General features: G+C 68.3%; 54 protein-coding genes and 1 tRNA gene (2 of these 55 running past the window's edge). 26 read left to right on the top strand and 29 right to left on the bottom strand.

Annotated elements, in window-relative coordinates; genetic code table 11:
• The 5 genes in view from sufD to ACO1BU_RS01580 are tightly spaced (at most 58 nt apart) and all read left to right on the top strand, a layout consistent with a single transcriptional unit that may run on beyond the window.
• Positions 1–1,074 carry the 3' portion of a Fe-S cluster assembly protein SufD gene (gene sufD, locus ACO1BU_RS01600; RefSeq protein ID WP_424134140.1) on the top strand. It extends 216 nt beyond the left edge of the window, so the window shows 1,074 of its 1,290 coding nt (coding positions 217–1,290); the start codon falls outside the window, past its left edge; the stop codon is at positions 1,072–1,074.
• A complete protein-coding gene (locus ACO1BU_RS01595) occupies positions 1,074–2,315 on the top strand; it encodes an aminotransferase class V-fold PLP-dependent enzyme (protein WP_424134139.1) in 1,242 nt (413 codons plus the stop codon). Before sufD ends, ACO1BU_RS01595 begins: the two co-directional genes overlap by 1 nt.
• A 58-nt stretch (positions 2,316–2,373) precedes the next feature.
• Positions 2,374–2,835 carry a Fe-S cluster assembly sulfur transfer protein SufU gene (sufU, locus tag ACO1BU_RS01590; RefSeq protein ID WP_424134138.1) on the top strand — a complete coding sequence of 154 codons (462 nt, stop codon included), beginning with the start codon at positions 2,374–2,376 and terminating at the stop codon, positions 2,833–2,835.
• Entirely contained in the window at positions 2,807–3,202 is a 396-nt protein-coding gene (locus ACO1BU_RS01585) for an SUF system Fe-S cluster assembly protein (protein ID WP_424134137.1), read from the top strand. Before sufU ends, ACO1BU_RS01585 begins: the two co-directional genes overlap by 29 nt.
• Before the next feature lie 23 nt (positions 3,203–3,225).
• Positions 3,226–3,594 carry a HesB/IscA family protein gene (locus ACO1BU_RS01580; RefSeq protein WP_424134136.1) on the top strand — a complete coding sequence of 123 codons (369 nt, stop codon included), beginning with the start codon at positions 3,226–3,228 and terminating at the stop codon, positions 3,592–3,594.
• 48 nt (positions 3,595–3,642) lie between these two features.
• On the opposite strand, the gene ACO1BU_RS01575 is transcribed toward ACO1BU_RS01580, so the two are convergent.
• The 5 genes from ACO1BU_RS01575 to ACO1BU_RS01555 all read right to left on the bottom strand — a co-directional run bounded on the left by ACO1BU_RS01575 (position 3,643) and on the right by ACO1BU_RS01555 (position 10,107).
• Positions 3,643–4,113 (bottom strand): SH3 domain-containing protein, encoded by a 471-nt coding sequence (locus tag ACO1BU_RS01575; RefSeq protein WP_424134135.1) that lies wholly within the window; start codon positions 4,111–4,113, stop codon positions 3,643–3,645.
• A 150-nt stretch (positions 4,114–4,263) separates the two neighbouring features.
• Positions 4,264–5,250, bottom strand: a complete 987-nt coding sequence (locus tag ACO1BU_RS01570) for an MBL fold metallo-hydrolase (protein WP_424134134.1) — start codon at positions 5,248–5,250, stop codon at positions 4,264–4,266.
• A 53-nt stretch (positions 5,251–5,303) separates the two neighbouring features.
• Entirely contained in the window at positions 5,304–6,581 is a 1,278-nt protein-coding gene (locus ACO1BU_RS01565) for a class I SAM-dependent RNA methyltransferase (RefSeq protein ID WP_424134133.1), read from the bottom strand.
• 88 nt (positions 6,582–6,669) lie between these two features.
• Positions 6,670–7,875 carry an acyl-CoA dehydrogenase gene (locus tag ACO1BU_RS01560; protein WP_481133205.1) on the bottom strand — a complete coding sequence of 402 codons (1,206 nt, stop codon included), beginning with the start codon at positions 7,873–7,875 and terminating at the stop codon, positions 6,670–6,672.
• 153 nt (positions 7,876–8,028) lie between these two features.
• Positions 8,029–10,107, bottom strand: coding sequence for a DEAD/DEAH box helicase (locus tag ACO1BU_RS01555; RefSeq protein WP_424134132.1), 2,079 nt, complete (start codon positions 10,105–10,107; stop codon positions 8,029–8,031).
• Between the two features lie 263 nt (positions 10,108–10,370).
• Here ACO1BU_RS01555 and ACO1BU_RS01550 point away from each other — a divergent pair, with 263 nt between their 5' ends.
• The 4 genes from ACO1BU_RS01550 (at position 10,371) to ACO1BU_RS01535 (ending at position 13,891) form a co-directional block, all read left to right on the top strand.
• Positions 10,371–11,075, top strand: a complete 705-nt coding sequence (locus ACO1BU_RS01550; protein ID WP_424134131.1) for an alpha/beta fold hydrolase — start codon at positions 10,371–10,373, stop codon at positions 11,073–11,075.
• Positions 11,076–11,118: 43 nt separating this feature from the next.
• Positions 11,119–11,547 (top strand): hypothetical protein, encoded by a 429-nt coding sequence (locus ACO1BU_RS01545; protein ID WP_424134130.1) that lies wholly within the window; start codon positions 11,119–11,121, stop codon positions 11,545–11,547.
• Positions 11,548–11,632: 85 nt separating this feature from the next.
• Positions 11,633–12,793 (top strand): DNA topoisomerase IB, encoded by a 1,161-nt coding sequence (locus ACO1BU_RS01540; RefSeq protein ID WP_424134129.1) that lies wholly within the window; start codon positions 11,633–11,635, stop codon positions 12,791–12,793.
• A 129-nt stretch (positions 12,794–12,922) separates the two neighbouring features.
• Positions 12,923–13,891, top strand: a complete 969-nt coding sequence (locus ACO1BU_RS01535; protein WP_424134128.1) for an amidohydrolase family protein — start codon at positions 12,923–12,925, stop codon at positions 13,889–13,891.
• Positions 13,892–13,937: 46 nt separating this feature from the next.
• Here ACO1BU_RS01535 and ACO1BU_RS01530 read toward each other — a convergent pair whose 3' ends face one another.
• Positions 13,938–14,936 (bottom strand): aldo/keto reductase, encoded by a 999-nt coding sequence (locus tag ACO1BU_RS01530; RefSeq protein WP_424134127.1) that lies wholly within the window; start codon positions 14,934–14,936, stop codon positions 13,938–13,940.
• A 140-nt stretch (positions 14,937–15,076) separates the two neighbouring features.
• On the opposite strand from ACO1BU_RS01530, the gene ACO1BU_RS01525 reads away from it, so the two are divergent.
• Positions 15,077–15,967 (top strand): LysR substrate-binding domain-containing protein, encoded by an 891-nt coding sequence (locus ACO1BU_RS01525; protein WP_424134126.1) that lies wholly within the window; start codon positions 15,077–15,079, stop codon positions 15,965–15,967.
• A gap of 108 nt (positions 15,968–16,075) precedes the next feature.
• Here ACO1BU_RS01525 and parE read toward each other — a convergent pair whose 3' ends face one another.
• The 3 genes from parE to ACO1BU_RS01510 all read right to left on the bottom strand — a co-directional run bounded on the left by parE (position 16,076) and on the right by ACO1BU_RS01510 (position 20,520).
• Positions 16,076–18,049, bottom strand: a complete 1,974-nt coding sequence (gene parE, locus ACO1BU_RS01520) for a DNA topoisomerase IV subunit B (RefSeq protein ID WP_424134125.1) — start codon at positions 18,047–18,049, stop codon at positions 16,076–16,078.
• A 123-nt stretch (positions 18,050–18,172) separates the two neighbouring features.
• Positions 18,173–18,676, bottom strand: coding sequence for a DNA starvation/stationary phase protection protein Dps (gene dps, locus ACO1BU_RS01515; protein ID WP_424134124.1), 504 nt, complete (start codon positions 18,674–18,676; stop codon positions 18,173–18,175).
• Between the two features lie 251 nt (positions 18,677–18,927).
• Positions 18,928–20,520 carry an MFS transporter gene (locus ACO1BU_RS01510; protein WP_424134123.1) on the bottom strand — a complete coding sequence of 531 codons (1,593 nt, stop codon included), beginning with the start codon at positions 20,518–20,520 and terminating at the stop codon, positions 18,928–18,930.
• A gap of 200 nt (positions 20,521–20,720) precedes the next feature.
• Between ACO1BU_RS01510 and ACO1BU_RS01505 the strand changes: the two genes are divergently transcribed.
• The gene (locus ACO1BU_RS01505) at positions 20,721–21,050 is read left to right on the top strand and encodes an Mpo1-like protein (RefSeq protein ID WP_424134122.1); all 330 of its coding nucleotides are present in this window, start codon (positions 20,721–20,723) and stop codon (positions 21,048–21,050) included.
• A 6-nt stretch (positions 21,051–21,056) separates the two neighbouring features.
• Here the strand turns inward: ACO1BU_RS01505 and ACO1BU_RS01500 are convergent, their stop codons facing one another.
• The 6 genes from ACO1BU_RS01500 to ACO1BU_RS01475 form a co-directional block, all read right to left on the bottom strand.
• Positions 21,057–21,896 carry a hypothetical protein gene (locus ACO1BU_RS01500; RefSeq protein WP_424134121.1) on the bottom strand — a complete coding sequence of 280 codons (840 nt, stop codon included), beginning with the start codon at positions 21,894–21,896 and terminating at the stop codon, positions 21,057–21,059.
• A gap of 20 nt (positions 21,897–21,916) precedes the next feature.
• Complete coding sequence (rutD, locus tag ACO1BU_RS01495) at positions 21,917–22,693, bottom strand: pyrimidine utilization protein D (RefSeq protein ID WP_424134120.1); 777 nt, start codon at positions 22,691–22,693, stop codon at positions 21,917–21,919.
• Positions 22,690–23,076: a pyrimidine utilization protein C gene (rutC, locus tag ACO1BU_RS01490; protein ID WP_424134119.1), complete on the bottom strand. Its 387-nt coding sequence runs from the start codon at positions 23,074–23,076 to the stop codon at positions 22,690–22,692. Before rutC ends, rutD begins: the two co-directional genes overlap by 4 nt.
• Positions 23,077–23,135: 59 nt before the next feature.
• On the bottom strand, positions 23,136–24,422 hold the full coding sequence (locus ACO1BU_RS01485) for an NCS2 family permease (protein WP_424134118.1): 1,287 nt from the start codon (positions 24,420–24,422) through the stop codon (positions 23,136–23,138).
• 184 nt (positions 24,423–24,606) lie between these two features.
• Positions 24,607–26,154 carry a tripartite tricarboxylate transporter permease gene (locus ACO1BU_RS01480; RefSeq protein WP_424134117.1) on the bottom strand — a complete coding sequence of 516 codons (1,548 nt, stop codon included), beginning with the start codon at positions 26,152–26,154 and terminating at the stop codon, positions 24,607–24,609.
• A gap of 396 nt (positions 26,155–26,550) precedes the next feature.
• Positions 26,551–27,300, bottom strand: coding sequence for a GntR family transcriptional regulator (locus ACO1BU_RS01475; protein WP_424134116.1), 750 nt, complete (start codon positions 27,298–27,300; stop codon positions 26,551–26,553).
• 128 nt (positions 27,301–27,428) lie between these two features.
• On the opposite strand from ACO1BU_RS01475, the gene ACO1BU_RS01470 reads away from it, so the two are divergent.
• The 4 genes from ACO1BU_RS01470 to ACO1BU_RS01455 all read left to right on the top strand — a co-directional run bounded on the left by ACO1BU_RS01470 (position 27,429) and on the right by ACO1BU_RS01455 (position 31,619).
• Positions 27,429–28,403, top strand: a complete 975-nt coding sequence (locus ACO1BU_RS01470) for a Bug family tripartite tricarboxylate transporter substrate binding protein (protein WP_424134115.1) — start codon at positions 27,429–27,431, stop codon at positions 28,401–28,403.
• 84 nt (positions 28,404–28,487) lie between these two features.
• Complete coding sequence (araD, locus tag ACO1BU_RS01465) at positions 28,488–30,287, top strand: L-arabinonate dehydratase (RefSeq protein WP_424134114.1); 1,800 nt, start codon at positions 28,488–28,490, stop codon at positions 30,285–30,287.
• Positions 30,288–30,297: 10 nt separating this feature from the next.
• Positions 30,298–31,014 (top strand): ribonuclease activity regulator RraA, encoded by a 717-nt coding sequence (locus ACO1BU_RS01460; protein ID WP_424134113.1) that lies wholly within the window; start codon positions 30,298–30,300, stop codon positions 31,012–31,014.
• A 161-nt stretch (positions 31,015–31,175) separates the two neighbouring features.
• Positions 31,176–31,619 (top strand): hypothetical protein, encoded by a 444-nt coding sequence (locus tag ACO1BU_RS01455; protein WP_424134112.1) that lies wholly within the window; start codon positions 31,176–31,178, stop codon positions 31,617–31,619.
• A 4-nt stretch (positions 31,620–31,623) separates the two neighbouring features.
• Here the strand turns inward: ACO1BU_RS01455 and truA are convergent, their stop codons facing one another.
• The 3 genes from truA to def are packed head-to-tail and all read right to left on the bottom strand — an operon-like array spanning position 31,624 to position 33,846.
• Entirely contained in the window at positions 31,624–32,385 is a 762-nt protein-coding gene (gene truA, locus ACO1BU_RS01450; RefSeq protein WP_424134111.1) for a tRNA pseudouridine(38-40) synthase TruA, read from the bottom strand.
• A gap of 1 nt (position 32,386) precedes the next feature.
• On the bottom strand, positions 32,387–33,283 hold the full coding sequence (gene fmt, locus ACO1BU_RS01445) for a methionyl-tRNA formyltransferase (protein ID WP_424134190.1): 897 nt from the start codon (positions 33,281–33,283) through the stop codon (positions 32,387–32,389).
• A gap of 23 nt (positions 33,284–33,306) precedes the next feature.
• Complete coding sequence (gene def, locus ACO1BU_RS01440) at positions 33,307–33,846, bottom strand: peptide deformylase (RefSeq protein ID WP_424134110.1); 540 nt, start codon at positions 33,844–33,846, stop codon at positions 33,307–33,309.
• A gap of 219 nt (positions 33,847–34,065) precedes the next feature.
• On the opposite strand from def, the gene ACO1BU_RS01435 reads away from it, so the two are divergent.
• Both ACO1BU_RS01435 and ACO1BU_RS01430 read left to right on the top strand, forming a co-directional pair.
• Positions 34,066–34,503, top strand: a complete 438-nt coding sequence (locus tag ACO1BU_RS01435; protein WP_424134109.1) for an Hsp20 family protein — start codon at positions 34,066–34,068, stop codon at positions 34,501–34,503.
• A 120-nt stretch (positions 34,504–34,623) separates the two neighbouring features.
• Positions 34,624–34,845, top strand: a complete 222-nt coding sequence (locus tag ACO1BU_RS01430; RefSeq protein ID WP_424134108.1) for a DUF1150 family protein — start codon at positions 34,624–34,626, stop codon at positions 34,843–34,845.
• A 50-nt stretch (positions 34,846–34,895) separates the two neighbouring features.
• Here ACO1BU_RS01430 and hpf read toward each other — a convergent pair whose 3' ends face one another.
• The 7 genes from hpf to ACO1BU_RS01395 form a co-directional block, all read right to left on the bottom strand.
• Positions 34,896–35,489: a ribosome hibernation-promoting factor, HPF/YfiA family gene (hpf, locus tag ACO1BU_RS01425; RefSeq protein ID WP_424134107.1), complete on the bottom strand. Its 594-nt coding sequence runs from the start codon at positions 35,487–35,489 to the stop codon at positions 34,896–34,898.
• A 231-nt stretch (positions 35,490–35,720) separates the two neighbouring features.
• Entirely contained in the window at positions 35,721–37,184 is a 1,464-nt protein-coding gene (gene rpoN, locus ACO1BU_RS01420; protein WP_424134106.1) for an RNA polymerase factor sigma-54, read from the bottom strand.
• Between the two features lie 149 nt (positions 37,185–37,333).
• Entirely contained in the window at positions 37,334–38,086 is a 753-nt protein-coding gene (lptB, locus tag ACO1BU_RS01415) for an LPS export ABC transporter ATP-binding protein (RefSeq protein ID WP_424134105.1), read from the bottom strand.
• Positions 38,083–39,099, bottom strand: a complete 1,017-nt coding sequence (locus tag ACO1BU_RS01410; RefSeq protein ID WP_424134104.1) for an LptA/OstA family protein — start codon at positions 39,097–39,099, stop codon at positions 38,083–38,085. Before ACO1BU_RS01410 ends, lptB begins: the two co-directional genes overlap by 4 nt.
• Entirely contained in the window at positions 39,096–39,878 is a 783-nt protein-coding gene (gene lptC / locus ACO1BU_RS01405; protein WP_424134103.1) for an LPS export ABC transporter periplasmic protein LptC, read from the bottom strand. Before lptC ends, ACO1BU_RS01410 begins: the two co-directional genes overlap by 4 nt.
• A 92-nt stretch (positions 39,879–39,970) precedes the next feature.
• Entirely contained in the window at positions 39,971–40,639 is a 669-nt protein-coding gene (locus ACO1BU_RS01400; RefSeq protein WP_424134102.1) for a ribonuclease D, read from the bottom strand.
• Between the two features lie 50 nt (positions 40,640–40,689).
• A tRNA-Leu gene (locus tag ACO1BU_RS01395) sits at positions 40,690–40,776 on the bottom strand.
• A gap of 204 nt (positions 40,777–40,980) precedes the next feature.
• Here ACO1BU_RS01395 and ACO1BU_RS01390 point away from each other — a divergent pair.
• The 5 genes from ACO1BU_RS01390 to fzlA all read left to right on the top strand — a co-directional run bounded on the left by ACO1BU_RS01390 (position 40,981) and on the right by fzlA (position 49,458).
• Positions 40,981–41,928: a complex I NDUFA9 subunit family protein gene (locus ACO1BU_RS01390; RefSeq protein ID WP_424134101.1), complete on the top strand. Its 948-nt coding sequence runs from the start codon at positions 40,981–40,983 to the stop codon at positions 41,926–41,928.
• Between the two features lie 201 nt (positions 41,929–42,129).
• Positions 42,130–43,566 carry an NAD(P)-dependent oxidoreductase gene (locus ACO1BU_RS01385; RefSeq protein ID WP_424134100.1) on the top strand — a complete coding sequence of 479 codons (1,437 nt, stop codon included), beginning with the start codon at positions 42,130–42,132 and terminating at the stop codon, positions 43,564–43,566.
• Positions 43,566–44,090, top strand: a complete 525-nt coding sequence (locus ACO1BU_RS01380) for a DUF2059 domain-containing protein (protein ID WP_424134099.1) — start codon at positions 43,566–43,568, stop codon at positions 44,088–44,090. Before ACO1BU_RS01385 ends, ACO1BU_RS01380 begins: the two co-directional genes overlap by 1 nt.
• 17 nt (positions 44,091–44,107) lie before the next feature.
• On the top strand, positions 44,108–48,625 hold the full coding sequence (gene gltB, locus ACO1BU_RS01375; protein WP_424134098.1) for a glutamate synthase large subunit: 4,518 nt from the start codon (positions 44,108–44,110) through the stop codon (positions 48,623–48,625).
• 164 nt (positions 48,626–48,789) lie between these two features.
• Entirely contained in the window at positions 48,790–49,458 is a 669-nt protein-coding gene (fzlA, locus tag ACO1BU_RS01370; protein ID WP_424134189.1) for an FtsZ-binding protein FzlA, read from the top strand.
• Between the two features lie 55 nt (positions 49,459–49,513).
• Here the strand turns inward: fzlA and ACO1BU_RS01365 are convergent, their stop codons facing one another.
• Positions 49,514–50,362, bottom strand: coding sequence for a tetratricopeptide repeat protein (locus ACO1BU_RS01365; protein WP_424134097.1), 849 nt, complete (start codon positions 50,360–50,362; stop codon positions 49,514–49,516).
• 46 nt (positions 50,363–50,408) lie between these two features.
• On the opposite strand from ACO1BU_RS01365, the gene ACO1BU_RS01360 reads away from it, so the two are divergent.
• Complete coding sequence (locus ACO1BU_RS01360; RefSeq protein WP_424134096.1) at positions 50,409–51,260, top strand: Rossmann-fold NAD(P)-binding domain-containing protein; 852 nt, start codon at positions 50,409–50,411, stop codon at positions 51,258–51,260.
• 8 nt (positions 51,261–51,268) lie between these two features.
• Here ACO1BU_RS01360 and ACO1BU_RS01355 read toward each other — a convergent pair whose 3' ends face one another.
• Positions 51,269–51,712 (bottom strand): MarR family winged helix-turn-helix transcriptional regulator, encoded by a 444-nt coding sequence (locus ACO1BU_RS01355; RefSeq protein ID WP_424134095.1) that lies wholly within the window; start codon positions 51,710–51,712, stop codon positions 51,269–51,271.
• Between the two features lie 167 nt (positions 51,713–51,879).
• Here ACO1BU_RS01355 and ACO1BU_RS01350 point away from each other — a divergent pair, with 167 nt between their 5' ends.
• The gene (locus ACO1BU_RS01350; protein ID WP_424134094.1) at positions 51,880–52,305 is read left to right on the top strand and encodes an organic hydroperoxide resistance protein; all 426 of its coding nucleotides are present in this window, start codon (positions 51,880–51,882) and stop codon (positions 52,303–52,305) included.
• A gap of 78 nt (positions 52,306–52,383) precedes the next feature.
• Positions 52,384–53,277: a KPN_02809 family neutral zinc metallopeptidase gene (gene ypfJ / locus ACO1BU_RS01345; RefSeq protein ID WP_424134093.1), complete on the top strand. Its 894-nt coding sequence runs from the start codon at positions 52,384–52,386 to the stop codon at positions 53,275–53,277.
• 240 nt (positions 53,278–53,517) lie between these two features.
• Here ypfJ and ACO1BU_RS01340 read toward each other — a convergent pair whose 3' ends face one another.
• A complete protein-coding gene (locus tag ACO1BU_RS01340) occupies positions 53,518–53,913 on the bottom strand; it encodes a response regulator (RefSeq protein ID WP_424134092.1) in 396 nt (131 codons plus the stop codon).
• Positions 53,910–55,385 (bottom strand): DUF7125 family protein, encoded by a 1,476-nt coding sequence (locus ACO1BU_RS01335; protein WP_424134091.1) that lies wholly within the window; start codon positions 55,383–55,385, stop codon positions 53,910–53,912. The genes ACO1BU_RS01340 and ACO1BU_RS01335 overlap by 4 nt, the downstream gene beginning before the upstream one ends.
• 187 nt (positions 55,386–55,572) lie before the next feature.
• Here ACO1BU_RS01335 and ACO1BU_RS01330 point away from each other — a divergent pair, with 187 nt between their 5' ends.
• On the top strand, positions 55,573–55,671 hold the start of the coding sequence (locus tag ACO1BU_RS01330) for a M81 family metallopeptidase (RefSeq protein WP_424134090.1). Its footprint extends 1,356 nt past the window's final position; the window shows 99 of its 1,455 coding nt (coding positions 1–99); the start codon lies at positions 55,573–55,575; its stop codon lies beyond the right edge, outside the window.

Genomic DNA, 55,671 nt, shown 5'->3' with positions numbered 1-55,671 from the left:
CTGACGCCTGTGGACGAGGCGGTGGAGCTTCCGCCCGCGCGCGCCGGGCGCCGCGCCGTCTTCGTGGATGGCCGCTTTCGCGCCGACCTGTCCAGCCTGGATGGGCTGGACGCCTCGCCTCTCGCTGAGGTCGTGGGCAGCGTGGCCGACCGCCTGAACACGGTTGCCGCCGCGGCGCAGCCCATGGTGACGCTCAACACCCTCCTCTTCGAGGATGGGCTTGTGCTCGACCTGCCCGCCGGCACCGATGCGGGCCGCCTGGAACTGCTCTCCATCGCCTCCGGCGAGACCGCGAGCACGATCCATCCGCGCCACCTGATCCGCCTCGCCCCCGGCGCGAAGCTGGTCCTGATCGAGACGGCCCTCTCCGCTCCAGGCGCGCGCCACCTCCACAACCCGGTCTTTGAGATCGAGGTCGCCGAGGACGCGAAGCTCACCCATGTCCGCGTGCAGCGGGAGGCTGAGAGCGCCTTCCACCTCGCCCATCTCGGCGTGCGCGTGGCGGAGGGTGGCACCTATGACGGCTTCGTCCTGAACGCCGGCGGCCGCATCAGCCGCAGCGAGACCCATCTCGCCCTGCTCGGCCCGCGCGCCACGGCGCATCTGAACGGCGCCCAGCTCGTGGCGGATGGCCAGCTGGCCGACACCACCACGGCGCTGGACCACTCCGCCCCGAACTGCGCCTCCCGCCAGACCGTGAAGACAGTCCTGACCGGCCGTTCCCGTGGTGTCTTTCAGGGCAAGATCCTGGTCCGGCGCGAGGCGCAGAAGACCGACGGCTACCAGATGAATCAGGCCCTCCTCCTCTCGGAGGAAGCCGAGATCGACAGCAAGCCGCAGCTGGAAATCTACGCCGACGACGTGAAGTGCAGCCACGGCGCCACCGCCGGCGCGCTGGACCCGGACAGCCTCTTCTATCTCCGCGCCCGCGGCATCCCCGCCGATGCGGCCCGCGCCATGCTGGTCCGCGCCTTCCTTCAGGAGGCCGTGGAGATCGTCGAGGACGAGACAGCGCGCGAGGCGCTGGACGAGGCCGTTGCCTCCTGGTGGGACCAGCACGGGGAGGCCGCGTGATGGACGGCACCATGCGCCCGGCTTTCGACGTGCAGCGGATCCGGCAGGATTTCCCGATTCTGTCGAGCAAGGTGCATGGGAAGCCGCTGGTCTTCCTCGATTCCGGCGCTTCGGCCCAGAAGCCGCGCGCGGTGATCGACGCCATGCGGCAAATGTTCGAGACGAGCTATGCCAATGTGCATCGCGGCGCCTACCACCTGAGCGAGACCTCCACCGCCGCCTATGAGGCGGCGCGCGAGGCCGTGGCGCGCTTCCTGAACGCGGGCGATGCGCGGGAGGTGGTGTTCACCACCAACTCCACCGCCGCCATCAACCTCGTGGCCCACTCCTATGGCCGTGGCGTGCTCAAGCCTGGCCAGGCGGTCGTGGTCTCCGAGATGGAGCATCATGCCAATTTCGTGCCCTGGCAGATGCTCGCCCAGGCGCATGGCATCGAGCTGCGCATCACGGATGTCACCGATGCCGGCGAGCTGGACATGGCGGACCTGGAAGCCAAGCTGGCGGACGGGAAGGTCGGGCTGGTGGCCGTCACCCATATGTCCAACGTGCTGGGCACGGTGACACCCGCCGCCCGGATCGCGGCGCTGGCCCATGCCCATGGCGCGAAGGTCCTGTTCGACGGTTCCCAGGCCGCCGTGCACCGCCGTGTGGATGTGCAGGCGCTGGACGCGGATTTCTACGTCTTCACCGGCCACAAGCTCTACGGCCCTACCGGCATCGGCGTGCTCTGGGCACGGCTCGAGCTGCTGGAGGAGATGCCCCCCTTCCTCGGCGGCGGCGACATGATCTCCGAGGTGACGCGCGAGGGCTTCCTGCCCGCGCCGGTGCCCGCGAAGTTCGAGGCCGGCACCCCGCCGATCGTGGAGGCGGTGGGACTGCACGCCGCCATCGACTACGTCACCGTCATTGGCATGGACGCCATCGAGGCGCATGAGCGCTCGCTGGTCGATCACGCCATGACCAAGCTCTCGGCCATTGAGAACCTAACGGTGATCGGGCGGGCCCAGGACCGGGGCGGGGTCTTCTCCTTTGCCCTCGGCAACGCCCATGCCCACGACCTGTCCACCCTGCTGGACCGCGTGGGCATCGCCGTCCGCGCCGGGCGCCATTGCGCGGAGCCGCTGCATGTGCGGATCGGGCATGACAGCACCTGCCGCGCCTCCTTCGGCCTCTACACGACGCATGAAGAGGTCGATTTCCTGGCGGAGGCCCTGACCTCCGCGCGGAGGTTCTTCACATGACGCCCGATCGCTGGAGGCCGAAGGCCGGAAGCGTGAATCCGGCATCCGGAGGCTGCTGATGTTCGACGATCTTAGCGACCTCTATCAGGAGGTCATTCTCGATCATGGTCGGAAGCCCCGGAACTTCCGCCGTCTGGAGACGCCCGATCTCAGCGCGCGCGGCAACAACCCGATGTGCGGCGACCGGATCGAGCTGTTCCTGGACATGGATGGCGACCACATTGCCGATGCCGCCTTCCAGGGTCGCGGCTGCGCCATCTCCACCGCCAGCGCCTCGCTGATGACGGAGACGGTGAAGGGCAAGACGGTAGCGGAAGCGCGGGAACTGGCTGCCCATTTCCGGGAGATGGCCATGACCGGCACCTGCCCGGATTGCGGCGCCACGCTGGAAGAAGAGATGGAGCGTCTCCAGGCCCTTTCCGGCGTGCACGAATTCCCCAGCCGCGTGAAATGCGCGACGCTGGCCTGGCACACCCTCAACACCGCCCTCGATGGCGGGAAGGAGGCTTCGAGTGAGTGAGCCCGCAACTCAGCAGGGCGCGACCCACGAGGCTTGGTCCCCGGACGGCCCGATCGCGCCGACGCGGGTCAGCGAGGTCGCGGTGCTGGACGCGCTGAAGAGCGTCTACGACCCCGAGATCCCCGTCGATATCTACGAGCTCGGCCTGATCTATGCCGTCGAGATCGAGGATGATGGCGCGGTGAGAATCGACATGACGCTGACCGCGCCCTCCTGTCCTTCCGCCCAGGAACTTCCGGTTCAGGCGGAGCAGGCGGTGAAGGCTGTCCCCAACGTCACCTCGGTGAAGGTCGAGGTCGTCTGGGATCCGCCCTGGGATCAGTCCCGGATGAGCGAGGACGCGAAGCTCGCGTTGAACGTGTACTGATGGCACGCCACATGGAGGGCACCATGAGCACGACCACCACTGAAGCCCCGAAGCCACGCCGCGCCCTGCCGCCGCTGATGTCGCTTTCCGACACCGCGGCAGAGCGCCTGCGCGCGCTCTACGCCAAGAGCGAGGGCAAGCTGCTGCGGATCTCCGTTTCGACCAAGGGCTGCTCCGGCATGTCATACCAGATGGACTGGGTGGATGCGGCCGGGCCCACGGACGAGACGATCACCGACAAGGGCCTCACCGTCCTGGTGGATCGCAAGGCCACCCTGTTTCTGATCGGTACGGTGATGGATTACGAGAAGAAGGCCATGTCCGCCGGCTTCACCTTCACCAATCCGAACGAAAAAGGCCGCTGTGGCTGCGGCGAGAGCTTCCACATCTGAACTGCTTCCGGGGGCGCGAGCGGGGCGCCCCCGTCCTTTCCGGGGCCTCTACCGCTTGAGCGCGGACTGGTGAATCCAGCCGAAGGGCTGGTCGTCACCAACATTCATCCACCCCCCCGGCGCTTCCCCGAAGACACGAAGCGTCGTGGATGGCGGCATGGTCCGCGCCACGGGCGCGCGCAGATCTGGTTCCACGCGGACATTCGAACGCCTGGTTGCATTGGTGACCACCATGCGCCCTGCATCGGCGGCTCCGGCCGCCACAGCGTTCCCTGCTTGAGGGAACGCCTCAGCCTGCGGGGCAGGGGCGAGCCGCTGCGCGGCAGTCGCATTGCGTGCCGGCTGGGGCAGGTTGCGCGAACTGGTCCAGGAATGCACATCGGCCCAGATGTCGCCCGGCTCAGGCCGTAACGGAGGAAGATGGCCGGGGTCGCGTCCGGCTGAACCCGATTGGGCATGGCCCTGGGCCGCGATCGCAGTCGCCAGGCAAATGGCGATCAGCCCAACGGTCCCGCGCACCCACATTCCTCCGTCTTTTCCCTGGGCCAAACTACCCCCCATGGACGCTGTGCCTCAACCGAGGCCGCCAACACGCCTGGTGGCGGGTCGGTACCGCTCGCGGCCGAACGCCTCGGGGCTGGGCTCCGCGCATGGCTCTCCGGCGGACAATCAGAGCACGCTAGACCAGTCCGCCGGCGCCAGCCGGTAGCCACTTCCGTCCTTCACCACATAGCCATTGGCCGGGAAGGGCCAGTGATAGCCGACGCAGCGGATCCGGTCGGCTGCCGCCCGGTCGAACACCCGCCGGCGCGTGGCTTCCGCCATCACCGGATCCGTGTCGAAGATCACGTGCCAGCCAGGATTGGTCAGGTTGAACTCCGGGCGGCTGGTCAGGTCTCCGCAGATCATCAACTGCGCGCTGCCGTCCGAGAGATGATAGGAGGTGTGGCCCGGCGTATGGCCCGGCGTATCCATGGCGCGCAGCCCTGGCAGGATCTCCGCCCCGTCCCCGACGCGCTCGATACGGGCCTCATAGGGCGCGAAGCGGCGGCGCACATTGGCAAAGGCCGGGCGCATCGCCTCAGGCGCGCGGCTCGCCTGGCCCTCATCCATCCAGAAGGCCCACTCCTTCTCCGGCACCACGATGCGCGCGCGCGGAAAGGCCGCCCCGCCTGAGCCGTCCAGCAGGCCGCCGATATGATCGCCATGGAAATGGGTGAACACCACGATGTCGACCGAGGCCGGATCGATACCCGCCGCCGCCAAATTCGCGGGCAACTGGCCAATCCGGCTGTCTGCCGCCGTCTGAGGCCCGTTCCCCGTATCGAACATCACCGTGGCTTGCGGCGTGCGCAGGACCGGGATGGTGAAGGGGTTCAGCAAGCGCGACGGGTCCATCCCCTGGGCACGCATGGAACTCGCGATCTGCTCCGGGGTGGCATTGCGGACGAAGCCCTGGGTCGGGTCCGGCCGGATCGCCTGGCCATCATAGACCATGGTCATCAGATGCGGTCCGACCCGGAACCGGTAATAGCCCGGCGCCTGGTTTGCGTCGGGCTGCACGGGGGCAGGGGGCTGGGCAATGGCTTCCCCTGCCACGCCCGATAGCAAGGCCGGGGCAGCGAGCCCCGCCGCCAGAAGCGCGCGCCGTTCCATCGATTCGTCCCCTCTCCGCCAGAACTGAAGAGTTTTTAACTTTTATGGTTTGTTCAAGGGCCCCGGGCGAGAGTCACCACGGCCTCGACCTGAGTCGACCAGAGAAACTGGTCCACCGCCACCGCCTCCTCCACCCGCCAGCCTGGCGCACGGGCGAAGGCGGCCAGATCGCGGGACAGCGCCGCAGGATTGCAGGACACATAGATGACCCGGGGCAGGGTGGACCGGGCGAGAATGGCCACCTGCTCGGCGGCCCCTGCAAAGGGCGGATCAAGCACCAGGGCAGCGGCGCCGTTCAGCTCGGCCGGCAGCAACGGCTGGCGCGCCAGATCGCGCCGTGTCGCCTTCACGCGCGCCCCGGCCCGGCCGGCGCCGGCCTGCAACGCGGCGGCGGCCTCCGGCGCGCCCTCATAAGCTTCCACTCGTCCACGGGCTGAAAGCGGGAAGGAAAGCGTGCCCAGCCCCGCATGCAGCTCGATGATCCGGGGCTTGCCCGGCATGCGCTTCGGCAGCCCTTCCAGCACGGCGGTGATGATGGCTGCCTCGCCATGTGGCGTCGCCTGAAGGAAGGCTCCCGGCGCGGGCGAAACCGTCGCGCCGGACAGGGTCACGAAAACCGATCCGTTCTGGGCAGCGATTTCGGGCGTATCCCGCGTGCCTTCCTTGGACCAGGCGATGCGAGGAATCCCCTGCGCCTCCCCGAAGGTGGCCAGCTTCGCGCGGTCGCTTGGCGTCAGCGGTCCGTCAGTCCGGATCCAGAGATCAGGCCCGGTATCAAGCAGGTTCACCATGGCCGATCCGGCCCGCCGCAGTGCCGCGAGGGAGCCCATCATCCCGCGCAGCGGTTCCACCAGTGCCAGGATGCGTGGATCGACGACAAAGCAAACCGCCATGTCGAAGGGTTCGGCCGAACCGCGCGCGTGAAACCCAATGGTCACACCCTCCTGCCGCCGGCGGACGGCCAGGTCGGCCCGCCGGCGGGTATTGCGCGGGCTGGGCGTGGCAGGGGCGACAGGGATATCCCGGAAACCCGCGCGGGACAGCGCCTCCGTCACGCGCCCCGCCTTCCAGGCTGCCACGGAGTCGTCGGCCCAGTGCTGCACGGCGCAGGCGCCACAGGTGCCGAAATGCGGGCATGGCGGCGGCACGCGGTCGGGGGAGGGGGCTTCGACGGCCACAAGCTCGGCCGCCCGCCCGTCCCCGCGGCCCGGCCCGGCCTCGGCCTCCACCACCTCGCCGGGCAGCGAGAAGGGCACGAAAAGCGGCCGCCCCGCTTCGTCGCGCCCGATCCCGTCCCCGGCGGCGCCCATGGCCTCAATGGTCACACGCATGCAGGCGCCTCCAATCGGGAGCGAACCCGCTCCAACAAGAAAGGGGCGGCCCCGAAGGACCGCCCCTTGTAACGCGACCCCGCGCGGATCAGCCGAAAGCGTTCAGCCCGGTCTGCGCGCGGCCGAGGATGAGGGCATGCACGTCATGCGTGCCCTCATAGGTGTTCACCGTTTCCAGATTCATGAGGTGGCGGATCACGTGATACTCGTCCACGATCCCGTTGCCGCCATGCATGTCACGGGCCATGCGGGCGATGTCGAGCGCCTTGCCGCAGTTGTTCCGCTTCATCATGGAGATCATCTCCGGCGCCGCCTTGTGCTCGTCGAACAGGCGCCCGAGCCGCAGCACGCCCTGCAGGCCGAGGGTGATCTCGGTCTGCATATCCGCCAGCTTCTTCTGGATCAGCTGGGTCTGGGCCAGCGGCTTGCCGAACATCTTCCGGCCCATCGTGTATTCCCGCGCGCGGTGCCAGCAATCCTCGGCGGCACCCAGCGCGCCCCAGGCGATGCCGTAGCGGGCGCGGTTGAGGCAGGAGAAGGGACCGGCCAGCGACTTCACGAGGGGAAGGCGGTTCTCCTCGGGGACGAAAACCTCGTCCATCATGATCATGCCGGTGACGGAGGCGCGGAGCGACAGCTTGCCCTCGATCTTCGGGGCCGTGAGGCCCTTCATCCCCTTCTCCAGGATGAAGCCGCGCAGCACGCCCTCGTCATCCTTCGCCCAGACCACGAAGACATCCGCGATCGGGGAGTTGGAGATCCAGGTCTTCGACCCGGAAACGAGATAGCCGCCATCGACCTTCTTCGCGCGGGTGCGCATGGAATTGGGGTCGGACCCCGCATCCGGCTCGGTCAGGCCGAAGCAGCCGACATACTCGCCGGTCCGCAGCTTCGGCAGGTACTTGTCCTTCTGCTCCTCGGAGCCGAAGGCCCAGATCGGATACATGACCAGGGAGGACTGCACGGAGAAGGCGGAGCGGTAGCCGCTATCCACCCGCTCCACCTCACGGGAAATCAGGCCATAGGAGACATAGCCGACGCCGGCGCAGCCATGGCTGTCCAGGGTCGCGCCCAGGAAGCCCATCTCGCCGAACTCGTTCATGATCTCGCGGTCGAAATACTCGCGGCGGGTCGCCTCGATCACGCGGGGGAGCAACTTGGACTGGCAGAACTCGCGCGCCGCATCGCGGATCATGCGCTCGTCCTCGGTCAGCTGCTCCTCCAGCAGCAGCGGGTCGTCCCACACGAAGGCGCCCATCTTGGCCTTGGAGGCGATCGGGGTAACGACGTTCATTTGCTGCGTTCCTCTCGGTCAGCGGTGCCGGCTATGGGCGGCATACTGCCCCGAACCGGGCGCCAGCGCCACGGCCCGGGGATCAACCCGTCGCGCGGGAAGGGGGCCGCCATGCCCCTCTCTCGGGGAGGGACAGAGCCCCTCCCGACCTTATCAGGCCGCCTCTGCGTCGGTATCCGGCGAGCGCTTCGGGCGCGGCACCGGGATCAGCATGAAGGCAGGTACCGCGTCGCCGAATCCGACCACGGAGGGCCCGAGATCGTCCTGGCGGTAGCGGAAATTCTCCCGGCGGCGTTCGTCCCGGCGGGGCCGATCCTCGCGCCGGTCATCCCGGCTCCACTCGCGCGAGGCATCGCGGTTCACCTCGTCCAGCACGCGGTCACCCGAGCGGGTCTCACGCTCGCCACGGCGCCGGTCGCGGTCCTCCCGCCCGGGCCGCTCATCGCGGACCCCGCGCGTGTCGCGGTCCTCGTGCGGGGCACGCTCTTCGCGCCCGCCACGTGCCTCACGGGGCGGACGAACCTCGCGTTCCTCCCGCGGCGGGCGAGCCTCGCGTTCCTCCCTTGGGGCACGCTCGTCACGACGGCCACGGCCCTCGCGCCGGGCTTCGCCGCCGCGTTCAGGCCGGGCATCGCCCCGGCCGCGCGCGCCGTCACGGCCCCCGCGGGCCTCGCTGCCCCGGCCCCGGCCACGCCCGCGGCCAGTGGCCTTCAGCGCCGCCTGGATCTCCTCGGGATCAACGGGCTCCAGCCCCTCAATCATCATCGGCGGGATGGGGCGGCCCGTCAGGGCCTCCACCGCCGCCACGGCCTTCGCTTCGTCGGCCGTGGCCAGGGTATAGGCATGCCCCTCACGGCCCGCACGGCCCGTGCGGCCGATGCGGTGCACATAGTCCTCGGCATGGAAGGGCACGTCGAAGTTGAAGACGTGAGACAACCCGCCGATGTCGATGCCGCGCGCGGCCACGTCGGAGCAGACGAGCAGTTGCAGCTCGCCCGCCTTGAACTTCTCCAATGTCGCGAAGCGAACGGACTGCGCCAGGTCGCCATGCAGGGCGCCCACGCTGAACCCGTGCTTCTTCAGGCTCTTGTAGAGGATGTCGACATCGACCTTGCGGTTGCAGAAGATCAGCGCATTCTGCACCGACTGGCTCTTGATCAGCCGCCGCAGCGCCTCGCGCTTGTCGCGCTCCTGCACCCAGATCAGGCCGGCGGTGATGGTGGTCGCCACCGAGGCCGGGGCGGAAACCGTGATCTCCCGCGGATTCTGCAGGAAGGCATCAGCCAGGCGCCGGATCTCCGGCGCCATGGTGGCGGAGAAGAACAGGGTCTGCCGCAGCTGCGGCAGCATGGAGACGATGCGCTCGACATCGGGGATGAACCCCATGTCCAGCATCCGGTCCGCCTCGTCGATCACCAGAACCTTGCAGTCCGCCAGCAGGATACGCCCGCGGTCAAACAGGTCCAGAAGACGGCCGGGCGTGGCAATCAGCACGTCCACGCCCTTCTCCAGCACCTGCTTCTGCTCGTCCATGCTCTCGCCGCCGATCAGCAGGGCATGGGTCAGGTTCAGGTACTTGCCATATTTGACGAAGTTCTCGGCCACCTGCAGCGCCAGCTCGCGCGTCGGCTCCAGGATCAGGCTGCGCGGCATGCGCGCCTTGGCGCGCGACCCTGCCAGGATGTCCAGCATCGGCAGGGTGAAGCTGGCCGTCTTGCCCGTGCCGGTCTGGGCACAGCCCAGCACGTCCCGGCCCATCAGCACGACAGGGATCGCCTGCTCCTGGATCGGGGTCGGGTGGACATAGCCGCTTTCGATGACGGCCTTCAGAAGCTCGTCGGACAGGCCGAGATCAGCGAAGGTCGTGCGGGGAGTGGTGTCTTCCTCCCCCTCATCATCCTCCTCGTCGTCCTCATCCTCCTCGTCCGAGCCGGCCGCATTCTCGATATCAGCGCCGGTCTCGCCGACGTCGTCGCCATCGGCGCCCGTCTCGCCGATATCGTCACCGTCCGCGCCTTCCTCGGAGGAGCCGGAGGCCATCGCCTCGACCGGCTCGGCAGCCTCGAAGGCAGCCGGGGTCTCGGCAAAATGGGGCGAGCTGCCCTCGCCCACCGGGTCGCCATCGGCGGCACCGGCTGTCGTGCCGGGCGCGCCCGCCTCGGGCAGGGCCGCGTCGGCCATGCTCTTGGGGGTTTCGTTCTCGGCGGAGGAAGGCTGTTCGTGTTCGGTCAAGCGTGTGTTCCTGTACCGCCACCCATCCGGCTTCAGCGGGAGCGGCGAAAAGTCCGGGCTGCGTCGTTCAAAGAGGTCAGGCGCCGTGCGGCGTACCGGAGGGCGCCCGGCCGATGGTCCGGCGTGGCGCGGCGGGACTCCGGGTCCGGCCACGCGGCACGCAGCCGCTCGCGCGCGATATGCGCTCGCGAAGGCCCGGATGCAAGCAGGACACCGCATTTCCGGTGGTTGCACGGGGCTCGTGGCGTGATTACCACGCCGCCATGCCCACCGCCACCGCCCGGATGCCGCTCCTCCTCCTGCCCGGGCTGCTCTGCGACGCCCGGCTCTGGCGCGACCAGGTGGCGGGGCTGTCCGACCTGGCCGATCCGGTCGTGGCCGATCTGACGCTGGACTCGAGCGTTTCCGCCATGGCGGCGCGCGCCATTGCCAGGCTTGAAGGCCCATTCGCGCTCGCCGGCCTCTCCATGGGCGGCTACGTGGCCTTCGAGGTGATGCGCCAGGCCGGCGCTCGCGTGACGCGGCTGGCCCTGTTCGACACCTCCGCCCGCCCCGACACGCCGGAACAGGCCCGACAGCGCCGTGGCCTGATGTCGCTGACGCGCTCCGGCCAGTTCCGCGGAGTCACGCCGCGTCTGCTTCCGCGCCTGCTGCACCCCGGCCACCAGGCCGGGCCTCTGGCCCAGGAGGTGATGGACATGGCCGAGCGCGTGGGCCGCGACGCCTTCCTCCGCCAGCAGGAAGCCATTCTCGGGCGCCCAGATTCCCGCGGCGACCTGCCGGGCATTGCGGTCCCGACCCTGGTCGCGGTGGGGCAGGCGGATGTGCTGACTCCGCCAGAGCTGGCGCGGGAAATGGCTGCCGGAATTCCGGGTGCGGAGCTGCACGAATTCCCGGGCTGCGCCCATCTTCCGACCATGGAGGCACCCGAGGCGGCCACAGCCGTGATGCGACGCTGGCTGGCCTGAACCGGGCCTTTCCGGCCGCGAGCCTGCTTCCCATATCCGACGCATGATGGACCTCGGGCGCCTCCTCCTGGCGACAGCCCTGGTGGCGTCGCCGCTCCTCATGCAACCCGCCCCGGCTGCGGCGCAGGTGAGCTTCGGCATCGGGATCGGGACCTACCCGGCCTATCCCGTCTATCCGGCCTACCCGTACCCCTATGCCTACTATCCCCCGCCGCCGGTCTATTACGTGCCGCCCTACGCCACCTATGTGCCGCCGCCCCCGGCTTACAGCCCGGCGCCAGGCGCGACCGCGCCTGGGACGATGGCGCCCGGAACCACGGGCCCCATCAGCGCCTCGCCTTACGGGGCCACGGCTCAGCGGGCCTGCTATGCCGGCGCCTATGTCTGCCCGCTGGACCGCAATCTGACTGCGGGCGATGCCTGCGGCTGCCCCACGCCGAGCGGCCAGCGCGCCTGGGGTCGCGTCGGCTAAGGCCGGCGCCGCTCATCCCTGCCGGATCCTTCCTGAAACCGTGACGCGCGGGCGCCGCTTCTCTCGGCAGGAAGGAATGCCGCCCATGACCAGCCCCGACCAGGCCGAGACCATCGTTGAACCCAGGGAAGCCGCCCGGGCCGCCGGGCTGCGCTATGTCAGCGACACACGGCCCGGCATCACCCGCCATCCCAAGGGCGACGGCTTCATCTATCGCGATCCCGATGGCGAGCTGATCAAGGACGAGGCGACGTTGGAGCGCATCCGCTCCCTCGCCATACCGCCCGCCTATACGGATGTCTGGATCTGCCCCTTTCCCAACGGCCATATCCAGGCCACGGGCCGCGACGCGCGCGGCCGCAAGCAGTACCGTTACCACCCGCGCTGGCGGGAGACGCGCGATGCCACGAAATACGAGCACATGGCCGAATTCGCAGAGGTCCTGCCGCTGATCCGCGCCCGCGTCGCCGCCGATCTGCGCCGGAAGGAGCTGACGCGCGAGAAGGTGCTCGCGACCGTCGTCCGCCTGCTGGAGACGACGCTGATCCGCATCGGCAATGACGACTACGCGAAGGAGAACGGCTCCTTCGGCCTGACCACGCTCCGCAACAAGCATGTGCGGGTCGATGGCGGCACCATGCGCTTCGCCTTCAAAGGCAAGAGCGGCAAGACCTGGAAGCTGGGGCTCCAGGACCGGCGCGTGGCCAAGGTCGTGCGCGAATGCCAGGACCTGCCGGGCCAGGAACTCTTCGCCTGGCGGGACGAGGACGGCACGCCACATGATGTGACCTCGGGTGACGTGAATGACTACCTGCGCGAGATCACCGGGCGCGACATCACCGCCAAGGATTTCCGCACCTGGGCCGGCACCGTCATGGCCGCGCTCGCCCTGCGCGAATTCGAGGCCTTCGACACCCAGGCCGCCGCCAAGCGCAACATCCGCGCCGCGATCGAGAAGGTCTCCGCCCGGCTCGGCAACACGCCCACGGTCTGCCGCAAATGCTATGTTCATCCGGACCTGCTGGACGGCTACATGGCGGGCCAGCTCGCGCTGGAGATCGCGGAGCGTGCGGAGCAGGAGCTGAAGGACGAGATGGAGCACCTGAAGCCGGAGGAGGCGGCGGTGCTGGCCCTGCTGGCACGGCTCAGGGCAGGGAAGGCGCCCCCGGCGAAGCCCGCCCGGCGGTCCCGCACCACGGTAAAGACGGTGAACACGACGGCCCGGTCAGCGGCGGCAGCGGCCTGACCCGAGGCGGCGCGACAGCGCCTGCCCCCAGGCGGTGCGCCTCTGCTCCTGCCATATTCATTCGATCCCGGCGGGCATCGTCGTCCATCCTGCGCTGCCGCAAGAAGACGAAGGCGGCAGGAGGAAACGATGAACGGAACCCTGACCCGCCGTGCCGCCTTGGGCGGTGCTGGCGCGCTGGTTGCGGCTGCGGCTTCTGCCCAGCCCATGACGGCCCCGGTGCGCGGCCAGCCCGGCCCGGTGAAATACTCGGCCGGCACCGAGCCGCCCCGCACGCCGGCCCCACCGCTGGCCACGGATTGCCATCATCACGTCTACGACGCGCGCTTTCCCGCCGATCCCCGCACCCAGCTTCGTCCGCCCGATGCCTCGACCGAGGATTACCGCGCCCTGGCCCGCCGCATCGGCACGCAGCGCTCCGTGCTGGTCACCCCATCCACCTACGGCACGGACAACCGGCTGCACCTGCAAGCCATGCAGGAGCTCGGACCGGAACGCACGCGCATGGTGGCCGTGGTGGATACGAGCGTGACCGACGAGGATCTGCGCCGGATGAACGATGCCGGGGTGCGTGGCATCCGCTTCAACCTCGTCCAGGCCGGCGTGACCACACTGGACATGCTGGAACCACTCGCGGCCCGCATCGCGCCCATGGGCTGGCACTGCCAGATCCACATGCTCGGAGACCAGATCGCGCAGAACGAGGCGATCTTCGCACGCCTGCCCACCGCCGTCGTGTTTGACCATTTGGGCCGCGTGCCCATGGACAGAGGTATCGAGCACCCGGGCTATGTCGCCGTCCGGCGGCTGCTCGACCGTGGCAAGGCCTGGGTTAAGCTTTCCGGCGCCTATATGGACACGAAAGTTGGCGCGGCCGGGCGCTATTCCGACACCATCCCGGTCGCCCGCGGCTATGCCACCGCCGCGCCGGAGCGCTGCGTCTGGGCCAGCGACTGGCCGCATGTGACGGAGCCTGCGGAGAAGCCCGACGACGCCGTGCTGTTCGACCTGCTGACGGAATGGGTGCCCAACGAGGCCGCGCGCCGCCGCGTGCTGGTGGACAACCCCGCCGACCTCTACGGCTTCATGCGCGCGTGACGCGGGGATGAGGCCCGTGCCGGCCGGTGCCGGCACGGGCCTCGTCTCAGTGCCGGGCCTCGCTGTCCATATGCGCGAGCTGCGCCTCCGGATACCGCGCCCCGGCCGCCGCGCCGGGCGGGATGGCCGCCTCGATCGCCGCAAGCGCCGCATCGTCCAGCCGCAGATCCATGGCTCCCAGCGCCTCTTCCAGCCGGTCGCGACGGCGCGCGCCGACCAGCGGCACGATATCTGCCCCGCGCGCGGCCACCCAGGCAATGGCGAGCTGCGCGACCTTCACGCCCCGCTCCTCCGCCACCCGTCGCAGGGCCTCGGCCAGGGCCAGGTTCCGGTCCAGATTCTCGCCCTGGAAACGGGGGCTGATGCTCCGGAAATCGCCCGGGCCGCCGCGCTCCTTGCTCCAGTGCCCGCTGATCAGCCCGCGCGACAGCACGCCATAGGCGGTGATGCCGATCCCCAGCTCCCGGCAGGTCGGCAGGATCTCGTCCTCGATCCCGCGCGACAGCAACGAGTATTCGATCTGCAGATCCGCGATCGGGTGCACCGCATGCGCCCGCTGGATCGTCTCGGCGCCCACTTCGGAAAGGCCGATGTGGCGGATGAAGCCCTTCTTCACCAGATCGGCCATCGCGCCCACGGACTCCTCGATCGGCACATTCGGATCGAGGCGGGCAGGGCGATAGATGTCGATGTAATCGGTGCCGAGCCGCGTGAGCGAATAGGCCAGGAAATTGCGAATGGCCGCGGGCCGCGAGTCATACCCGCTCCACTCGTTCTCCGGCCCCCGCAGCGCGCCGAACTTCACGCTGATGGCCAGCTTGTCGCGCGGCAGGGTCCGCAACGCCTCGCCGATCAGCATCTCATTATGGCCCATGCCGTAGAAGTCGCCGGTATCCAGCAGGGTAATGCCGCGCTCCACGGCCATGGCGATGGTCGCCAGGCTCTCCGCGCGCTCCGCCGGGCCGTACATGCCGGACATGCCCATGCATCCCAGCCCAAGGGCCGAAACTTCGGGGCCGGTTCTTCCGAGACGACGCTGTTCCATGAGGACTCTCCATGATCGCGAGGGCGATGGCCCCGGAGAACGGACCGTTCCGATCCGCTTCCGGCCGGCCGGATATGGACCGGGGCGGCAAAAGGCGTAATCACGTATGATCCGCATGGGCTGTTCGGAGCAGGCGAATAATGAGGACGTCACTGGCTGAGCTGGAGCTTCTGGCGGCCGTGGCCCGCCATGGCAGCTTTCGCCGGGCCGCACTGGAAGCCGGCATCTCCGCCTCCAGCGCGACGGAGCGGATTCGCGCCCTTGAGGATCGCATCGGCGCCCGCCTGCTGAACCGCACCACGCGAAGCGTCAGCCCCACCGAGGCCGGCTCCGCCTTGCTCGCCCGCTTGGGCCCAGCTCTGGGTGAGATCGCGTCCGCCCTGGAAGAGGCGGGCAGGGCAGGAGATACAGTCTCGGGCACACTCCGCATCAACGCCCCGCCGCCCGCCTCTCAACTCGTTCTCGCCCCGCTTCTCGCGCCCTTCCTCGCACGCCATCCGCGGGTGGTCGTGGAAGTGACGTCCCAGAGTGGATTCGTGGATATCGTTCGCGCCGGCTACGATGCCGGTGTCCGCTACGGGGAAAGCTTGGCGCAGGACATGATCGCCATCCCCCTCGGCGGTCCCCAGCGCGCGGTCCTCGTCGCCTCCCCCGCGCTGCTGGAGGCCGTCGGCACGCCGCGCGATCCCCAGGCGCTGCTCCGGCTACCTTGTATCCGCACGCGCTTTGACAGCGGAACGATGTTCACCTGGGAATTCGAACGCGATGGCCGCGTGGTCACCATCCGCCCGGAAGGCCCGCTTGTAACCAATGATGCGCAGCTCGCCATTGCGGCCGCGGCCGATGGTGCCGGCTTCTACCTGACCTTCGAGGGCTGGGCGCATGCATCGATCGCCGCCGGGCGCTTGGCGCCCGTGCTGCAGGACTGGCTGCCGGCCTTCGAGGGACCCTTCCTCTACTACCCCTCCCGCCGCCACGTGCCGGCACCGCTGCGAGCCTTCATCGACTTCCTGCGGGAGAGACGCCCGTGAAAAACCTGGCGCTTCGGGCAGGCGATCCCGAATAACTCAGCCGCCCCGGGCGAAACACCTGCCGGAAATAAAAAGGGCCGGAGAGAATTTCTCCCCGGCCCGAATGCCTCACACATCCACCTCGGCGTCATCCAGCTTCGACGCATTCTCCTGGATGAACTTGAAGCGCAGCTCCGGCTTGCGCCCCATCAGCGCCTCGATCAGCTCCGCCGTCTCGGCCCGTGCCTCCGGCGGCAGCACCACCTTCAGCAGGGTGCGCTTCGCCGGGTCCATTGTCGTCTCCTTGAGCGACGCGGGCGGCATTTCGCCCAGGCCCTTGAAGCGGCTGACCTCGACCTTCTGGTTCGCCTTGAACTCGCGCTTCAGCAGGCGCTCCCGGTCCGCATCGTCCCGCGCATAGATCGACTTCGCACCATGCTGCAGGCGATAGAGCGGCGGCTGTGCCAGATAGACGTGCCCATCCCGCACCAGCGCCGGCAGCTCCTTGTAGAAGAAGGTCATCAGCAGCGCCGCGATATGGGCGCCGTCCACATCGGCGTCCGTCATCACGATGATACGGCCATAGCGCAGCTTCGAAATGTCGAAGCGGTCGCCCACGCCGCAGCCCAGCGCCTCCACAAGGTCGCGCAGCTCCTGGTTCGCGCGCAGCTTCTCCGTGCTCGCGGAGGCCACGTTCAGGATCTTGCCCCGCAGCGGCAGCACTGCCTGTGTCACGCGGTCCCGCGCCTGCTTGGCCGATCCGCCCGCGGAGTCACCCTCCACCAGGAACAACTCGGTGCTGGCCGCATTCTCGCTGGAGCAATCGGCCAGCTTGCCTGGCAGCCGCAGCCTGCGCGTGGCCGTCTTGCGCGGCGTGTCCTTCTGCTCGCGCCGCCGGATGCGCTCCTCGGCCCGTTCGATCGCCCAGGCGAGCAGGTTGTCCGCGTTCCGTGTATCGCCCGTCAGCCAGTGATCGAAGTGGTCGCGCAACCCGTTCTCCACGAGCCGCGCCGCGTCGGGGGAGGTGAGCTTGTCCTTGGTCTGCCCCTGGAACTGAGGGTCGCGGACAAAGACGGAGATCATGCCGGCCAGCCCGCCGAACAGATCCTCCGCCGTTACATTGGCCGCGCGCTTCTCCTTTCGCAGCTCGCCATAGGCGCGCAGGCCCTTTACCAGCGCGTTGCGGAACCCCGCCTCATGCGTGCCGCCCTGGGGCGTCGGGATGGTGTTGGCATAGGTGGAGAGGAAGCCCTCGCCCTGCTCCAGCCAGGTGGCCGCCCATTCGGCGCGGCCCGCGCCATTGGGGAAGGTGACCTCGCCCGCCCAGGGGGCGGCGACGACCGTGGGCTTGCCCTCGATGGCGGCGGCGAGGAAGTCGGAAAGCCCGCCCGGGAAATGCAGGGTGGCCTGAGCCGGGGTCTCGTCCTTGATCAGCGCCGGGTCGCAGGACCAGCGGATCTCCACGCCCTTGTAGAGATAGGCCTTCGACCGGCAGAACCGGTACAGCCGTGCCGCCTGGAACTGCAGCTTGCCGAAGATCTCCGGGTCCGGCCGGAAGCGGATCGTGGTGCCGCGCCGGTTATGCACCGGCCCCGCATTCTTCAGCTTTCCCAGGGGCTTGCCGCGCGAATAGGCCTGGGTGAACAGCGTCCGGTCGCGCGCGACCTCCACCTCCATCCGCTCCGCCAGCGCGTTCACGACGGAAGAGCCCACCCCGTGCAAACCGCCCGAGGTGTCATAGGCCTTGCCGCTGAACTTGCCGCCCGAATGCAGGGTGGTGAGGATCACCTCCAGCGCCGAAAGCTTGGGGAACTTCGGATGCGGGTCCACCGGGATGCCGCGGCCATTGTCCCGCACTGTCAGCCAGTTATCCGGCTCCAGTGTCACCTCGATGCGGTCGGCATGGCCTGCCACCGCCTCGTCCATGGCGTTGTCGATAATCTCGGAGGCCAGGTGGTGGAGGGCGTTTTCGTCCGTGCCACCGATATACATGCCGGGCCGGCGCCGGACGGGCTCCAGCCCCTCCAACACCTCGATGTCGGCCGCCGAATAGGATTGCTGGGCCGGACCTTTGGGGGGGCGGCCGCCGAAGAGATCGTTCATGTCTTGTTCTGGGTCCCCGGCCCAAATTAGCCATCCGGAACCCCAGATGCAACCGCCGCCGACACCCAAGGGGGCGCCGGCGGGGCAATCACGCCCGGGCCGTGGCCCGGGCGCGCCAGGGGATCAGTGCTTGCCCTGCAGATGGGCCTCGATCATCCACAGCGCCTTGTCGATCTCGCGGGAGACCTGGGTCAGCAGGTCGGAGGTGTCGGCATCCCCGGCCTCATCGGTCGTGTCGATGCCCTCGCGCAGCGCCTGCGCCATCTGGGCATAGCGGTCTGCCAGCGCCTGGCAGTGATCCATCCCGTCCAGCAGCTTGTTATCATAGGGCTTGATGCGGGTCTGGGCACCGATGGTCTGGGTGGTTCCATCCGGGATGCCGCCCAGCTGCACCGCCCGCTCGGCCAGCTCGTCGCTCTGCTCGTTCAGGATGGTGTAGAATTCCTCGAACATCTTATGCAGGCCATAGAAATGGCTGCCCTTGACGTTCCAATGCGCCTGGCGGGTCGCATTGGTCAGGTCGATGATGTCGGCCAGACAGGCCTGGAGCACGCCGATGCTGACGGCCTTGCCGTTCGTCGGGGTGTCGTTGCGGGTCGGGACCTTGCCGGGTTCGCTCTTGGCCACCTGTGGCTCCTTCATCTCTGAGTCTGTTGGACGGGAGGGATGATGGGGTGGTCCCCGTCCTCGGCAAGCCGAATGCCCGAGGGAAAGGAAGGTTTCCCCCGTCATCCAGCTGTGCGCCGCCCGCATGGGCCAGCCTCTGGAAGATCCGGGGCTGGCGCGTGACAATCGGGCGATTCGGCTCTGGCGTCCATTTTCGGCGCGGAAGGCCGATGCAGCGCTGGCTTCCGGGGCCACCTGCGCCGGGTTTTTCCTCAGACCGGCAGTCGCATGAACCGCTCGGCCTCCGCAGCAGTACCCTCCTGCTGGAAGCCAGCCGCCCTGGCGAGGATGGCGTGGTCCGCCTCGCTCAGCCGTGACTGCTCTCGCAGATGGTCGGTCCAGGACCGGACGGTCCACAGCTCCACATAGCGCTCGGGATGCGCCACATCCTCATAGAGGCGCCACAGCGTGGCGCCTGCCCGCAGCCGCACCCCCCGCACCTCGGCCATGCTCGCCAGAAAAGCTTCCCGCGACGCCGACGGAACCACATAGCGGACCGTCTCCAACAGCCGCGCCTCGTCGGCCTTCAGGGCCAGAAGCAACTCGGGAGCCGGCGCGTCCGGGACCGGCTCCGCCATCGGGGCGCCCCCCGCCACCGCGGGCGTGGTCTCTATCGGAAGGTGACGAACCAACAGGGGCAGCACGACGCTCGCGATTCCGAAGGCAACCAAGGTATGCGGCACCCCGATGAGCGAACCGCCTACGCCGCCCATGGCCGAGCCGAGCGCCATGGCCGCGAAGGTGGCTGACTGGAAGATGCCGAGTGCCCGCGCACGCACCCAGGGCCGCGCCGCCAGCTGCGCCGCCGCGCCCAGGGTGGACGTCATCCCGAGCCAGGAAGCGCCGTAAAGCAGCATCGCGAGCCCCGCCGGCACCCAGTGGCGCGACAGCCCGAGCAGGATCACCGACAGCCCGATGGAACAGCCGCAGGCCAGCACCGTATTCGAGCGGGAAAGAGAATTCCGTAATGCCGGCAGCGCGAAGCTGGCCGCTACCGCGCCGATCCCCATCGCCCCCAGCATCAGTCCGAAGGCCTCCGGCCCCAGCCCGAGCTGGAAGCGCACCAGCAACGGCAGCAAACCCCAGACCGCCGTGCCCGCGAAGAAGGAGAGCACGGCGCGGATGATGATGCCGCGCATGACCGGGCTGGCGAGCACATAGCGCAGCCCGCTGGCCATGGCGTCCTTCAGCCCCTCACGCGGGCTCGTCTCGTCACGGGGCTCGCGTTTCCAGCGGAGCAGCGCCCCAACCAGGACCAGGAAGCAGGCCGCGTTCATCGCGAAGGCCAGCTCCGCCCCCGCCCAGCCCAGGACCACCCCGCCCAGGGCCGGCCCGACGGCGCGCGCCAGGTTGAAGCCCATGTTGTTCAATACGATGGCCTGCACGAGATCCTCGCGCGGCACCAGATCCGGCGTGGTGGCGCCGAAGGCCGGGAAATTCGCGGCCGAACCCATGCCGATGCAGAAGGTCAGCGCCAGCAGGCCCCAGGCCCCCAGCAGCCCCGCAGCCGTCAGCGCGCAGAGCGTCAGGGCTGTGACGATCAGCCAGACCTGCGTCCAGATCAGGAAGCGCCGCCGGTCCATGATATCGGCCAGTGCCCCGGCGGGCAGGGCAAGCAGGAAAACCGGCAGCAACGTCGCCACCTGCACCAGGCTGACCATGACCGGTGAGGGCGAAAGCGAGGTCATCAGCCACCCCGCCCCGGTGCTCTGGATCCACCCGCCGATATTGCTGACGAGAACCGCGATCCAGAGCATCCGGAAGGCAGGGTTCCGGAAGGGGATGAAGGCGGCGGGAGCAGGCATCGGGTGGGGAAGGGACCGGACCGGGCTGGAGGTTTCCGCATGCCGCGATGGAACTGCGGCGTGGTCGGGAAGCAGGGTGCGGGAGGCGCGTGCCGGGCTCAAGCACCCGGCCACCGCTTCGGGCCGATTTCCTCCGGCCGTGTCATCGCGGCAGCCGAAGGCGCTTGATCCGCCATGCCGCGGGTCTGCTAGCTTCCCCCATGTCCCAGCGCATCGCCACCTATGCCGAGTTCTGGCCCCACTACCTCCGGGAACACGCGGACCCGCGGACGCGGCGCGTGCATGTCCTGGGCACGCTGCTGGGCATTGCGCTCTTTCTCGGCGGCCTAGCCACCGGCCGGTGGTGGCTGGTCCTGGCGGGGATTGTCAGCGGCTATCTCTTCGCCTGGGTCAGCCATATGATCATCGAACGCAATCGCCCGGCGACCTTCACCCATCCCCTCTGGTCGCTCGGATCCGACCTCCGCATGGCCTGGCTCTTCCTGACCGGCCGCCTGGAGGAGGAACTGCGGCGCGCCGGGGTGGCATAGCCTGCGCTACTCGCTCAGCGTCCATTGCAGCCCCAGGGCGATCTGGAACCGCGGTGAATCCCGGGTCAGCCCGGCCCCGGCCGCCAATCCGATCACCGCGCGGCCACCGGGAAGGCGATGGCGGAACCCGGCCTGCACCAGGCTGTAGTCGCGATCCCCTCGTTCCTGCTGCGACCGCGCATAGGTCACCACCAGCGCCGTGTCGTTCGACACGGCCTGACCCAGCGAGACATTGAACAGATAGCGGTTGGTCCGCTCCCCCGGCTGCGGATCCAGCCGGGTCGTCCAGCCGAGATTCACATGCGCGCCGAAGGGCAGGGGGCCACGGACGATCGTCTTGCCAATGAGCACCACGCCCTCCGCCTCATAGGCGGTCCGCCCGGGGCCGTAGAGTGTCCGCACGCGCCCGAGCAGCCCCACGGCCGGGGCGGCTCCCCGGCCCTCGGACAACTGGTAGAGAGCCCCGAGCCGCGTCTCGCCGCCCCATCGCGCGCGCTCCGTTTCCGCCGGCCCCTCGGTCAGCTCGGGAATGGTACCCAGCCGCCGGCGTGTCTCCAGATTGCCATAGGCCCCGCTCTGCCCGAGGCGGAGTTCCAGGCGCGGTGCCACGCCGAACTCCATCTCCACATCACCGGCCCCGGTGCCGCGAACCCGTCCGCGCCGTGCCCTCTCGTAAACCCCGGTGAAGCCGATCTCCGCCGAGCCCGGCGCCGCCGCGATCGGATCGGTAATCTCGAAGGGATCATCCGCCAGCTCAATGGGCCCGTCCTGCCCCGCCGCCGGCGAGGTGCCGAGCAGGAGCAAGCCCGACAGCACACCGGCGAGGGCAGGTCCCCGCCGGTGCATCGAAGCCTGCCCCGCCCCGGTCAGGCGCGTTCCCCCAGAAGGAAATCGATCAGCACGGGGTTGAACACCTCCGGCTGCTCCACCGTGAAGGCATGCCCGCCCGTCTCCGTCACCCAGAGCCGCGCGTCCGGAAGTTCCTCCGCCAGTGCCTTTGACGCCGTCCAGGGCACGAGCAGGTCGTCGCGAGACGCCGCGACGAGGGTCGGGGCCGTGATCCCCGCCAGGTCAGTGCGCGCATCGAAGGCCCGTAGCGCCGCGATGCGTCGCAGCAGATTGGCCTCGCCCTGGAAATGGGCGGTGCCATGCGCGATCTCCGCGTCTAGCTTCTCGTAATGCTCGGCCATGTAGGGCGCAGTGTGCAGGAACAGCGGCTGGGCCGCGACATAGGCCGCCGGTCCCTGCGACTTCAAAATTCCGATACGGATGTCAAAGCATCGCTCCGAATGCCGCTCCACCTTCGCCCAGGCATTCACCGGCACGAAGCGCCCCAGGCGCGAGGGATGCCGCCGCGCCAGATCCAGCCCGACCAACCCGCCCAGCGCATGTCCCAGGAAATGCGCCCGTTCAATCCCGGCCGCGTCCAGCACCTGCACGACGTCATCCGCCATATGGCCGATGGTGTAGTCATCCGGCAGCGGCTCCGCATTGCGCCCGGTGCCGCGCTGATCGAAGGCAACGACCCGGAAATGCTCCTCCAGCGCCGCGCGCTGCGGCGCCCAGAACCCGGCCGCACCGCCCAGCCCGGCGGAGAGGACGACCGCCTCCCCGCCCGGCTTTCCCGTGACCTCGAACCTCACTTGCGGAGATGCGCCACGGTCGCGATCTCGACCAGCGCCTCCGGCTTCACCAGCCCGCACTGGATGCAGTAGCGCGCGGGCTTGTCGCCCGGAAAATACTCGGCATAGACGGCGTTGATCGCCGCGTAATTCGCCCAATCCGTCAGGAAGATGTGGTTCATGGTCACATCGGCCATGGTTCCGCCCGCAGCCTCGATCACGCCCTTGACCAGATCCAGCACATGCCGGGCCTGGGCGGCCGCATCGCCGGGATGGACGACATTGTTGTCCTTGTCGAAGGGCAGGGTGCCCGAGATATAGAGCACCCCATCCGCCATCGCCCCTGGCGAGAAGGGTGCGATGGGCTTGCCGGAGCCGGCGGGAATAACGGGAGTCATGGGCATATCGCGGTCCTCCGCTAGGAACGGGCGGCACGCAGCAATGCCCATGCCATCACGTTGGCTCAGCCCAGCGCGAACTTCACCGCCGAGAGCACAGCGATCAGCCACACAGCCCCATGCACCTCACCCGCGCGCCCGGCCACCAGCTTGATCAGCGCATAGGCGATGAAACCCAGCCCGATTCCCGTCGCGATGGAGAAGGTGAAGGGCATCGCCATCGCGCCCAGGATGGCCGGCAGGTATTCCGTCGAATCCTCCCAGGCCAGGTCCTTCAGCGATTGCGCCATCAGGCAGGCCACGAAGACCAGCGCCGGCGCCGTGGCGAAGGCGGGGATCGAGGTGGCAACGGGCGCGAGAAAGAGCGCGAGCAGGAACAGCACGCCCACCGTCAGCGCCGTCAGCCCCGTGCGCCCGCCGGCCTGAATGCCCGCCGCGCTTTCGATATAGCTCACGGTGGTGGAGGTTCCGAGCACCGCGCCGATCATCGCGCCGCCACTGTCAGCCATCAGCGCGCGCCCCAGGCGCGGCACTGAACCATCCGGCCGCATCAGCCCGGCACGATGGGTCGTGGCGATCAGCGTGCCCGCATTGTCCAGCAGGTCCACCATGAAGAAGGTGAAGACCACCGCGAACAGGCCGAGGGAAACCGCACCCGCCAGGTCCATCTGCAGGAAGGTCGGCGCCAGCGAAGGCGGGGCGGAAATCACGCCCTGGAAAGTGGTAAGACCGAAGGGAATGCCCGCCAGGGCGGTCAGCAGGATCCCGATGACGATGGCACCGGGCACCCGCCGCGCCACCAGCCCCGCGATGACCACGAAGCCCGCGGCGCCCAGCAGCACCGGCGCGGAGGCCACCTTGCCCAGCCCGACCAGCGTCGCCGGATGGTCCACCACCAGCCCCAGATTCTTCAGCCCGATCAGCCCGAGAAACAGCCCGATCCCCGCTGCGATACCGAGCTTGAGCGAAAGCGGGATGCCGTTGATCAGCCATTCCCGGAACCCCGCCAGCGAAATCAGGAAGAAGATGATCCCGGACAGGAACACCGCCCCCAGCGCCACCTGCCAGGAGATCCCCATGCCGCCCACCACGGCGAAGGCGAAATAGGCGTTCAGCCCCATCCCCGGCGCCAGGGCGATTGGGTAATTCGCCAGGAAAGCCATCAGTGCGCAGCCGATCGCCGCCGCCAGGCAGGTGGCCACGAAGGCCGCCCCCGCATCGATCCCGGCCGCGGCCATGATCTGCGGGTTGATGACGATGATATAGGCCATGGTCAGGAAGGTGGTCAGGCCTGCCACCATCTCCGTCCGCGGCGTGGTGCCGTTCTCGGCCAGCCTGAAGAGTCGATCCATTCCGCTCGAAGCCCCCTGTGCGAATCCCGTTGGCACAGGGAAACAGGCCAGGTGGGCAGGAGCAACCGCCGGGGCTGCCGCATGAACTGGTCCACCCCATCACCGGGCAGCGCCTGGCCGAATATCCGGCTCGGGTGGTCGATCGGAAGCCACGGCCAGGGGCTTCCTCCCTGGCCGTGCCCGGTCACGCTACCTCTTCGGTCAGCGCCTCGTCCTTCTTCCGCCGGAGCGCGGGCGACATCATCAGCAACAGTGCTACAGCCGCGACCGCCAGCAGGGATGCGCTGATCGGCCGTTCCAGGAAGGTCATCCAGTCCCCGCGCGAAAGCAGCATGGAGCGGCGCAGATGCTCCTCCATCATCGGGCCGAGCACGAAGCCGAGGAGAAGTGGCGCACTGTCCAGTTTCAGCTTTGCCAGAATATAGCCGAGCAGCGAGGCCGCTCCCATCATGTACACGTCGAAAACGCTGTTGTTCAGGCTGTAGGCACCGATGCAGCAGAACACCAGGATGGACGGGTACATGAACTTGTAGGGCACGCGCAGCAACTGAACCCAAAGCCCAACCATTGGCAGGTTGATGATCAGCAGCATGACATTGCCGATCCACATGGAGCAGATCAGCCCCCAGAATAGGCCGGGCTGCGCCTCCATCATGCGCGGGCCCGGCTGGATGCCCTGGATGATCAGCGCGCCGACCATCAGCGCCATCACGGCATTGGACGGGATGCCGAGCGTTAGCAGCGGGATAAAGGAGCTCTGTGCGCCGGCATTGTTGGCGCTCTCCGGCCCGGCCAGCCCCTCGATCGCGCCGTGGCCGAACTTCTCCGGGCGACGCGTGATCTTCCGCTCCAGCATGTAGGAGCCGAAGGAGGAGATCGAGGCGCCACCACCGGGCAGGATGCCCAGCATCGTCCCCAGCACGGTGCCTCGCAGGCTGGCCGGTGCGGCGTAGCGCCACTCCTCCCGCGTCAGCCACAGCTTGCCGCGCTTGGCGACGCTGCCGGCGCGCTTCTCCGGATTGCTCAGGTTGAGGATGATCTCGGAGACGCCGAAAAGGCCCATGGCCAGCACGACGAAATTGATGCCGTCCGACAATTCGGGCACGCCGAAGGTGAAGCGCTGCTGCCCCGTCTGCACATCGGTGCCGATGAAGCCGAGCATGACGCCCAGCATCACCATGGACACTGCCTTGAAGACATTCCCCTGCGACAGCACGCAGGAGACGATGAGGCCGAGCGTCATCAGCGAGAAGTACTCGGGCGGGCCGAAGGAGAGTGCCACCGAGGTCAGGGCCGGTCCCGCCGCCGCCACCACGCCGGTGGCGATGGTGCCGGCAAAGAAGGAGCCGAGGGCGGCGGCAGTCAGGGCGGCGCCCGCGCGGCCCTGGCGCGCCATCTGGTGTCCCTCGATCGCGGTGACCACGCCGGAGATTTCCCCCGGCAGGTTCAGCAGAATCGCAGTGGTGGAGCCGCCATACTGCGCGCCGTAATAGATGCCCGCGAGCATGATGATCGCCGTTGTTGGATCCTGCCCGAAGGTCAGCGGCAGCAACAGGGAGATGGTCGCGGTGGGGCCGAGGCCCGGCAGCACGCCGATGGCAGTGCCGATCAGCGCCCCGAGAAAGGCAAAAAGAAGGTTTTGAAAGCTCAGCGCAATCTCGAAGCCGAAGGCGAGATTCTCCAGCATGGAGCGATGCATTCCGAAGGCCGTGCGCATCCGCCTGCGCGCCATGCATCATGGCGCCGGCGCGGAAGGCGCGGCGGTGGCAGCCTGACAGGGATCAACGCGACCGCGCGTAGAGCGCGTTCAGGTGTGTAGCTGACTTCGGTAGCCGTCTGACGCCCGGGCACTGCCCCGAAGGGTGAAGTGCCCGAAGCCATTGCCGTCCACGCCGCCCGCGGAATGTGGGCAGCTTGCCAGGCGGGATTCCTCCCGAGATGCCATCCCCGGGCGGGTATCATCCCGGCCGGAAAAGGGGGATGGAAGCACGCGCGACGTTTCCTGCCTTTGTTGTGACTGGCAGGAATCATCGCAGAAGGTTTCGGCTAGGTGAACTAGTTTTCATCTAAAGAGCGCGTGAGGGTGGCTGCCGAGACAGCCGGCTTTGACTGCCTTCGAAGCAGCGCCCTAGCTGAAGAAGTCCGGCGAGGCGGCCCGCAGGCGGTCGGCCTCCGCGAAGGTGCCCGCCAGGTGCTGGCGCAGCCTTGCCTCTGCCCGCATCGCATCGCCGGCCAGGATGGCGGCCGCTAGCTCCTCGTGATCACCCAGGATGGCTTCGGCCTTGCCCGGCGCGGGCAGATGCAGCCGTCGCAACCGGTCCAGATGTCCGCTCCGCCCATGCACAAGATCCCGCAGCCCCGGCACACCGGCGGCCACGTAAAGCGCGGCGTGGAACGCCTCATCCGCGCTGGCAAGGCCCGCATGGTCATCCGCCGCCAGCCCGGCCCGCATCCGCGCGATCCCGGCCTGAAGCATGCCCGCCAGGGCAGGGGAGGGCGCCTGCGCCAGCCGCCGCACGATCTCCAGCTCGATGGACAGCCGCAAGAAATGCGCTTCGCGCGCATTGGCCAGATCGATCTTGGAAACGCGGGTGGCCGAATGCGGCACCACCTCCACCAGCCGCTCCTCCTGCAACCGGATCAGCGCCTCACGTACGGGTGTCTGGCTCAGCCCCAGCCGCTGCGCGATCGCCCCGCGCGCCAGCACCGTCCCTGGCGGCAGGGCCAGTGAGATCACCGCGTCTCGCAGCTGCTCATAGGCAAGTTCAGATGCCGATTTCCGCCGGCCGAGCGGCGAAAGTCCGTCCAGCCCGCCCTCCGGCGTGGCGGCAGCGCCCGGCCCCGCATCGGTCCGGTCAGAAGAGCGCAGGAGTGTCATGGCCCATTCCTCCTTAGCAGCCCCACTTCGGCCTTCCAAAGCGCCGCTTGACTCGCCTGCATCTCATATATCAGATGTCGGAAGGGATGAATGACAGCGGCCAAGCCGCGCAGCAAGGGGAACGTTTCATGCGTCTCATCACCCGCCGCATTGCAGCCGCGGCGCTGTTCTCGCTCGCCGCGCTGCCCGCCTCCGCCCAGGCTCCGTCCTGGCCCACCCAGCCGATCCGCCTCATCGTTCCCTTCTCCGCTGGCACCTCTGACACCATCGCGCGCCTGGTCAGCACGGAGATGGGCAAGGCCCTGGGCCAGACCTTCGTGGTGGAAAGCCGCCCCGGCGCCGGCGGGAATATCGGCTCCGAGGCCTGCGCGCGCGCGCCGGCGGATGGCTACACGATCTGCCTGGGCACGATCAGCAGCCATGCGATCAACCCCGCGATCTATCCGCGCATCCCCTATGACAATCTGCGCGACTTCGCCCCGATCACGCAGCTCGCCACCCAGCCGAATGCCCTGGCCGTGACGGCTAACTTCCCCGCCAAGAACGTCGCCGAGCTGATTTCCTTGCTGCGCTCCCGCCCGCCGCGCGACCTCGCCTTCGGCACCTCCGGCGTCGGCACCTCCATCCACCTCGCCGGCGCCCTGTTCGGCCAGCTCACCGGCACGGAGATGGAGCACGTCCCCTATCGCGGCAGCGGCCAGGTCACCACGGCGCTCCTCTCCGGCGAACTGCCGCTCGCCTTTGATAACTTCTCCTCCGTCTGGCCGCTCGCGCGCGAAGGCAAGCTCCGCATCCTCGGCGTCACCTCCCGCGAACGCGCCGAAGCCGCGCCCGATATCCCGGCCGTCGCTGAAACCGTGCCCGGCTTTGAAAGCCTCTCCTGGCACGGCTTCTTCGCACCCGCCCGCACGCCGCCCGCGATCGTGCAGCGCCTGCAACAGGAGGCCGCGGCGGCCCTCGCTACGCCCGTCGTGGCGCAGCGCTTCCGCGAACTGGGCATCACCCCCGTCGGCAGTACGCCCGAGGCCTTCCGCGCCTTTGTCGAGTCTGAAACCAAGCGCTGGGGCGAGGTTGCCAAGCGCGCCAATATCACCATCGATTAGCGTTCCGGCTTATCCTCGCCGATGAGCGGCGCCCGCCTTCGCGGCGCCGCCAAGGGGAAGCGCTGGAAAGGACATGAAGGCAGAATGACCATGGCAAACGACCCGAACCTGCCGCCCGATCCGCTGGAGCCCGGCAGCACGAAGCAAGGCCCGGCCCGCAAGACAGCCGCCGAGCTTCGCTCCGCCCGCTGGTTCGGGCCAGCCGATCTCCGCAGCTTCGGCCACCGCTCCCGCGCCATGCAAATGGGCTACGCGCCGGAGGAATGGACGGGCAAGCCGGTCATCGCCATCGTCAACACCTGGTCCGACCTCAACCCCTGCCACGTGCATTTCAAGCAGCGCGTGGATGACGTGAAGCGCGGCATCCTCATGGCCGGTGGCTTCCCGGTCGAGCTGCCGGCGATCTCCGTCTCGGAGAGCTACGTCAAGCCGACCACCATGATGTACCGCAACTTCCTGGCCATGGAGACAGAGGAGCTTCTGCGCTCCCATCCCGTGGACGGCGCGGTGCTGATGGGCGGCTGCGACAAGACCACGCCCGGCCTGCTGCTGGGTGCCACCAGCATGAACATCCCCTGCATCTTCCTGCCCGCCGGCCCGATGCTGCGCGGCAACTGGCAGGGCAAGGTTCTCGGCTCCGGCTCCGATAGCTGGAAGTACTGGGACGAGCTGCGCGCCGGAAAGATCACCGACCAGGATTGGCTGGGGGTGGAAGGCGGCATTGCCCGCTCCTACGGCACCTGCATGACCATGGGCACAGCCAGCACCATGACCGCCATCGCCGAAGCGGCCGGCATGGTCCTGCCCGGGGGCTCCTCCATCCCCGCCGCCGACTCTGGCCATATCCGCCTGGCCTCCGAAAGCGGCCGCCGCATCGTGGAGATGGTCTGGGAAGACCTGACGCCGCAGAAGATCCAGACCAGGGCAGCCTTCGAAAACGCGATCGCCGTCGCCATGGCGATGGGCTGCTCCACCAACGCCATCATCCATTTGATCGCCATGGCCCGCCGCGCCGGTCAGGATATCGGGCTGGAGGATTTCGAGCGCTATTCGCGCCGCGTGCCGGTGATCGGCAATGTCCGCCCCTCCGGCAACCAGTATCTGATGGAGGACTTCTTCTACGCCGGCGGCATCCGGGCGCTGATGAACAACATCCGCGAGCACCTGGACCTGTCCTGCCTCACCGTGACGGGCAAGACCCTCGGCGAGAACATCGAGGGCGCCCGTGTCTACAACGACGACGTCATCCGCCCCGTCTCGAATCCGATCTACGGGGAGGGCTCGCTGGCGGTGCTGAAGGGCAACCTCGCCCCCGATGGCTGCGTCATCAAGCCTGCCGCCATGGACCAGCGCTTCCTCAAGCATTCCGGCCCGGCCGTGGTCTTCGACGACTATCCCTCCATGAAGAAGGCCGTGGAGGACGAGAACTACCCCTTCACCCCCGACACGGTGATGGTCCTCCGCAATGCCGGCCCGCAAGGCGGCCCCGGCATGCCGGAATGGGGCATGCTCCCCATGCCCAAGAAGCTGCTGAAGATGGGCCTGCGCGACATGATGCGCATGTCCGATGCCCGCATGTCCGGCACCTCCTACGGCGCCTGCGTGCTGCATATCTCTCCCGAATCCTATATCGGCGGCCCGCTCGCCCTGCTCCGCACGGGCGACATCGTCACCGTCGATGTCGATGCGCGCAGCATCAACATGGAGGTCTCCGAGGAAGAGCTGGCCCGCCGCCGCGCCGAGTGGAAGGCACCCGAGCCGCGCTTCGAACGCGGCTATGGCTACATGTTCACCAAGCACATCCAGCAGGCGAACGAAGGTTGCGACTTCGACTTCCTGCGCACCGAATTCGGCGCCCCGGTCCCCGAGCCGGTCATCTACTGAGGAAACCTCCATGCCCCTGTCCGACGCGACGCGCCAGAAGCTGAAGGGCGTCAGCACCGCCACACTGGCAACCGCGCTTTTCAAGCGCGGCTTCCGCCAGCAGTTCATCCAGGATGTGCGGCCGCTTCGCCCGCGCAAGGAGAGTATGGTCGGCGAGGCCTTCACCCTGCGCTACATCCCTGCGCGCGAGGATCTCAACAAGCTTGAGGTCTTCAGGGATCCCGAGCACCCGCAGCGCAAGGGCGTGGAAACCTGCCCGCCCGGCGCCGTGCTGGTGATGGACAGCCGCAAGGATGCCCGCGCCGCCTCCGCCGGCTCGATCCTCGTCACCCGCCTGATGATGCGCGGCGTCGCCGGGGTGGTGACGGATGGCGGCTTCCGCGACGCGCAGGAGATCGCGGAACTCGACATCCCCGCCTATCACAGCCGCCCCTCCGCCCCGACCAACCTCACGCTGAACCACGCGATCGACCTGAACGTTCCCATTGGCTGCGGCGATGCCCCGGTCTTTCCGGGTGACGTGATCGTGGGCGACGGAGACGGCGTCATCGTCATTCCCCAGGAAATCGCCGACGAAGTCGCCGACGAGGCCGTGGAGATGACAGCCTATGAGGACTTCGTGACGGAGCGCGTGCGGGCCGGCCAATCCATCAGGGGCCTTTATCCCGCCACCGATCCGAAGAACCTGGAGCTCTTCGCCGCCTGGCGGAAGGAGAAGGGGCGATAATCCCGCGCCGCCTGCGCCAGATCGCCAGGGCGCTGCCGCTGCTCGCCATCGCGGGCTGCGCGCAGCAACCGGGCGCCGACGCGCTCCGCTCCCTGCGAGCCGAGGCCAACCTCGATGCCCGCGGCCTCGGAAGGGGCCGCGCGGCGGAGCGTCCGGCCACGGTGCAGGCCCAGGAAACCCCCGGCGCCACCCTCTACACCGTCGCGCCGCGCCTCCAATCCGGTTCGCCCGGCAGCCTGCCCATGATCGTCACCGGCTTCGGCGCCGAACGCCCGCGCAACGGCGCTCCGGTGCGCTACCGCGCGTTGGTCAGTGTCAGCAATGCACGCGGCTTCGGCGGCTTTTCCAATGCCGAAAGCCGGCAGGCCCCGGGTATCGAGGTCCAGGTTCTGAACCGGGCCAGCGACTGCCTGGGCACACCCGCCTGCCTCTACACCGAAACCCTGCTTCTCACTTTTCCGCCCGCCGCGCTGCGCCAGGCGGCCGAGGCCGGAACGCCGATCCGGATCCGCCTGAACGGCAACGCCGCCTTCGTCGAGACGGCCATTCCCGCCACCCATCTCCGCGCCCTGGGCGAGGCTCTGCCTTTTCCGACGGGCGGCTGATGCCTCAGCCCCAGTCCAGCGGCGGATCGTAGCGCACGCGCAGGAAGCATAGCCCTTCCGGCGGCGCCGTCTGCCCGGCCTTGCGCCGGTCCCGCCCATCCAGCACCGCGCGCGGCCATTCCACGCCCCGGCGCCCCCAGCCCACCATGGCCAGCGTGCCGACCATGTTCCGGACCTGATGATGCAGGAAGGACCGCGCCTCCACCTGCACGACAATCTCCTCGCCGTGGCGCGACACATCCAGCCGGTCCAGCGTCCGCAGCGCATCCTTCGCCTGGCAGGAAGCCGCGCGATAGGCGGAGAAATCGTGCCGCCCCAGCAGGCGCTGTGCCGCCTCATGCATAGCCGCGGCATCCAGCGGCTGCGTCACATGCCAGACCCGCCCCATCTCCAGCGCGGGCCGCGCCCGCCGGTTCAGGATGCGGTACCGGTAGGCCCGGTGTACTGCCGAGAAGCGCGCATTCCACTCCTCATAGGGCCGCACCACCGCCAGCACGGAAACCGGATGCGGCCGCGTGCGCGTGTTCAGTGCCTCCCGCACCCGCTCTGGCGGCAGGTCGATCGAAAGATCCACCTGCGCGACCTGCCCCTCCGCATGCACCCCGGAATCCGTGCGCCCGGCGGCGCCGATCACCGGCACCACGCCCCCATTCAGCGGCGCGGCGGCTTCCTCCAGCACCTGCTGCACGGAAAGCCCATCGGCCTGCCGCTGCCAGCCCACGAAAGGCGTGCCATCATACTCGATCAGCAGGGCGTAGCGCGGCATGTCAGCCCAGCAGCGTGCCGGCCGGCACCGGCGTGCCGCGCAGGAAAGCCAGCGCGTCCATCGCCGCCCGCCCGGCCTTCTGGACGCGGGTCAGGCGCAGCGCAGTGCCGCCGCCGCAGGCCACCAGCAGCGCATCGTCCAGCACCGTTCCCGGCGCGGCATCCCGCCCCGCCGCCGGTTCCGCCGCGATCACCCGCAGCATCTCGCCACCCAGGCTGGTGAAGGCGCCGGGCCAGGGATTCATCGCGCGCACCCGCCGGTCCAGCGCCTCAGCCGGCTGCGACCAGTCCAGCCGCCCATCCTCCTTGCCGAGCTTGGGCGCATAGCTCGCGCCTTCCTCCGGCTGCGGCACCGCTGGCGGATCCTCCTCCAGCGCACGCAAGATCAGTCGCGCCCCGATCTCGGAGAGCCGGTCATGCACCATGGGCGTCGTATCGCGAGGCCCGATGGGGATAGCCTCGCGCAGCAGCATGGGCCCGGTATCCAGCCCCTCATCCATGCGCATGATAGTGATGCCCGTCTCGGCATCCCCCGCCAGCACCGCCGCATGGATCGGCGCCGCCCCGCGCCAACGCGGCAGCAGGCTGGCATGAATGTTCAGGCAGCCCCGCCGGGGTGCGTCCAGCATCGGCTTCGGCAGGATCAGCCCATAGGCGACCACCACCGCCGCATCGAGGTCCAGCGCCGCGAAGGCCTCATGCTCCGCCACGTCGCGCCGCACCCGCGCAGGCGTCCGCACCGGCAAGCCCAGCTCCAGCGCCGCCTGGTGAACGGGGCAGGGGGTCTCCTTCTGCCCCCGTCCCGCCGGCCGCGGAGGCTGCGCGTAAACGGCCACGATCTCATGCCCCGCCGCATGCAACGCCCGCAGCGCCGGCACGGAAAAGGCCGGGCTGCCCATGAAGGCGAGCCGGAGCTTGCGGCTCACATCGCCTCCCGCGACTTCAGCTTCTGCTCCTTCAGGAACTTCTTCAGCAGCATGTTCCGCTTCAGCGGGCTCAACCGATCCGTGAACATGATGCCGTCCAGATGGTCGATCTCATGCTGCAGGCAGGTGGCCAGAAGATCATCCGCCTCCATCTCCCGCCGCGTTCCGTCCAGCTCCCGCCAGCGCACCTTCACCCGCGCCGGCCGCTCCACATCCGCATATTGCCCGGGGATGGAGAGGCAGCCCTCCTCCCGCACGGCCCGCTCTTCGCTGGCCGCCACGATCTCGGGATTCACCAGCACCATCGGCCCTGGCGCACCGTCCTTCTGGATGTCGATCACCACCAGCCGCAGCCCTTCGCCCACCTGGGGCGCGGCCAGCCCGATGCCTGGCGCCTTGTACATGGTGGCCAGCATGCGCGGCGCGAGTTCGCGCACCTTGTCCGCATCGCCCTCGGCCACGGGCCGTGCCTTGGCGCGCAGGATGGGCGCGGGATGGAGCAGGACGGGAAGGAGGGGGACGTCGGTGTCGGTCATGACTCTGGGCGGTACTCTGGGCGGGCGATCGGAAAGCGTTCGGCGCCGCATGTAGGGCAGATCGCGCCCGGGCGAAATGTTTGATCGGCAAGGAAGCCGAGTGGCCGGAACGCCGCCCCCGATCTTGCAACCGTCTCGCGGATTGCCAATATCGGTGCCGTGGGCCGGTGCCTTGACGGGCCGGTCCCCGTGGCTTCGCTTCCTTGAGGATGCCGCTTCATGTCGCGTTCGCCGGTCTTCGGATCGCCGCTCTTCCTGGGCTTCGACCATCTCGAGCAGATGCTCGATCGCGTCCAGAAAACAGCCGATGGCTATCCACCCTACAATATAGAGCAGATCGCCGCCGACAGGCTGCGAATCACCCTGGCCGTGGCGGGCTTCGCCATGGAGGACCTCCAGATCACGCAGGAGGACAACCAGCTCGTGATCCGCGGCCGCCAGAAGGACGATTCGGAAGGCCGCATCTTCCTGCATCGCGGCATTGCGGCCCGGCAGTTCCAGCGCGCCTTCGTCATCGCCGAAGGCATCGAGATCGAGGGCGCCTGGCTCGATAACGGCCTCCTCCATGTGGAGCTGCGGCGCCCGCAGCCGGAGGTCCGCGTGCGGACCATCCAGATCAATGGCCGCAACCGCCCGCTGGTGGATGGCCAAGCCTGAGTTCCCGGGGCGGCGCCCGCCACCCCGGATTTTCCCCGCCCTGAAGGCCTTGCCGAACCGGGAGGCACAACGGGCGTTACCAGCCTGCAGGCCATTTCGGCTGCGGGCGAGGAGACAAGGATGAACCCGAACCCGACCACCACGCTTCGTAACCTGTCGGCCCTCGACTGGGCCCGCTTCGGCGCGCAGGAAATGGCCTATATCCGCCCGGTGACCGTGAATGGCACCCACGCGGTGGCCATCCACGCCGCGGACGGCACGCCCATCGGTGCGGCCCCGACAGAGGCCCTGGCCATCGCCGCCATCCTCCAGCATGAGATGGCGCCCGTTCTGGTGCACTGACCGCGAGCGGGGAGGCGCGAAGCCTCCCCGTCCGGCATGCGCCAGTTCCGTCAGGCCCGTTGCGGGTCGATCCAGCCGACATGCCCGTCGGCTCGGCGGTAGACCACGTTCAGCACGCCTGTGCCGCCGTTGCGGAACATCAGGACCGGCTCCTGCGAGAGGTCGAGGCGCATCACCGCCTCGGGCAGGGTCAGGCGGCTGATCTCGGTGGGGTTCTCCGTGATCACGGCCCCATCAATATAGCCCTCAGCCGTCACCACCAGCTCATGGTCGGCCTCATCCGACTCCTCGCGCAGCACGACACTGCGAGCGGTCTCGGTGACCGGGTCGCGCTCTTCCGCCAGACTGCGCGCATGTTCGTTCACGCGTCGGCGATAGCGGCGCAGCCGCTTGCCGATATGGGCCGCGGCATCGGCGAAGGCCCGGTGGGCGTCGATGCCCTCTCCCTCGCCCCGCATGCTCAGGCCGCGCCCGGCCCGCAGATTGATGTCGCAGACGAAGAAGGCGCGGTCCCTGCGGAAGGTCACATGCGCATCCAGCGCGTGGTCGAAATACTTCCGGGCGACCGCGCTTAACCCTTCCGTCACATGGGCCTTCAAGACCTCCCCGGTCTCGACACCCTTTCCCGCGACCGTGATGCGCATGGAACGTTCCCCTTTTTCCGTTTTGTAACATCTTTGACCTGTGGCCAGGGCCGGGTCGTTTAAAGGGGACAGAGCGCAGATGGCCCCTGGCGGAATGGCCGAAGGCGAAGTCCCGCTGGGGAGAGGAGGGCAGGGCGTTCGGCACGCATGATGGGCCCGAGGGCTATCGGGAAAGGTACCGCCCTGTCTTGCTGCCGGAAGAGAAGATCCGGGCCTCCGGGCGAATCTGCCCTAAAGAGCGGGAACCGACTTTTCCCGCTTGCGCTGCACCGAAGAGGGAATGCGCAGCGCGTCCCGGTACTTGGCGACCGTGCGGCGGGCAATGTCCACCCCCTCGCCCCGCAGCCGCTCCACAATGGCGTCGTCGGAGAGGATGTCATGTGCCGTCTCCGCATCCACCATGTCGCGGATGCGGTGCCGGATGGCCTCGGCGCTGAAGCTTTCCCCGCCACGGGTGCCGGCAATTGCCGTGGTGAAGAAGTATTTCAGCTCCAGCGTTCCCCGCGGCGTCGCGATGTATTTGTTGGCGGTCACCCGGGACACGGTGCTCTCATGCATCCCCAGCTCATCCGCCACGTCCCGCAGGATCAACGGCCGCAGATGGCCGACGCCGTGGCGGAAGAAGCCTTCCTGCCGCCTGACGATCTCCGTCGACACCCGCAGGATCGTATTGGCCCGCTGCTCCAGGCTCCGCACCAGCCAGTTCGCCGCCTGCAGCTTCTCCGCCAGGAAGGCCTTGTCCTCCTTGGTGCGGGCGCCGGTCTGGGCAGTGGCATGGAAGCCGCGATTCACCAGTACCCGGGGCAGGGTCTCCGGATTCAGCTCCAGAAGCCAGGTTCCGTCGGGCAGCCGCCGCATCAGCACATCCGGCACGACCAGCGGGGCCGGGTCGACATCCACCGAGGCACCCGGCTTCGGGTTCAGGCGCCGGATTTCCGCCACCATCCCCGCCAGATCCTCGGCATCCACGCCGCAGATCCGCAGCAGCCCGGCCGTGTCACGCCGCGCTAGCAGCTCCAGATTGTCCAGCAAGGCCTGCATCGCCGGGTCCAGCCGGTTCAACTCGGCCAGTTGCACAGCCAGGCATTCGCGCAAGTCGGCACAGAACAGCCCGGTCGGCTCGAAGCGCTGCATCCGGGTGCGCACGGCGGCCACGACAGCCTCCTCGCAGCCCAGCGCCTTCGCGATCGCCGCATTCGTCATGGCCAGCCGCCCGGCCGGGTCCAGCGCCGCGATCATCTGCCCCGCGATCAGCCGGTCGCGCGGATCCGCGAAGGCCAGCCGCGCCTGCTCCGCCAGCAGCTCGCGCAGCGATCGCGGCCGCTCCCCCGCGATCTCCTCCAGGCTGCGCCCATCATCGTCCCAGGCATCCGCCCGCGCCCCGCGCGACGCCGGATAGAGCGCATCCCCGCTCTCATAGCCCGCCGACCAGTCCGCCTCGATCGGGCTCGCCGCCTCATCCGGCATGACGGAGGAGGAAGCGGCCTCGAAGCAATCCGGCACCAGCGCCTCCGGTGCAACGGGGGTGCTGCTCTCCTCCCGGTCCAGCATCGGATTCCGCTCCAGCTCCTCCTCGACGAAGGCCGAAACCTCGAGGTTGCTGGACTGCAGCAGCTTGATGGCCTGCCGCAGCTGCGGCGTCATCACCAGCTGCTGCGTCTGCCGGAAATCCAGCCTTGGCGCGAGCGAGACCATCTATCGCGCGGACTCCATCCGCGAGCGCAGGTCATTCAGTTCCGCGGGCCGCTCGGCTCCCTGCTTGCCGGATGCACGAAAAGGAAACGGATCGGCAGCAAACCCGGCAGGGACGGGACCCCACGATCCGGCGAAGGTGCCACGCCGGGTCACAGGCTGAACTTCTCACCCAGATAGACGCGCCGCACGCCCTCATGCGCCACGATTTCCTGCGGGACGCCCTCCATCAGCACCTGCCCATCATGCAGGATGTAAGCCCGATCAATGATCGCCAGCGTCTCCCGGACATTGTGTTCCGTGATCAGCACGCCGATGCCGCGGTTCTTCAGGTGCTTCACCAGGTCGCGGATCTCACCCACCGCGATCGGATCGATGCCGGCCAGCGGCTCGTCCAGCAGGATGTAGGCGGGATGCGTCGCCAGGGCCCGCGCGATCTCGCAGCGCCGCCGCTCTCCGCCCGAAAGGGCCAGCGCCGGCGCCCGGCGCAGATGCGCGATGCCGAATTCCTGTAGCAGCGAGTCCAGCATCTCCTCGCGCCGCTCGCGGCTGGGCTCCACCACCTCCAGCGCGGCGCGGATGTTGTCCTCCACCGACAGCCCCCGAAAGATCGAGGCCTCCTGCGGCAGATAGCCCAGGCCAAGCCGCGCCCGCCGGTACATGGGCAGCATGGTCACGTCGTGGCCGTCCAGGAAGACCTGCCCCTCATCCGGCCGGACCAGCCCGGTCATCATATAGAAGGTAGTGGTCTTGCCGGCGCCGTTGGGCCCGAGCAGCCCCACGGCTTCGCCCCGCCTCAGGCTGAGGGAAACGCCCCGCACCACCGGCCGCTTCTTGTACCGCTTGCCGAGCGACCGGGCGACGAGGCCCGAATCCCCGGGCATGGAACGAAGGGCCGCGCTCATCGCGTGCGCCCCGGGGCGGCGCCTTGCCCGGCGCCTTGCCCCGCCCCCTCCTGTCCGGAGGAAGGCAGCACCAACCCTTGCACGCGCTGGCCAGGGGCGGAGACGAGGCGCGAGACGCCGGTACGCAGATTCACAATAGCTTCCTGACCCTGGAGCTGGTTCGGCCCCCGCGTGATGTGGACATTGCCCAGTACCCGCGCGAGGCCGGTGACCGGGCTGTAGACCCCCCGGTCTCCTCGCACGACCTCGGTTTCCGTGCGGATCTCGACATTGCCGAAGACCTCCACGCGGTCGAGCTTGGAGCCCTCGCCAGGCACCTGCCGCGCTTGGCCCTGTCCCTGGGGGGCGGCACCCGGCGCTGCGGCCGGCGTGCGGATGGCCGGCCCCTGCTGGGGCTGGGCAGGGCTACGCGCCGCGGCCTGCTGCGCCGGCGGCGTCTGTTCCAGGAAATAGCCCACCAGCGTGTCGGCGCTGATCTGCCGGTTATCCGTCGTGTTCACCCGTGCGTCGCCGCGCGCCACGGCCATGCGGCGCTGCGACCAGTATTCCAGGCTGTCCCGCGCGGTGATCGTGTCGGTCGGGGTGGTCAGCTTCAGGTTGCGCCCGGTCAGGACCATCACCGCCTGGTCCATGTCATAGACAGCGCGGTCGCCCTCGGCATGGTCGGTCTGGCTGTTGATCCGGACCGATCCCTCGGCCTCCAGCCGGTAGATCTCGCCGCCGGACATCGGGTTCTCGCCGGCCTGGGCGCCGGAGGGCTGCCCATTGGCCCCGGCCCGGGGCCGATAGCGGGCGATCAGCCGGTCCGCATCCACGATCACTCCATCGCGCACCGCCCGGGCATTGCCGCGCGCGATCACCACCTGCTCGTTCTGCCGCCACTCGATCCCGTCCGTGGAGGTCACCTCCACCGGCCCGCCGCCCGAGAGGTCCAGCGGCTGGGCGATGGCTGGCATGGCCAGCAGCGGCGCGGCCGCAAGCCCCGCGAGCAGCGAAAGGCGCAGCGCCGTCACTTGCCGCCCTCCAGCACCGCGCGCGCATTGCCGGTGAACACCACCACAGCGCCGCGGTCGCGCAGCCGGAAGCCTTCCCCGGCCACCGTCCCGAAACTTCCCTGGGCCGCGACAGGGCGGTCGCCCTCGGCGTTGCCGCCCTTCACATCCACCCGCGCCTCCTGGGTCTCGATCAAGGTTCCGTCATCCTGCCAGACCGTCACATCCGTCCAGAGTTCGAGAATGCCGGCCTCACGGTCGAAGCGCCCATTGCGGCTCTCGACCAAGGCCCAACCGCCATTGGCCTGCGTCATGTCCCCGCGCGGCGTGTCCAGGTCCACGATGTTGGCCTGCCCGGGCTGGGTGGCGAGGAAGGCGGTCACGTTATACGGCCGCCCTTGCTCGTCCACGCCCTGGTAGCGCGGGTCCACCACCCGCACCGCCTCGGGCGTGAGCCGGCTGAGCCGGCGGAAGGAAAGGCGGGCATTCTCGGTGTTCCGGTCAATTTCCGGCCAGAGCACGATAGCCGCGAGCAGGGCCAGCGCGCCGGCAGGCAAAAGGTATTTCAGCAACTGCACCATCACGCGGCGGCGCAGGATCGATCCGTGGCTGTAGTTCCGCCGCGCGCGCGAAGGCACCGGCCGCTCATGCCACTGGTCCACCGCAGCGAGCGGGACAGCCCCCCGAACGGAGGCTCCATCCTCGGGCACGCCATCCGCGCGCGCCTCACCGGCCGCCTCCCGCTCCTGGGGGCCTGCATTCGGCTCGGCATCGGGAGGAAAAGAGGCTCGAACGGTCACCCCCTTTGTATGAGGCCGCCCGGCCATGGGGTCAACGCGGTTGAGCGCTAACGCGTATCAAGAATCGTGCCAGAGCGTGTCCGGCCGCTGCATCAATGCGAGAAGATATCCGGCTCACCATAGCCGAGCAGGTCCAGCGCCCCGCGCGTCGGCAGGAAGCGGAAGCATTCCTCCGCGATCTCCAGCCGGCCCTCGCGCCGCAAGAGGCCTTCCAGCCGGGCCCAGAGAGCATGCAGGTGAAGCACGTCCGAGGCCGCATAAGCCAACTGGTCCGGCGTCAGTTCCGCCGCGCCCCAGTCGCTGCTCTGCTGCTGCTTCGAGATTTCGACGCCCAGCAGTTCCCGGCAGAGATCCTTCAGCCCATGCCGGTCCGTATAGGTCCGCACGAGCTTGGAGGCGATCTTCGTGCAGCGCACCGGCGCCACCGCCACCCCCAGCGCCTGGCGCAGGATGGTCACGTCGAAGCGCGCGAAATGGAACAGCTTCACCGTCGCGGGGTCGGTGAGCATCGCCTTGAGGTTCGGGCAATCCGCATGGCCATCCGCAAGCGCCGGCCCACCGAGCCTGGGTGGCCGGATCTGCACGCAATGCGCCGTGCCATCCCCAGAGGAGAGTTGCACCAGGCAGAGCCGGTCCCGATGCGGGTTCAGCCCCATCGTTTCCGTGTCGATGGCAACCACGGGACCGAGCGTAAGCCCGTCCGGGAGGTCATCCTGATGAAGATGAATGGTGGCGTTGGGCATAAAGAGCGTGCTTCCCATGGCGGGGGCGCTCCACCCGATCGATACGCCTCCGGTCAACTGCCGGAGGATGGTGCCCAGGAAAGGACTCGAACCTTCACAACCTTGCGGTCACAGGTACCTGAAACCTGCGCGTCTACCAATTCCGCCACCTGGGCAAGGGGGCCGGCCGCCTCGCTCATCGCGTCGGCGTGTGCGGGCTTCTATGGGCAGGCGCACGGTCCGTCAAGGCACCCCGCCGATGATTTCGCGGGCGGCCGCACCGTCTTGGCGACGCCCGGGAAGACCCCGGGCGGACCCAATGATTTACACCCCGGGCGCACCTAGATGTTCGGCGCAGTTATGAATCTGGAGGAACGGGAATGGAGCGTCGCATCGCGGTGGTCTTCGGCGGCACCGGGTTCATCGGCCGCTATGTCGTGAAGCGCCTCGCGCATCAGGATTATGTGGTCCGCGTCGTTACCCGCTCGCCGGAGGCAGCGCGTAGCCTGATGACCCAGGGTCAGGTCGGCCAGATTGTCCCCTACGGCGCCCAGTCCCTGAATGACGCCGAACTGGCCCGCGCCGTCTCGGGCGCCGGGATCGTGGTCAACCTCATCGGCATCCTCTCGGAACGCCGCCAGGGCGACTTCACGCGAATTCATGGCGCGCTTCCCGGCCGCATGGCCCGGGCCTGCGCCGGGGCGGGCGTGGCCCATTTCGTCCATATCTCCGCTATTGGCGCAGACCCCGCCTCACCCAGCCTCTACGCCCGCAGCAAGGCGGAAGGGGAGGCGGCGGTGCGCGAGGCCTTTCCGCGGGCCGTGATTCTGCGCCCGTCCATTGTTTTCGGGCAGGAGGATAGCTTCTTCAACCGCTTCGCCGGCATGGCGCGCCTGATGCCCGTCCTGCCCGTGATCGGTGGTAACACCCGCTTCCAGCCCGTCTATGTTGGCGACGTGGCCGATGCCGCGCTGGCCGTGCTGGACCATCCGGAAGCCGCTGGCCGCACCTATGATCTGGCTGGCCCCCGCGCCGCCAGCTTCCGCGCGCTGATGGAGTATATGCTGGAGGTGATCGGCCGCCGCCGCCGGATCGTGGAGGTGCCGGAAGGTATGGCCAATTTCCTGGCCAGCCTGACGGGCTGGATGCCCAGCCCCCCGATTACCCGGGACCAGATCCGCCAGCTGAAAATCGACAACCTTCCTGCCCCAGGCGCGCCCGGCCTTCGGGAACTTGGCGTCGAGCCAACAGCCATGGAGACCATCCTGCCCGGCTATCTGTCCCGCTTTCGCAAAGGGGGAGGGCACCGGGCCACGGTTCCGGCGTGAAAGGACCGAACCGGACGTTTCTTGTGGCGTTGAGAATGGGTCGCAACGGAATGCGGCTGCACTCACGACAAATATAGTCAGCAACCCTGTCATATCGGCATTTTTGAACTCGCGGAACCATTTTCGCTATGCCAAAAGGCGCCGTGTCGCGGGGCTCGTCCCCCGCCCGGCATTGTTCCCGACTAGCAAGGATCGCGCCCTATGGCCGAGCGCATGCTGCAATTCGTCCGCCTTTCTCAGCAGACGCCCGAGAAGCGCCCGGCCACCATCCGACGCGAGGATTTCAACGAAATCTATGACCGGTTCGACCCGGCCCGCGCCTCGGAACAGGCCAGCCGCTGCTCCCAGTGCGGCGTGCCTTTCTGTGCTGTCCACTGCCCGTTGCAGCAGAATATCCCGGACTGGCTGAAGCTCACGGCTGAGGGCCGGCTGGAGGAGGCCTATGAGGTCAACTCCGCCACCAACACCTTCCCGGAGATCTGCGGCCGCGTCTGCCCGCAGGACCGCCTCTGCGAGGGCAACTGCGTTATCGAGAAGGGCTTCAACGCCGTCACGATCGGCGCCGTCGAGCGCTACATCAACGACACCGCCTGGGAGAAGGGCTGGGTCAAGCCGCCGCAGCCCACGCGGGAACTGGACCACTCCGTCGGCATCATCGGCGCCGGCCCGGCCGGCCTCGCCGCCGCCGAGCGCCTGCGCAGCCAGGGCTGGCAGGTCCATGTCTATGACCGCTACGACCGCGCCGGTGGCCTGATGATCTACGGCATCCCCAACTTCAAGTTGGAGAAGGAGGTCATCACCCGCCGCACCGCCCAGTTCGCGGAAGGCGGCATCACCTTCCATATGAATTGCGAGATCGGTCGCGACGTCACCCTGGCCGAGCTGCGCGAGCGTCATGACGCCGTGCTGATCGCCACAGGCGTCTACAAGGCGCGCGACATCCAGGTGCCAGGCTCCCACCTCTCCGGCGTCGTCCCCGCCATGGACTTCCTCACGGCCTCCAACCGCAAGGGCCTGGGCGATGCCGTGCCGGAATTCGACAGCGGGGCACTGAACGCCGAGGGCAAGCGCGTCGTGGTCATCGGCGGCGGCGACACCGCGATGGACTGCCTCCGCACCTCCATTCGCCAGGGCGCGGCCTCCGTCACCTGCCTCTACCGCCGCGACAAGGCCAACATGCCCGGCTCCATGCGGGAGGTGCACAATGCCGAGGAGGAAGGCGTGCGCTTCTCCTGGCTTACCGCACCGGAGGGCTTCGAGGGCGAGGGCAAGGTCACCGGCGTGCGCGTCACCCGCATGCATCTTGGCCTTCCCGACGCCACCGGCCGCCAGCAGGTCGAGCCCATCCCCAACAGCTCCTTCACCGAGCCGGCCGACCTCGTCATCAAGGCCCTGGGCTTCGACCCCGAGGATCTGCCGACCATGTTCGGCGAGCCCGGCCTGAAGGTCTCCCGCTGGGGCACCTTGAGCGTGGACCGCCGCAGCATGATGACCAGCCTGCCCGGTGTCTTTGCGGCCGGCGACATCGTCCGCGGCGCCTCGCTCGTCGTGTGGGGCATCCGTGACGGCCGCGACGTGGCTGATCGCATCGCCGACTATGTGAAGGTGCAGAAGTCTGTTCCCCAGGCGGCCGAGTGATGCGCGCCTCCAGCCTCTGGCTCGTCGCTGCGCTGACGGTAGCAGCGCCCGCCCTCGCGCAGGCACCCGCCACCCCGGCCCCGGCCACCCCGGCCATCACCATCACCGATGAGGGCCGCGCGGCCGCGCGGGACCTGATGCGGGCGAGCGGTGCCGACGCCATGAGCGATCAGATCCTGTCGCAGGTGAATCGGCAACTCGTCGCCGTGCTCGCGCAGGCCAGCAACAAGTCCCCGCAGGAAGTGCTGGCCGTGGTTGACGAGGTGCTGATGCCCGAGTTCCGCCGCCGCCAGCCCGAGATGATCGACAAGATGGCCGAGGCCTGGGCCAGCGCCTTGACGCCAGCCGAGCTGCGTGAGCTGGCGGCCTTCTACGCCTCGCCCATCGGCAAGCGGATGGTCGCCGTGACACCGCAGGTGATGAACCAGCTCATGATACTCGGCATGCACTGGGGCCAGCAGGTGGCGCAGGACGCCATCGCAAAGCACTCCGAGGCGCTGCGCGCCCGCGGATTGAGCCTCTGACGGAGGAGATGGAACAGATGACCGACTACGTTTCCGAACACCTCCGCAACACCGCGCTGCTGCGCGACGCCGGTCAGATCGATCTGACCGAGCACGACGCCTGCGGTGTCGGCCTCGTCGCCGCACTCGACGGCGTCGCCCGCCGCGATGTCGTACAGGCCGGCATCGATGCGCTGAAGGCCGTCTGGCACCGCGGCGCCGTGGATGCCGATGGCAAGACCGGCGACGGTGCCGGCATCCATGTCGAGATTCCCCAGGACTTCTTCGCTGAGGCCGTGGAGCGCGGCGGCGACAGGCTGCGCCCGGGCCGCATCGGCGTCGGCATGGTCTTCATGCCCAAGACCGATCTGGGCGCGCAGGAGCGCTGCCGCTCCATCGTCGAGACCGAGATCCTGAACGCCGGCTACGGCATCTATGGCTGGCGCCAGGTGCCCATCGACGTGTCCTGCATCGGCGAGAAGGCCAATGCCACCCGCCCCGAGATCGAGCAGATCCTGATCTACGATCCGGAACAGCGGGACGAGAACCTGTTCGAGCGCGACCTCTACGTGATCCGCCGCCGGATCGAGAAGCAGGCCATCGCCTCGCAGATCCCCGACCTCTATCTCTGCACGCTGTCCTGCCGCTCGATCATCTACAAGGGCATGTTCCTGGCGGAGAGCCTGTCGGTCTTCTACCCCGACCTGCTGGACCCGCGCTTCGTCAGCCGCTTCGCCATCTATCACCAGCGCTACAGCACCAACACCTTCCCGACCTGGCGTCTGGCCCAGCCCTTCCGGACGCTTGCCCATAACGGCGAGATCAACACCGTCCATGGCAATGTGAACTGGATGAAGAGCCACGAGACCCGGCTCTCCCACGCGCTGCTCGACCCGTATATGGAAGACATCAAGCCGGTCGTGCAGGCCGGCAACTCCGACACGGCCAGCCTCGACAACGTGTTCGAGCTGCTGGTCCGCGCGGGCCGTGACGCGCCCATGGCCAAGGCGATGCTGATCCCCGAGAGCATCGGCAGCAACGCCACCATGCCCAAGGCCCATCAGGAGCTCTTCCTCTACTGCAACGCCGTGATGGAGCCCTGGGACGGCCCCGCCGCCATTGCGGCGACGGACGGCCGCTGGGTCGTGGCCGGCCTGGACCGCAACGGGCTGCGCCCCATGCGCTACACCATCACCGCCGACCGCATGCTGGTGGTGGGCAGCGAAACCGGAATGGTCCGCTTCCCCGAGGATGTGGTGATCGCCCGCGGCCGCCTCGGCCCCGGCCAGTGCATCGGCGTGGACCTGGACGAGGCCCGCTTCTACGACGACGCACAGCTCAAGGACACGCTCGCCGCCCGCAAGCCCTTCGGCCAGTGGACCGAGCGCACCACCCGCATTGATGAGATCGTCAAGGCGGACACGCATGAGCCGGTGGTGCTGGAAGGCGAGGATCTGCGCCGCCGCCAGCTCTCCATGGGCTACACGCTGGAGGAGTTGGAAGCCATCCTGCACCCGATGGTGGAGGAGGGCGCCGAGGCGATCGGCTCCATGGGCGACGACACGCCCATCGCCGTGCTCTCCAACCAGTATCGCGGGTTGCACCACTATTTCCGCCAGACCTTCGCGCAGGTGACCAACCCGCCGATCGACTCGCTGCGCGAGACGCGGGTGATGACGATCAAGACGCGCCTCGGGAATCTCGGGAACATCCTCGATGAGGACCCGACCCAGTGCGACATGCTGATGCTGGACAGCCCGGTGCTGTCCAACGCGCAGTTCGCCGCCATGCGCGCGTATATGGGCGACACGGCCGCCGAGGTGGACTCCACCTTCCCGGTCTCGGAGGGGGAGGCCGGCCTGCGCCGCGCCCTGGAGCGTATCCGGCGCGAATCCGAGGAGGCCGTCCGCTCCGGCTGCGCGCATGTCATCCTGACCGATGAAGGCCAGGGGCCCGATCGCGCCGCCATCCCGATGATCCTGGCGGTCGGTGCGGTCCACACTCACCTCGTCCGCCACTCGCTCCGCACCTTCACCAGCCTCAACATCCGCTCGGCCGAGTGCATGGATGTGCACTACTTCGCCGTGCTGATCGGCGCCGGCGCCACCACGGTGAACGCCTATCTCGCGCAGGAAAGCATCGCGGACCGGCACCGCCGCGGCCTCTTCCCCGGCATGACGCTGGAGGAATGCGTCGCCAAGTACCGCAAGGCGATCGACAAGGGCCTGCTCAAGACGATGTCGAAGATCGGCATCGGCGTGCTCTCCTCCTATCGCGGCGGCATGAACTTCGAGGCGATCGGGCTTTCCCGCGCGCTCGTCGCGGAGTTCTTCCCGGGCACGCAGTCCCGCATCTCCGGCATCGGCCTCTCCGGCATCGCGCGCCGCGTGCTGGCCATGCACAAGGCGGCATGGGAGCCGAGCCGCGTCGCCCTGCCGGTCGGCGGCCTCTACAAGCTGCGCCGCCGTGGCGAGGTCCATGCCTTCGAGGGCAGCCTCATCCACCTCCTCCAGAAGGCGGTGGATACGGACAGCTACGAGACCTTCAAGCGCTACAGCCACACCGTGCGCCAGCAGCCCGCCGTTGCCCTTCGCGACCTGCTGGACTTCCGCGAGGACGCGGCCAAGCCCATCCCGCTGGAGGAGGTCGAGAGCATCACCGAGATCCGCAAGCGCCTGCTGGCGCCCGGCATCTCCCTCGGCGCGCTTTCACCGGAAGCGCATGAGACGCTCTCCATCGCCATGAACCGCATCGGGGCCCGCAGCGACAGCGGCGAGGGCGGCGAGGACCCTGCGCGCGCCAAGCCCCGCGCGAATGGCGACAACGCGAACTCCGCCATCAAGCAGATCGCCTCCGGCCGCTTCGGCGTCACGGCGGAGTATCTGAACAACTGCCGGGAGATCGAGATCAAGGTCGCCCAGGGCGCCAAGCCCGGCGAGGGCGGCCAGCTTCCGGGCTTCAAGGTCACGGGCCTTATCGCGAAGCTCCGCCACTCCACCCCCGGCGTGACGCTGATCTCCCCGCCGCCGCATCACGACATCTACTCGATCGAGGATCTGGCCCAGCTCATCTACGACCTGAAGCAGATCAACCCGGATGCGACGGTCTGCGTGAAGCTGGTGTCCCGCTCGGGCATCGGCACCATCGCGGCTGGCGTGGCCAAGGCGAAGGCGGATGCGATTCTGGTCTCCGGCCATTCCGGCGGCACGGGCGCGTCCCCCGTCACCTCGATCAAGTATGCGGGCCTTCCCTGGGAAATGGGTCTTTCCGAGACTCATCAGGTCCTGCTGCTCAACCGCCTGCGGCATCGCGTGAAGCTGCGGACGGATGGTGGCATCAAGACCGGCCGTGACGTGGTGGTGGCTGCCATGCTCGGCGCCGAGGAATTCGGCATCGGCACGGCATCGCTGGTCGCCATGGGCTGCATCATGGTCCGCCAGTGCCACAGCAACACCTGCCCCGTCGGTGTCTGCACGCAGGATGAAAAGCTGCGCGAGAAGTTCGAGGGCAGCCCGGAGAAGGTGATCTCCCTCTTCTCCTTCGTGGCGGAGGAGGTGCGCGAAATCCTGGCCTCGCTCGGTTTCCGCAAGCTGGAGGAGGTGATCGGCCGCACCGACCTGCTGAAGCAGGTCAGCCGCGGCGCGGAGGACCTGGACGACCTCGACCTGAACCCGCTGCTGGTGCAGGCCGATACAGGCGGCAACCCGCCCTATTGCACGCTGACCGAACGCAACCCTGTGCCGGAAACCCTGGACGCGGACATGATCCGCGATGCCTCGGCCCTCTTCTCGCGCGGCGAGAAGATGCAGCTCCAGTACAATATTCAGAACACGCACCGTGCCATCGGCACCAAGACGAGCAGCATGATCGTGCGGCAGTTCGGCATGTCCGGCCTGCAGCCCGGCCATCTGACCGTCCGCCTCCGCGGCTCCGCGGGCCAGTCCCTCGGCGCCTTCGGCGTGCGCGGCCTGAAGCTGGAAGTGCTGGGCGACGCCAACGACTATGTCGGCAAGGGTCTCTCCGGCGCGACCATCACCGTTCGCCCCGGCCCCAGCGCCAACCTGGTCTGGGAAGAGAACACCATCGTCGGCAACACCGTGCTCTACGGCGCGACGGCAGGCGAGCTCTTCGCGGCGGGGCAGGGGGGCGAGCGCTTCGCCGTCCGCAACTCCGGCGCCACGGCAGTGGTGGAGGGCATCGGTGCCAATGGCTGCGAATACATGACCGGCGGCACGGTCGTGATCCTCGGCGCCGTCGGCGATAATTTCGGCGCCGGCTTCACCGGCGGGCATGCCTTCGTCTGGGATGCGGACGGCACCTTCGAGCGCCGGATCAACCCGGACACCCTGCTCTGGTCCCGCCTGGGCTCGGCGCATTGGGAAGGCGTGTTGCGTGACCTCATTGCCCGCCACGCGCAGGAAACGGGCTCGCGCCTCGCCGCCCGTATCCTGAATGACTGGAATGAGGAGCGGAACGCCTTCTGGCATGTCGTGCCGAAGGACTATGCGAAGCTGCTTCCGCAGCCCATGAACGACCAGCTCATGGCCGCGGAATAGGGAATGGCGCGGGCCGGCGCGAAACCGCCGGCCCTCTTCCCTGGCTGCGTTGTGACGTTCCTGTCACTTCGCTGCTAAAGTCAGGCGCAACAAGGCTTTGTCGTGCATCCTTCGCACGGGCTCTGTCTTGCCTGCCCGGCACTTGGGTGGCAAACACCGGGCCTGTGCGCATCCTCTATCATCTCCCGCTCTCCCCTTTCTGCCGCAAGGTGCGGCTCGCGCTGCATGAGAAGCGCATTCCGTTCGAGCTGCGCGCGGAGCGCATCTGGGACCGGCGCGAGGAATTCCTGGTGATGAACCCCGCCTGCACCGTCCCGGTGCTGGAGGAGGAAAGCGGCCTTGTCGTCGCGGACAGCTACGCGATCTGCGAATATCTCGACGAAGCCTATCCCGACATGCCCCTGCTCGGCCGTACCCATGCCGAGCGGGCCGAGGTGCGCCGCCTCGTGGCCTGGTTCGACGACAAGTTCGAGCGCGAGGTGACGCGCAATCTTTATTACGAGAAGCAGCTTAAGCGCACTCTCGGCCGCGGCAACCCCGATGCGGGCGCGCTGCGCGCGGGCTATGCCAATCTCAAGCCGCATCTCGAATATATCGGCTGGCTCGCCGAGACCCGCGCCTGGCTGGCCGGCAACCAGCTCTCCCTCGCGGACCTTGCCGCCGCCGCCCACCTCTCCTGCCTCGATTATATCGGCGATATCGACTGGTCGCTGAATGACGCGGTGAAGGACTGGTACGCTCGCGTGAAGTCCCGCCCGGCCTTCCGCTCCATCCTTGCCGAGCGGATCAGCGGCCTGATCCCGCCGCAACACTACGCCGACCTGGATTTCTGAGCGCGGGCTGCCTCCGGGCAGCCCATGTGTCACCTGGAGGCTGCCTCGAACAGCGTCAGCGTCGCGCCGGTCCTGCCGCGTTCAGCGCCAGATTCTGCTCCGCAAGATCGGCCGCCGCGCTGTCGGGGCTGTTCGCCACCACGGCTTCCCAATCGGCACGCGCGCCCTCCGCGTCGCCCTGGAGCTGCCGCAGGATTCCGCGTTCTAGCAAGGCTTCCGGGCTGCCGGGCTCGATTTCCAGGGCTCGCTCGATATCGCGCAGCGCTTCCTGCGTCCGGTCCAGCTGCCGCAGCGCGGCGGCGTGATAGACCCAGGCCTCGGCGCGCTGGTCATCCTGTGCCAGGGCCCGTTCCGTATCCGCCAGGGCATCCGCGTAGCGCCCGAGCGTGGCGGCGGCGATAGCCCGGTCCACCAGCAATTCCGGATCGTTCGGCGTCTGCGCCAGGGCCAGGGTGAAGGCCCCCAGGGCCCGTGACGGCTGGCCCGCAACCATCCAGGCCTGCCCGGCCTGCCCATACACCGCCCCCCGCGCCGTGGGCCCGATGCTGGCACGCCCGCCCAGAGCCTCCAGCCGCGTCGCTGCCCGCTCCGCTTCGCCCAGCGCCAGCAGCGCGAGCGCCGAGCAGTGCCGCGCCCCGTCGCTGCCCCCCGCGCCCTCCCAGGCCTCCGCATAGCTCAGTGCACCCTGCGCATCGTCGCGCAACTGTCCTAGGCAGGCCTCGTATTCCGGGCTGTCCGCCACGCGGGGTGGCTCAGGCGGAAGTGGCAGGACCTCTTCCGAGGCCTCGGGCACCGGCACGGGCAGCGGTGGCTCGGGCGTCGTCCACCACCAGGCGCCGCCCAACACCACCGCCAGCACGACCACGGCCGCACCAAGCAGAGTGTTGCGGGGGGTGATTCGCATCACCTGCAATCTAGCGACGGTCGCCGGAACTCGCCATGGAAGGGATATGGACCGCCAACTGCTCGTGATCGGCCTCGGTTTCAGCGGCACCGCCATCGCGCGGGCGGCCGTGAAGGCTGGCTGGCGCGTCACCGCCACTGCCCGCGAGCCAGCCCGCGCGGCTCCGCCGGGGGGCGTCTCCGTCCTGCCCTTCGCTGAAGCCGCCCCGGCACTCCGGGCCGCCACTCACCTGATTGTCACCGCGCCGCCGGGGGAGGACGGCGATCCCGTCCTCGCCGCCCATGCCGGGGTCCTGCGTGCCGCCCCGCTCCGCTGGATCGGGTATCTCTCCACCACCGGTGTCTATGGCGACCGCAATGGCGCCTGGGTGGATGAGGCGACCGAACCCGCCCCCGCCCAGCCCCGTTCCATCCGCCGCCGCGCCGCAGAGCAGCAATGGGAGGCCTTCGCCTCCGGCATAGCCGTGGACCTCTTCCGTTGCGCCGGCATCTACGGCCCCGGTCGTAGCGCACTGGACGATCTCCGCGCCGGCACCGCCCGCCGCACCATCCACCCCGGCCACGCCTTCGGCCGCATCCACCGCGAGGACGTCGCCCGCGCCGTACTGGCCGCCGCCTCCGCACCACCCCCGCCTGGGATCCGCGTGCTCCACCTCGCCGATGACGAACCTGCGGAAAGCGCGATCGTGGTCGAAGGCGCCGCCCGCCTGCTCGGCATGGACCCGCCTCCTGCCATTCCCTTTGAGGAAGCCCGGAGATCCATGTCGCCCATGGCTCTATCCTTCTGGGCGGAGAACCGGCGTGTCGCCAATGCGCGCACCAAGGCCGCGCTCGGCCTTGCCTGGCGCTATCCCACCTGGCGCGAAGGCTTGGCCGCTATCCTGGCTGAAAGCGGTTGATTCCGCACTTAGTCCGGCGCTCCGCGCTGCAGCGCCTTGCGCAGCTTCTCGATCTCGTCGCGCAGCCCCAAGGCCGCTTCCAATCGAAGGCCCGTGGCTTCCAGGATGCAGCCGGGAATGTGCTCTGCGCGTGCTCGCAGCGTCGTGCCGGCCTCGGTCAGCCGCACTCGGACCACCCGCTCATCCGCCGGATCCCGGCTGCGCGTCACCAGGCCGGAGACTTCCAGCCGCTTCAGCAACGGCGTCACCGTGCTGGATTCCAGGAACAGCCGATCCCCGATCTGCCCGACTGTCTGATCATCCTCCGCCCAGAGCGCGAGCATGACGAGATATTGCGGATAGGTCAGGCCCAACGGCTCCAGCAACGGCTTGTAGACCCGGTTGAGCGCATGGGCTGTCGTGTAAACGGAGAAGCAGAGAAGCTCCTCGGGCCTGGGCAGGGGGGAGGGCATGCAAGGCAATGATCTCAGGGGCGCCGCATTCTACATTGCGTCCGCCCCTATAGGAGGCGGCTTGCCTGCATGGCTCCCATGCGCCCGATAATATCGCGCACGATAAAATCGCACGGTATGCAATTGCCAGCACCGGCAGCCAGCCGGTCCTGAAGGAGCCCGCACCCATGTCCGTCAATGTTCTGTACCGCACCAGCGCCACCGCCACCGGAGGCCGCGACGGCCACGCTGCCACGGCCGACGGCTCCCTGGATGTCCGCCTGAGCACGCCCAAGGAGCTGGGCGGCGCCGGCGGTCCTGGCAACAACCCGGAGCAGCTCTTCGCCGCCGGGTATTCCGCCTGCTTCCTCGGCGCGATGAAGTTCGTGGCCTCCCAGGGCGGTCCGAAGGTCCCCGCAGATGCCACAGTGACTGCCAATATCGGCATCGGCCCGCGCTCCGAGGGCGGGTTCGGCCTGGAAATCTCGCTGGCCATCAGCCTGCCCGGCGTGCCGCGGGCAGAAGCCGAGGCGCTGGTCCAGAAGGCGCATCAGGTCTGCCCTTACTCCAACGCCACACGCAACAATGTGGACGTGAAGCTCTCGGTGGTCTGAGCAGGCGGCCTGGCACGCCGAAACCAGGGGTCATGGGCGGGCGTTGGCCGTCCGCCCATTACCTGGAAGACTGACGCCATGCGCCTGGACGGCCCGGAAAGCCAGAACGTCGAAGACCGTCGCGGTCAGGGCGGCTTTGGCGGCTTTGGCGGCGGCGGCCGCGGCGGCGGCATCGCGGTCGGCGGGATCGGCGGCGTTGTGCTGCTCGTTGTCTGCCTGATCTTTGGCGTCGATCCCTCGGTCATCCTCGGCGGCGGCGACCAGCCCCAGCCCACGCCTCAGGAACGCCGCTATGACGATACTGGGCGCCAGGCCGGCGGCCCGCAGCGCCAGAGCCAGGCCCAGGGCGAGGATGCCGGCCGCCGCTTCATCGCCCAGGTCCTGGGCGAGACGGAGGAGGTCTGGAACGACCAGTTCCGCCGCCTCAACCGCCAATACGAGGAGCCCGTTCTGGTCCTCTTCTCGGGGGCAACCCAGTCCGGCTGCGGCGCGGCGCAGGCCCAGACCGGTCCCTTCTATTGCCCGAACGACCGCCGCGTTTACATCGACCTGGAATTCATGGCGCGCCTCCAGAGCCAGCTCGGCGCCACCGGCGACTTCGCTTCCGCCTATATCGTCGCGCATGAGGTGGGTCATCACGTGCAGAACCTGCTCGGCGTCCTCCCTCAGGTGCAGCGTGCCCAGGCCCGCGCCAGCGAGGTGGAGCGTAACCAGCTCCAGGTGCGCGTCGAGCTCCAGGCCGACTGCTTCGCCGGCGTCTGGGCGAACCAGGCAAACCGCAGCCGCCAGATCCTCGAACAGGGTGACATAGAGGAAGGCCTGAACGCCGCCGCCGCCGTCGGCGATGACCGCGTGACCGGCGGCCGCATCCGTCCGGAAAGTTTCACCCATGGCAGCGCACAGCAGCGCGCCCGTTGGTTCCGCACAGGCCTGCAGACCGGCGACATCCGGGCTTGCGACACCTTCCAGTAGAAAGCGGGCCGGTAGAAGGAACCCAGCGCCTCCGGGCGAGGTAGCACGCCGCGCAATGTTGCGGGTCTGAACGGCCCGGCCCGGCCGGGGGCGGGCGTTCACACGGTGTTATCGGGTTCCGTGTCAATTCGCGCTAAGTCGTCGTCCTGTCTCCGACGCTTGTCAGCGAAAGTGACGAAGCAAGACCGTCCTCCTCGAAGACCGGGCTGCTTGCGCCAGATCATGGAAGCAGGCCCGATCTCAACCGCCGTTCTGCGGGAACGAGCCCCGTCCTGCCCTCATGATTTTCGAAACCGTTGCCACAAGCTCCTGGAAGTCGAACGGCTTCTGAAAGAAGGAGGCGAACAGGCCGGGGTGGCGCTCCAGCACGTCGCCCGCCACGGCACTCGTAAGCACGATGGGAATATGCCGGAACTCCGGAGAGGCTTTGATGGCAAGAGCAAGTTCCAGCCCATCCAGGCGCGGCATCATGTAGTCCGTGATGACAACATCGGCCTGCTCCCGTTGCAGCAGCTCCAGTGCCTCACGCCCGTCATGGGCCAGGAGCACGCGGTATCCCGCATCCTCCAGCAGGTCGCTCATGAGCATGGCAATCAGGACCTCGTCATCAACGACGAGAACAAGCCCGGCCCTCACGCAGAACGCACCTCCCCGGCACCTGTCGCCGGGGGCTGGCGTGCAAAGCCTGAAAGCAGCGCCTCCGCACCATCCTCCTGGACGGACAGCTCCAGGCCACGATCGGTGATGGTGAACTGATGCAAGCTATGGTCGAAGGCGCTGTCCCGTACCTTCAGTACGGCCAGAAGCCGGTGCATTCGCTCCTGCAGCTCCGTGAAGCGCATACAGAGCAGATTTTCCACGACGCTCGAGAGCTCCGGTGACGGGGCCTCGACGGTTCCACCGATGATGTTCGGGGTTTCCCAGGTTCCCACCGTCGTGACACCCCGGGCCCGAAGCTCGTTCGTCAGGGCGGTGAAGAACTCCACGATGCGGGGAGGATGGACCGCCGCGCGCTCGAAGGTGCTGAGCCCGTCGATGAAGAGCCGCTTCACCCCACGCCTGCTTACGGCATCGAGCAGGTTGTGGCCGAGAGCGTCCAGAAGGCGCTCCGTTGCCGGCTTCCAGATGATCTCGAGCTGTCCGCTTTCGAGCTGTGGGCGAAGATCCAGCCCCATGGCTGCCGCCTTCGTCAGGAGCCGACTCGGGTTCTCGTAGAAGCCGAAATGCAGTGCCGGCTCCTCCGGCGCTGATGCTGCGAGGAAATGCAGGCCGAAGGTCGTCTTGCCGACTCCCGAGGGGCCGAAGACGAGCGTCATGGAGCTGCGCGGTATTCCCCCGTTCATCAGCGCGTCGATCTCCCGCACGCCGGTGCCGACCCTGTCTTCCGGCGGCGGTACATGGTCCTCGACGGATGGGGAGGCGTATTGCGCCTCGATGCGGGGGAAGACTGTTATCCCGCGCTCGTCGATCTGGAACTGGTGCAGACCCTGCAGGCTCGCCCCGCCACGGAACTTGCGGACTTGCAGCCGGCGCACCGTCCTGACCCCGGCCAGGGTGTTCGCCAGCTCGATCACGCCATCCACCACGGTGTGCTCGGGGCTTTCATCCTCCAACCGGGCGCTGGTCAGCATCAGGATCGTGCACCCGGCAAAGGCTGCCTGGGTCTGGACCGTGTGGAGGAAGCGCTTGAGATCCGGTGCCGAGCCGGTCGCGTCCCGGACATTAAGCAGGCCGTCGAAGACCAGCAGCGATGCCTTGCGGCTGGCCGTCTCCTCACGCAGCAGGCGGGCGACGCCGTCAAGGCCCTCGCGCTGCAGCGTGCCCAGGGCGCTGATGTAGTAAACGCCTCCCGGGATGCGGTCGCGCTCGAAGAAGTCCAGAGTCGAGAGATGCTGCAGGAGCATGTCGTGCGACTCCGATAGCAGCGTCACGAAAAGCGCCTGGCCGCCCTCCGCGGCCCGGTGGAAGCAGGCCTGGTTGGCCAGGATCGTCTTGCCCGCGCCGGGGTTGCCCTGGATAATGTAGGACCGCCCGCGCAGCAGGCCGCCGCCGAGAACCGTATCCAGGCCGGGCACACCGGTCGTGATCCGCTGTAGTTCTGCACCCACTCTGGCGTGCCTCTCTGAAGAGCATCCGCAACCCTGCTGCCTACACTAACCCTCAGAGGGGGGGAACCTGGAGCATTTCACGGAGAGCGTGTGATCGTTCCACCTCTCCATTGATCGAAACCACAACTTTCGTCTATGGCCGGCTCTCCCTCTGGCAGCCCTCCGCGCTGCGCGCTCTGATCGTTCCATGCCAAGAATCGCCGTCGCTCGCCTCTGGTTCGAGGGCAACTCCTTCACCCCCGCCCCGACCGGGATGGGTGCCTTCGCCGGTCGCGAATGGACAAGT

It is taken from the genome of Roseomonas chloroacetimidivorans (genome assembly GCF_049629625.1).
In the GTDB taxonomy this organism is placed as follows: Bacteria; Pseudomonadota; Alphaproteobacteria; order Acetobacterales; family Acetobacteraceae; genus Roseomonas; species Roseomonas chloroacetimidivorans.
The sequence above is the reverse complement of the archived record's forward strand: the minus strand, read 5'-3'. Positions and strand labels throughout refer to the sequence as shown.

Excerpts from the sequence above, each read along its gene's own strand:
- lptB (WP_424134105.1), bottom strand. The coding sequence starts at position 38,086 with ATGAGCGCGGCCCTTCGTTCCATGCCCGGGGATTCGGGCCTCGTCGCC.
- parE (WP_424134125.1), bottom strand. The coding sequence starts at position 18,049 with ATGAACGATCTCTTCGGCGGCCGCCCCCCCAAAGGTCCGGCCCAGCAA.
- ACO1BU_RS01460 (WP_424134113.1), top strand. The coding sequence starts at position 30,298 with ATGCCCCTGTCCGACGCGACGCGCCAGAAGCTGAAGGGCGTCAGCACC.
- ACO1BU_RS01540 (WP_424134129.1), top strand. The coding sequence starts at position 11,633 with ATGACCAGCCCCGACCAGGCCGAGACCATCGTTGAACCCAGGGAAGCC.
- ACO1BU_RS01400 (WP_424134102.1), bottom strand. The coding sequence starts at position 40,639 with ATGGGAAGCACGCTCTTTATGCCCAACGCCACCATTCATCTTCATCAG.
- ACO1BU_RS01485 (WP_424134118.1), bottom strand. The coding sequence starts at position 24,422 with ATGGATCGACTCTTCAGGCTGGCCGAGAACGGCACCACGCCGCGGACG.
- ACO1BU_RS01380 (WP_424134099.1), top strand. The coding sequence starts at position 43,566 with ATGCGCGCCTCCAGCCTCTGGCTCGTCGCTGCGCTGACGGTAGCAGCG.
- ACO1BU_RS01585 (WP_424134137.1), top strand. The coding sequence starts at position 2,807 with ATGGCGGGAAGGAGGCTTCGAGTGAGTGAGCCCGCAACTCAGCAGGGC.
- ACO1BU_RS01565 (WP_424134133.1), bottom strand. The coding sequence starts at position 6,581 with ATGCGTGTGACCATTGAGGCCATGGGCGCCGCCGGGGACGGGATCGGG.
- ypfJ (WP_424134093.1), top strand. The coding sequence starts at position 52,384 with ATGCGCCTGGACGGCCCGGAAAGCCAGAACGTCGAAGACCGTCGCGGT.
- hpf (WP_424134107.1), bottom strand. The coding sequence starts at position 35,489 with ATGCGCATCACGGTCGCGGGAAAGGGTGTCGAGACCGGGGAGGTCTTG.
- truA (WP_424134111.1), bottom strand. The coding sequence starts at position 32,385 with ATGCCGCGCTACGCCCTGCTGATCGAGTATGATGGCACGCCTTTCGTG.
- ACO1BU_RS01385 (WP_424134100.1), top strand. The coding sequence starts at position 42,130 with ATGGCCGAGCGCATGCTGCAATTCGTCCGCCTTTCTCAGCAGACGCCC.
- ACO1BU_RS01550 (WP_424134131.1), top strand. The coding sequence starts at position 10,371 with ATGCCCACCGCCACCGCCCGGATGCCGCTCCTCCTCCTGCCCGGGCTG.
- fmt (WP_424134190.1), bottom strand. The coding sequence starts at position 33,283 with ATGGGCAGCCCGGCCTTTTCCGTGCCGGCGCTGCGGGCGTTGCATGCG.
- ACO1BU_RS01355 (WP_424134095.1), bottom strand. The coding sequence starts at position 51,712 with ATGCCCTCCCCCCTGCCCAGGCCCGAGGAGCTTCTCTGCTTCTCCGTT.
- ACO1BU_RS01430 (WP_424134108.1), top strand. The coding sequence starts at position 34,624 with ATGAACCCGAACCCGACCACCACGCTTCGTAACCTGTCGGCCCTCGAC.
- ACO1BU_RS01525 (WP_424134126.1), top strand. The coding sequence starts at position 15,077 with ATGAGGACGTCACTGGCTGAGCTGGAGCTTCTGGCGGCCGTGGCCCGC.
- sufU (WP_424134138.1), top strand. The coding sequence starts at position 2,374 with ATGTTCGACGATCTTAGCGACCTCTATCAGGAGGTCATTCTCGATCAT.
- ACO1BU_RS01560 (WP_481133205.1), bottom strand. The coding sequence starts at position 7,875 with ATGAACGTCGTTACCCCGATCGCCTCCAAGGCCAAGATGGGCGCCTTC.
- ACO1BU_RS01350 (WP_424134094.1), top strand. The coding sequence starts at position 51,880 with ATGTCCGTCAATGTTCTGTACCGCACCAGCGCCACCGCCACCGGAGGC.
- gltB (WP_424134098.1), top strand. The coding sequence starts at position 44,108 with ATGACCGACTACGTTTCCGAACACCTCCGCAACACCGCGCTGCTGCGC.
- ACO1BU_RS01570 (WP_424134134.1), bottom strand. The coding sequence starts at position 5,250 with ATGGAACGGCGCGCGCTTCTGGCGGCGGGGCTCGCTGCCCCGGCCTTG.
- ACO1BU_RS01475 (WP_424134116.1), bottom strand. The coding sequence starts at position 27,300 with ATGACACTCCTGCGCTCTTCTGACCGGACCGATGCGGGGCCGGGCGCT.
- ACO1BU_RS01390 (WP_424134101.1), top strand. The coding sequence starts at position 40,981 with ATGGAGCGTCGCATCGCGGTGGTCTTCGGCGGCACCGGGTTCATCGGC.
- ACO1BU_RS01360 (WP_424134096.1), top strand. The coding sequence starts at position 50,409 with ATGGACCGCCAACTGCTCGTGATCGGCCTCGGTTTCAGCGGCACCGCC.
- ACO1BU_RS01500 (WP_424134121.1), bottom strand. The coding sequence starts at position 21,896 with ATGCACCGGCGGGGACCTGCCCTCGCCGGTGTGCTGTCGGGCTTGCTC.
- ACO1BU_RS01530 (WP_424134127.1), bottom strand. The coding sequence starts at position 14,936 with ATGGAACAGCGTCGTCTCGGAAGAACCGGCCCCGAAGTTTCGGCCCTT.
- ACO1BU_RS01435 (WP_424134109.1), top strand. The coding sequence starts at position 34,066 with ATGTCGCGTTCGCCGGTCTTCGGATCGCCGCTCTTCCTGGGCTTCGAC.
- ACO1BU_RS01470 (WP_424134115.1), top strand. The coding sequence starts at position 27,429 with ATGCGTCTCATCACCCGCCGCATTGCAGCCGCGGCGCTGTTCTCGCTC.
- def (WP_424134110.1), bottom strand. The coding sequence starts at position 33,846 with ATGACCGACACCGACGTCCCCCTCCTTCCCGTCCTGCTCCATCCCGCG.
- ACO1BU_RS01365 (WP_424134097.1), bottom strand. The coding sequence starts at position 50,362 with ATGCGAATCACCCCCCGCAACACTCTGCTTGGTGCGGCCGTGGTCGTG.
- ACO1BU_RS01505 (WP_424134122.1), top strand. The coding sequence starts at position 20,721 with ATGTCCCAGCGCATCGCCACCTATGCCGAGTTCTGGCCCCACTACCTC.
- ACO1BU_RS01480 (WP_424134117.1), bottom strand. The coding sequence starts at position 26,154 with ATGGCGCGCAGGCGGATGCGCACGGCCTTCGGAATGCATCGCTCCATG.
- rutC (WP_424134119.1), bottom strand. The coding sequence starts at position 23,076 with ATGCCCATGACTCCCGTTATTCCCGCCGGCTCCGGCAAGCCCATCGCA.
- rpoN (WP_424134106.1), bottom strand. The coding sequence starts at position 37,184 with ATGGTCTCGCTCGCGCCAAGGCTGGATTTCCGGCAGACGCAGCAGCTG.
- ACO1BU_RS01545 (WP_424134130.1), top strand. The coding sequence starts at position 11,119 with ATGATGGACCTCGGGCGCCTCCTCCTGGCGACAGCCCTGGTGGCGTCG.
- ACO1BU_RS01510 (WP_424134123.1), bottom strand. The coding sequence starts at position 20,520 with ATGCCTGCTCCCGCCGCCTTCATCCCCTTCCGGAACCCTGCCTTCCGG.
- ACO1BU_RS01595 (WP_424134139.1), top strand. The coding sequence starts at position 1,074 with ATGGACGGCACCATGCGCCCGGCTTTCGACGTGCAGCGGATCCGGCAG.
- ACO1BU_RS01535 (WP_424134128.1), top strand. The coding sequence starts at position 12,923 with ATGAACGGAACCCTGACCCGCCGTGCCGCCTTGGGCGGTGCTGGCGCG.
- araD (WP_424134114.1), top strand. The coding sequence starts at position 28,488 with ATGACCATGGCAAACGACCCGAACCTGCCGCCCGATCCGCTGGAGCCC.
- ACO1BU_RS01580 (WP_424134136.1), top strand. The coding sequence starts at position 3,226 with ATGAGCACGACCACCACTGAAGCCCCGAAGCCACGCCGCGCCCTGCCG.